Raw genomic sequence first — 50,330 nt, 5'->3', positions numbered from 1 at the left:
GGTGATGTTCATGCGGTTGATGCAATAAGATTAAAACGAGTTAATGTCATGGGGTGTTTGCTTTCAACGGGGAAACTGGTGACAAGTTGTTTACAAGAGTCAGTTACAAGCACTTGGTTTTATGCCTATTTAACTGGAATAGCTCAACAAGTAAAACAGACTTATAACCTTCCATTGGTTCTTATTGTTGATAATGCCTCGATTCATAGAAGTAAAAAGATGGCTGATTACAGAGAGCTACTTAAAAGTAACTTTTCGACGAATTTGTATTTTATTCCAGCTTATAGCCCTGAGTTAAATCGAATCGAGATGGTATGGAAGCAGATGAAATATTATTGGCGAGATTTTCAAGTCATGACAGCTGATAAAATAGAGCAATGGGTGGAGAGAGTATCAAACCAATTCGGAAAAGAATACATGTTTACTTTTTAATGACAGCTTACAATGCTCATAAATACATCGAGGTATATCTAATTTTTTATGTCAGCTAATAATTTTAGGAAACACCTTGATCTCAATTTAAGGCAGTTAATACTTTTATTGGCTATTTTTAGTGTGTCTAGCCTTTTTATTATTTCTCTCATTATTAGCTATCAGATCGTAAAAAATCAGTTAATCGACAATTCTCTTGCCTTAAACTCTGATCATGCACATAAAATTGCATTAAGCACAGACAACCATTTTAGAAATATGCTTCTTGAGCTGGACTATAGTGCCAAGATATTAGGTCAAGACTTTAATAACAATGAGCTAAGAGAAGCCGAGGTCAATAAATTAAAATATCAGTCTGAACACTATAACAGTGTTGTGATCAGTGACACCCAAGGCAGACTGATAAACTTTTCCCCTAATATTCTGCATATTGATAAAAGCAAAATACAACATACTCAAGGGATTATTGACTCTCTTCATAAAAAATCGACTTATATATCTTCGCCCTATTTTTCTGTGCAAAAAAATATGATTGTGTTTATTTCTCAACCTATTTTTGACAAGTCAAATCACTATCAGGGCTTCATCGGTTCAGCGATTTATTTAAAAGAAAAAAAATGTAATTAATCAGCTTCTAACCACTTATAAAAATTATAAGAATAGTTATATGTATGTGATTAACAATGAAAATAAAATTATTTTCCATCCCGATCGTGAAAGAATCGGTCAATTGGCCAGCAATAATACTGGTCTGGAATATATGCATGCGCATAAAAATGGTCAAATTCGTTTAATCAATAGCCAGGGCACTGATAATCTGGCGGGTTTTTCTCATATTCCGACTTCAAACTGGATCGTGGTTTCCCAACAACCCACCCATGATTTACTTAAACAGGCAAATTCTATCCTTTATAAATTAGCCGCAGGATTCTTTTTATTTTATCTGCTTGTTTTTTATATTGTATGGCGACTGTCTGACTCTATCTCGGCCCCGTTGAATCAACTGGCAGATATGGCGAGTCTGCTAAATCAGGCAGAAATCGGTTCAAAAATTAAGAATATCCAGCCTTGGTACTATGAGGTCACAAAATTCAAGTTAGCCCTACTGCTCAGTGTTCGCAAATTTTCACAACAAATGAGCAAGATGGATCATCATATTAATACGGATCCTTTAACCGGCTTGATGAATCGTCGTGGTTTAAATTACGTCATGACTCAAAACATGAAAATGAACATCCCGTTTTCAGTACTTCTGATGGATGTGGATCACTTTAAAAACGTGAATGACAATTATGGTCATGATCAAGGTGATGTTGTCTTAAAGCATATTGCCAAGACGATGCAGCAAAAATTTCGTAAAGATGATATTTGCTGCCGTTATGGCGGTGAAGAATTTATCATTATTATACCGAACAGCAATCTTACTGAAGTTTATGAAAGTGCAGAAAGGTTCAGAAAAGAGATTGCATGTAAAGAAATTCACAACATAGGTTTCATCAGCATTTCGATTGGTATTGCTTCTTGGCCAGACAGTTCTAAAAATATTCTAGACGTTTTGAAAACTGCCGATAACAATCTTTATCGGGCGAAAGATGATGGCCGCAACTGTGTGCGATACTAATTTGATTTATTTTTCAGTTTTATAGTTTAAATAAATGGTGCGCTCAGCGGGACTCGAACCCACGCCACAGGCTTCGGAGACCTGTACTCTATCCAGTTGAGCTATGAGCGCATCTTTTTTGGATCGCGCACATCATAACAAAAAAAAGCATAAGGTAAAGCAACTATCTCTAACTTCATCATTTTTATGCTTAAGCTTTATACAATGTTCCAAAACAGCAACACAGAATTGCATGTGAATCACTTGGCTTATTTTGCGAGATCACTCACAATATCTCAACTTTTCACCATTTGAGATATTCATGACTGATGCACTGATCTTAAGGGATGTGTCAAAGACCTATCGCAATGGCTTTCAGGCATTGAAAGGGATTAACTTAAATGTACCAGAAGGTGAATTTTATGCGCTATTGGGGCCTAATGGCGCAGGAAAATCTACTACCATCGGTATTATCAGCTCATTAACAAAAAAAACCTCCGGTACAGTCGAAATTTTTGGTCATAATCTGGATACCCACCCTTCCCAGGCCAAACAGTGCCTAGGTGTAGTACCTCAGGAATTCAACTTTGCCCAGTTTGAAAAAACCTTTGATATTTTGGTGACTCAGGCAGGCTATTACGGCATTCCTAAAAAAATTGCACAGGAACGGGCGGAGCTTTATCTGACCAAACTGGGTTTATGGGAAAAGCGTGCCACTCAGGCCCGCATGTTATCGGGCGGGATGAAACGTCGCCTGATGATCGCGCGTGCCATGATGCACGAACCGAAACTGCTGATTCTGGATGAACCGACGGCTGGTGTTGATATCGAGTTGCGTCGTTCGATGTGGGAATTTTTGAACGAGATGAATGAAAAAGGCACTTCCATCATTCTGACCACACATTATCTAGAAGAAGCAGAAATGCTGTGTCGCCGTATTGCGATTATTGATCGCGGTGTGATTAAAGAAGACACCACCATGAAAAGCTTCCTGAGTCAGCTCAATGAAGAATCGTTTATTTTTGATCTGGCCGAACCGATTGAACCTTTGCATCTGGATATCATCGGCGTGCGTTTTAACCTGATCGATCCGATGACTTTAGAAATCACCATGGACAAGGCACATACCATGAATGATCTGTTCCAATTGCTGGAATCACAGAATATTCAGGTACGCAGTATGCGCAATAAATCCAATCGTCTGGAAGAACTTTTTGTGAAAATGGTCGAGAAAAATCTGGATGGAGCTGCGCAATGAACATTAATCAACTCAGCGTAGCTTTATATACCATTATCTATAAAGAAGTCCGTCGCTTTATGCGCATCTGGCCACAGACCCTGTTGCCACCTGCAATTACCATGAGCCTGTACTTTGTGATCTTCGGTAATCTGGTCGGTTCACGCATTGGAGAAATGGGCGGCTATAGTTATATGGAGTTCATTGTGCCCGGTCTGATTATGATGGCCGTGATCACCAATAGCTATGCCAACGTCTCGTCTAGCTTCTTCAGCTCAAAATTCCAGAAAAGTATTGAAGAACTGATCATGAGTCCGGTACCGATGCATGCCATTTTATGGGGTCATGTATTGGGCGGTGTGATTCGTGGGATACTGGTTGCGATCATTGTCAGTGCAGTGAGCTTATTTTTTGCCGATTTATACATCACCAACTGGTTTGTGACTATATATACAGTCTTGATTACTTCCCTGCTGTTTTCCTTGGGTGGTTTTATCAATGCCGTCTATGCCAAATCTTTCGATGATATCTCGATCATCCCGACTTTTGTGTTAACGCCACTGACCTATTTGGGTGGTGTATTTTATGCTATTTCGAGCTTAAGCCCATTCTGGCAAAATTTATCTTTAATTAATCCTGTCGTGTATATGGTGAATGCTTTCCGCTATGGCATTTTAGGACATAGCGATGTCAATGTCGCCATTTCACTGACAGTAATTACCTTATGTTGTGCCGTGCTGTATGCAGTGGCCTATCATTTACTCTCCCGTGGTTCAGGAATGCGTGAATAATGAGTGTAGAACAATCTCTCCTTGGTAAAGACACCAATTACCCGACAGAATATCATCCTGATGTTCTGTTTCCGATTTCACGCGCGCCTGCCCGTGAACAATACGCACATGTCGAAGCGATTCAGCAAGGTGCAGACTGGTGGCATGTGTTTGAAATTTCCTGGTTAAATCCAGCAGGTGTGCCACAAGTCGCCATTGGCCGCATTAGCTTGCCAGCGTCCTCGCCGAATCTGATCGAATCTAAATCTTTGAAGCTGTATTTCAATAGCCTGAATTTTGCCAAGTTTGCATCTAAAGAGGCCTTTATCGCGACCGCAGAAAAAGATTTATCTACTGCGGCTGAAGCTAAAGTTAAACTGCAACTGTTTCAGGTTGATGAGTTAGAGATCAGCAAGCCTGAAGGCATCTGTATTGATGAGCTGACACCTGAGCGCCTAGAAAATCATCCAGATGCCAGTTTATTGGCTTTGGATTCGGATGATGCAGCAGAAGGTGAAATCCAGCTGTATTCACATTTACTCAGAAGTAACTGCCCAGTCACTGGCCAGCCGGACTGGGGAACAGTTTTTATACGTTATCAAGGTAAAAAACCTTGTTATAAGAGTATTTTAGCTTATATTATTTCCTACCGTCAGCATAATGGGTTCCACGAACAATGTGTGGAGCAGATGTTTGCCGATATCTGGCAGCAACTGAAACCGGAAAAGCTGATGGTCTACGCAACCTATACACGCCGTGGTGGATTGGATATCAACCCTTGCCGTGTATCGGATTTAACATGGATGCCTCGCCCTATTCGTTTAGCGCGACAATAAAAAACATTGAGGTTGAACAATGCCATTTTTTGGGTTTATTCCTTCTGCAGAGCTTTTAAATACAATTCAGACTGCACAAAAAAACAAAAATTCAAGTGAGCCGCTTTACCCATTGCGTGATAAAACCGCATTAATGATTAATGATGAAATTATTGATGCGATTCTTACCGAGCTGGTGCGTCGCTTTCCTGCCAGCGATAAACGTGATACTGCGGAAAAACTGGCTGGCTATATCAAGTCGACTGTTGCGGTTTTACTGAAGCAGCTATTGAGTAAAGCGCCGAACGATGTGGTCAGAGAGTCAATTGCATTCTCTGAGCGCAGTCTGTTTAAAGATCCTGAAGGACATTTCCGCATTGGTGAATCACTGGATGCCAGTCTGGTGACGAATTTAAAACATCATTACGCAGAACTTAAAGCCGGTCAGACTATTGATAAACAAGCGTTCAGCAACCTGTACAAGCAATTTGGTGAAGCGACAGTACGACATTTTATGGTCGACTTTAATAAAACCCTGGATCTTGGCATGATCAAACGCAAGGCAGCAGATATTGGCGCATCTGCAGTGATCAAGGCCATCAATATGGCAGCAGATAAAATCATTCTGAATTTGAATAAAGATGAGCTGCGCGCCATGGCCGAATATCACGACACTTTGTTCTATACAGAATAGTTCAAGATTTTCTACAAATCTTGAGGAATTAGCCTGACTTCGGTCAGGCTTTTTTATGATCAGTGAAATAGCTTGTTACAGATAAGCGACTCTATAAGACAAACTGCCGTAAAAATAGCCAATCCATCGCTATTTTTGTATAAGCGGCTAGGTCTCTTATTCATCCGAATGTTATCTTTAATCTGGCACTTTAAGCCTCACGATTGAAAAAATTTTATCAATCTTTTTCATGGCATGATTCAAATGACATCGCCAGCAACTCATCAAAAAAACTGGAAATCGTAGCAAGATGTTGAAATCGGATTTTTATAAAAAGTTTAAGCAGCTTTCAATCGCACTTACCGCATTTGGTCTCAGCAGTTTGAGTCTGGCCAACGATTTCCAATATCACCCTTCTTATGCCGCTTTTAAGCAGAATGCCATGCAGAGCTATGGGCTAAGTGCCCAGCAAGTAGATTCTGCCATGAGTGGGACGCGTAACCTGCCCAATATCATCAATATCATGAATCGCCCAGGTGAAAGTAAGCCTTGGTATTCGTATAAGACTAACTTCTTAGCTGAATCTACCATTCAGCGCGGCGTACGTTTTAAACAGCAATATGCAGAAACGCTTAACCGTGCTGAACAGCAGTTTGGTGTACCACAGGCGATCATTCTGGGCATTTTAGGTGTAGAAACCGGTTTTGGTAGCAACAAGGGCTCTTTTGTCACTCGTGATGCCCTAGCAACCTTAGGGTTTGGCTATGAACGTCGTGCCCAGTATTTTCAGGATGAACTGGCTGCTTTAATTGCCTGGTCGTATAGAGATGGGGTTGCCACCTCTTCTGTGGTGGGTTCGTATGCCGGCGCTGTTGGCTATCCGCAGTTTATGCCGAGCAACATTCCAAAATTCGGCGTGGACTACGATGGCAATGGTCATATTGACCTGCGTAACTCAGCGGTAGATGCGATTGGTTCGATTGCCAACTATCTGGCACAGCACGGCTGGCAGCGTAATCAGCCCATTGCCTTTCCGGCACGTTATACCGGTTCAAATCCCGATGCCGTGATTGCCAAAGATCTGACTCAACCTATGCCTTATGGTGTGTTAAAAACGCAGGGCATCAGCCCAATGAATCCAATCGTAAAAATTGACGATCTGGATCTGGTCAATGTAATTCAATTACAAGAAAATTATGGCTCGATTTACTACATCACTTATCCAAATTTTCAAGTGATTACCACCTATAATCGCAGCCGTATGTATGCCACTGCTTTGTGGTTATTAGGTACCGAAATTACCAGCCGTTAACACTAAAAATTAATACAAATTATGAAAGTCAACATTTTTATGGATTAATTTGTGCGTATTTTAAGCAATTTTAATATTACGTTACAATATTGATTATTTTTTGATCAATAATTGTTTATTTTGCGTTCTTTTTTTAACTATTTTAATTAAACACTAGACAGGGTATTGCCGACATGAATATTATCCATTTCGTTAAATGTAGTTGCATAAGTTAAATATCAGGCATGTTTACATGGTTTTTCAGCCATTTATGAACAACCAATAGATATGCTGTTAGGAGTTGATTCGATGCATTCTTCAATTTTGAAGTCTTTTATGGCCATTGCCACGATCGTCACGCTGACGCAATCGCAGGCAGATATGGTTCCGTCATCTTCATTCACCAATGAAAATGATAATTCGCGTCTTGCAACGCGAGTACTCAATAAAGAAGCTCAAAGCTTCAATTCAAATTTCACAAATTTGAACAGCCTTTCAATCACTGAGCGTTCTGGCGATAAAGTTCGCCGTGAAACCATTGCAGCGAAAATTGAACTTCCTGCAGAAGAGCCTTCAGTGATTGAAAAACTGAATACAGTGGCTTCTAATACTGTACGTAAATTCAGTCAGACAGGTACAGCGTCTTGGTATGGTCGTCAATTCCACGGCCGTAAAACCGCAAGCGGTGAAACCTTTGACATGAACGCAATGACAGCTGCTCATCGTAGCCTGCCATTGAACTGCTATATTCGCGTAACCAACCGTAATAATGGCAAGAGCGTCGTGGTTAAAGTAAATGACCGCGGTCCTTTCCATGGTAACCGTGTTGTTGATTTATCTTACGGTGCTGCGAAACAGTTGGGTATTACCAGTGCAGGTACTGCAAAAGTCAGTATTGAACGTGTCGCTGGTCCAAATTCTTAAGATTTGACCTGCAACACATTTAACAAAAGCCACAGCAATGTGGCTTTTTTATTGTGCTCATTTTCTAGAAGAATATAAACGCTCCTGCTCAGCCCTATCTTAAAGTTCTTTCAAGAAAATTTTGGTAGGCTCATCCTGCCTGATAAAATTCGCTCGCTTGCATGATTAACTTTTGACCATATCCGGATTCTGCTTTATATTTCCAGATAAGCAAAAACATGTTCATGGAATGGAGCGAAGAATGAAAACAATATCTGAATGGTTTGATGAATATAGCGACAGCCATCAAAATAAAACCAACAAGCTAATTCACTGGGTTTGCGTACCGACCATCTATTTTTCGATTATTGGCATTCTGGCGCATTTCAGCGCTTTGCTGACTACCCTGCTACTGGTTTTGGCTTTTATCTTCTATGCACGCCTAGATCTTGTTTTGGCAGTAGCGATGGCTACGTTGACTTTGGTCATGGCCTGGCTCATCTGGATTCTGCCAGTCGGTACCGGTTTCTTTATTGCCCTGTTTGCCTTGGCCTGGATTGGCCAATTTTATGGGCACAAAGTGGAAGGTAAAAAGCCTTCATTCTTCAAAGACCTCCAATTCCTCCTCATTGGCCCAATTTGGTGCATGGATGCCTATTTAGGTAAAATCCTACCGAACTGGAAATCACGCCATAACAGCGCAATTATGAGCATTTAAACGCTATATTCGATTTATCCAATCAGAAGAACCTTATTGATAGGTTCTTCCTTGATGTTTTAACCAGCCAGCGACATGTTTTCGTGCAGGGTCATGATGCGTCCAGTGAATCACCCCACCGTTGTCACTGTATTCATATTCTCCATAAAACTCGACCTGATCCTGTTTTTGAATATTCTGAATACGCGGTGCCAGATCGATATTATGTGCAACCAGTATAGTTTGGCCATTTGGTAACTCGAGGATGAACTTTTGATGACGCGATCCTTCATGATCATCTGGTAAAACAGCAACCACCTGCCCGCTTGAACGAACCTGTAGATCACTCTGGCGATGTTGAAACGCCCGTGCAATTCGATCCAGATCATCAGTCTTTTGAGACGGTACTAAGTTAGGCTCTGAATCAAGCGTTTCAGTTGTAGTATCAGATGCGGATGGAATAAGTGGTTGGGATTGTTGTAGATCCAGGCCCAGATAAGCAGCAATCAACAGTGCAATGACTGCACCGATGCTCAGATTGGTTTTATTTGGCATTTTTATAACTTTTTTATTAAATGATGAATACATGATCTGAGCTCTATCACCAAACCCAAATCCTATTCTTGAATTGCTGATGAAGAATAAATCAACATAAAAAAGCCCCATCAATCAGATAGGGCTTTTTCTAATTCCCAAGGAATTATTTTGCAGCAGCTTGAGCAGCAGCAACTTCTTCAGCGAAGCTCATTTCTGCTTTTTTCTCAATGCCTTCACCAACTTCGAAACGAACGAAGTTTGCAACTGTAGTACCAGTTGCTTTAAGAACGTCTGCAACTTTCTTGTCGTTGTCGATTACGTACATTTGACGCTCAAGCACAACTTCATTCAAGTATTTCTCAACAGAACCTACAACCATCTTCTCAACGATGTTTGCTGGCTTGCCAGATTCAAGTGCTTTCGCTTCAGCAATTTCTTTCTCTTTCGCGATAAGCTCAGCAGAAACGCCTTCAGCATTTACAGCAACTGGGTTGAACGCAGCAACGTGCATTGCCAAGCCTTTACCTGTAGCTTCATCACCAGTGTAAGAAACAACAACACCGATTTTAAGACCGTGTTTGTAAACTGCAAGGTTTTCGCCTTCAACAATTTTCGCACGACGTACTTGGATGTTTTCACCGATTTTTTGAACAAGAGCGATACGCGCTTCTTCAACAGTCGTACCATCTTCTAGTTTCAATTCAGCGATTTGAGCAGGATCAGTTACGTTTGCAGCAAGTGCAGCAGCAGCAACTTTCGCAGAGAAACCAGCAAAGTTTTCGTCTTTTGCAACGAAGTCAGTTTGACAGTTAACTTCTAGAAGAAGTGCTTTGTTGCCGTCTTGAGCAATTGTGATCGCGCCGTCAGCAGCAATGTTACCTGCTTTTTTAGCAGCTTTAGCTTGACCAGATTTACGTAGGTTGTCGATCGCCAGTTCAACGTCGCCGCCCGCTTCTGTCAAAGCTTTTTTACATTCCATCATTGCAAGACCAGTACGATCGCGCAATTCTTTAACCATGCTTGCTGTAACTGCAGTCATGTTTATCTCCTAAATTCGGTAGAAAATGAATTCTTTTTAGAACAGAAACGGCCCAGAGGAGTTCTCATGGGCCGCCTGCATACATAACGCTTACTTTGCCACCATCACATGTCGCAAAAATGACAAGCTAGCGTCAAACGCATTAAGCCTCAGAAGCTGGAGCTTCTTCTGCTTTAGCTTGTGCATTTGCTTGTGATTGAGCATATTCTTTACCAGCAAGAATCGCATCAGCCATAGCAGAAGCATAAAGTGTTACTGCACGGATCGCATCATCGTTACCCGGGATAACGTAGTCTACGTTGTCTGGGTTAGAGTTTGTATCAACGATACCGATTACAGGAATACCAAGGTTCTTAGCTTCTTTGATTGCAATCGCTTCGTGATCAACGTCGATTACGAATAATGCGTCAGGTAAACCACCCATGTTTTTAACGCCGCCTAAGCCACGCTCAAGTTTTTCCATCTCACGAGTACGCTCTAGAGCTTCACGTTTAGTCAGCTTAGCAAAAGTACCGTCTTGAGATTGAGTTTGAAGGTCTTTTAAACGGTTGATAGATTGGCGAAGTGTTTTCCAGTTCGTCAACATACCACCTAACCAGCGGTGATCTACATATGGTTGACCAGCGCGTTGAGCTTGTTCACGGATGATCGCAGAAGCTGCACGTTTAGTACCAACGAACAAAACTTTGTTCTTTTTGCTAGCCAAGTTGTTAGCAAAGTTCAAAGCATCATTTAACGCAGGAACAGTGTGCTCAAGGTTGATGATGTGAATTTTGTTACGCGCACCAAAGATGTAATCACGCATCTTTGGATTCCAGAAACGAGTTTGGTGACCAAAGTGCGCGCCAGCTTGAAGAAGGTCGCGCATGCTTACGTTGTAATCTGCCATTTTCTTTACCTTAAAGTTTGGGTTAGGCCTCCATATACCCGCATTCTCCACCCTAAAGGGCACCCAGAGTAATGTGTCGATATATGTGCGGATTTTTTTGCCTCATCGCACAAAGCCCGTGAAATTTATTCACGAAAAAGCATTTGATAAAATGGGCGGCTATTTATACCATAGTCACACACAAATTTCCAAAAGTTTTTAGAGATCATGAACAACACTTATCAAGCTCCACGTCGACTCATCAAAACCCCTGACGAAATTGAAAAAATGCGTGTGGCAGGGCGACTGGCGGCAGAAGTTTTGGATATGATCAAACCGCATATTGTTCCAGGTGTCACCACTCTGGAACTTGATACGATTTGTCATGACTATATTGTCAATCAACAACAGGCGATTCCTGCATGCTTAGGCTATGGCGCTGCACCGGGTCGACCTGCCTTCCAACATACCATTTGTACTTCTGTGAACCATGTGGTGTGTCACGGCATTCCATCAGACAGTAAAAAATTGAAAAAAGGCGACATCCTGAACATTGATGTGACCGTGATTAAAGATGGCTATCATGGTGACACCAACATGATGTACATCGTGGGTGGTGAAACCACTATTCTTGCCAACCGTCTATGTAAGGTAGCGCAAGAAGCCATGTACCGGGGTATTGAAACTGTAAAACCGGGTTCAACCATTGGCGATATTGGTCATGCCATTCAGCAGTATGTTGAATCCGAGCGTTTTGGCGTGGTACGTGAATATTGTGGTCACGGTATTGGTACAACTTTCCATGACGAACCGCAAGTGCTGCATTATGGTCAGCCAGATACCGGCATGGTACTTGAAGAAGGCATGACCTTTACCATTGAGCCAATGGTCAATGGTGGTGACTGGAAAACCAAATTACTCGGTGATAAATGGACAGTGGTCACCAAAGACCATTCATTGTCAGCACAATATGAACATACGATTCTGGTGACCAAAACCGGCGCGGAAATTTTAACAGCACGCCCGGACGAAGATTTGTCACGCTTTAGTGTGTAACCACAACATCAACAACACAAAATGGTCACTTTAAAGTGGCCATTTTTATTTTATATTTCATGCATTCGTATGCATGACCGAGATGTAAAAAGTCTCCCCTTGCCTGCTTCCAGCGCATCGAAATTCAAGATAAAGTTCGGCCAATACACCATTTTTTCCTTAAAGTTTTCCAAATTCTTTTGCCCTATCTGCACCATTTTAGGCTAAGATAATGTGCTTTTTATTTTTTAATCCCTATAAGAAGGAATACTGCCGTGGACGTACGTCTCTCTGATCGTGTGAATGCCATCAAACCGTCCCCTACGCTTGCTGTGACCAACAAAGCTGCTGAATTAAAAGCTGCAGGTCACAACGTGATTGGTTTGGGCGCAGGTGAACCAGATTTTGATACCCCTCAACACATCAAAGATGCAGCAATTGCAGCGATTAACAACGGTTTCACCAAATACACCGCTGTTGACGGTACGCCAGGTCTTAAAAAAGCCATTATTGCTAAATTCAAACGCGACAATAACCTAGACTATGCAGCAAACCAGATTCTGGTTTCTTGTGGTGGTAAGCAATCATTCTTTAACTTGGCCCTTGCTTTGTTAAACAAAGGTGATGAAGTCATCATCCCTGCACCATTCTGGGTAAGCTACCCGGATATGGTGATCATCGCTGAAGGTGTTCCTGTTATTGTGAAATGTGGTGAAGAACAACGTTTCAAAATCACCCCTGAACAATTAGAAGCTGCAATCACTGACAAAACACGTCTAGTAGTATTGAACAGCCCGTCTAACCCTACAGGTATGATCTACACTAAAGCTGAGCTTGAAGCGCTGGCTGACGTACTGCGTAAATACCCAGAAGTATTTATCGCATCTGATGATATGTACGAACCAATCCGTTGGGATGACGAGTTCTACAACATCGCAACAGTTGCACCAGACCTTTATGACCGCACGATTGTATTAAACGGTGTATCTAAAGCCTATGCAATGACTGGCTGGCGTATCGGCTACGCAGCGGGCCCTGCTAAACTTATTGGTGCAATGAAAAAGATCCAATCTCAGTCAACTTCAAACCCAACTTCAATTTCGCAAGTTGCTGCTGAAGCTGCCTTGAATGGTCCTCAAGATGTACTTGAGCCAATGATTGAAGCATTCAAACGTCGCCATGACCTAGTTGTGAAAGGCTTGAATGACATTCACGGTATTTCTTGCTTGCCTGCTGATGGTGCATTCTATGCATATGCCAACATCAAACCGTTGATTCGTGCCAAAGGTCTTAAGTCTTGCACAGAATTCTCTGCATGGTTACTGGAAGAAACTGGTGTTGCAGTGGTTCCTGGTGATGCATTCGGTCTTGGCGGTTTCATGCGTATCTCTTACGCAACGGCTGACGAAGTACTTGTTGATGCACTTGCACGTATCAAAAAAGCTGCTGATTCTATCGAAGGCGTTGATGCTGCGATTGCTTCAATCGAAGCTGAAAAAGCTGCAAAATAATCTAGCTTGCTAGATAAAAAAACCCGCGAATTTCGCGGGTTTTTTTATGTTCTTCAACATGTATTAAACAGTGAGCCGTATTCGCTTATAGCTCAAGTATTTCATGAGTAAACAAACAAAACATAGACTTGCTGCAATCTTGTACGCAATACTCAACATCCACCAAAAACCATGAATCCCCAATGCATTGCTTTGCCAATTGAACAGTGTCATTGGATGATACGCCACATACCAACTACCCCCTAAGCCCACGACCAACACCGTACTGATAAAAATAAACATTGGTCTGACAATTTCACGCCAGCAACGTAGCATTGCCAAACTAATCACCAGTAGCGCATCAAAGATATGCATCCAACACATTAACAAGATCAATGCCAAGGCTAATGCAATCACCTGCGCATCATTGCTAAATAACCCCACAATCCAACTATCTAAGCCCCAAATAGTCAACACGACAACGATAGCTATTAGCATCACAGCCATCAGTGCCCGCTTACTGAGTTGCCATGCAGCATCAATCTGCTCCGCACCGATTTTAGTCGACACTAAAATACCGAAGGCGGATGCCATCGACATCGGCAACATAAACATCAGGCCCAATAAACCAAGCATCACCTAATGTGCATTCACTACAATGTCACCCAAAGGCAAGATCAGCAAAGCAATCGCGCTGATGGCAAATACATCCACAAAAGTCACCACCGCATTGGGCAATCCAATTTTTAAAATTTTCCACAAAGTCTGCCAGTGAAAGAAAACACCAGACCACTGGATCTTTAACTTCCGCTCAAGGAAGAAAAAATAGTAAACAAACAACAGTACCCACTGCACAATCAAATGTGCCATGAATGCACCTTCAACCCCATAGCTTGTAACATAACCTTCAATGCCATAAATCAAGACATAAGCCAAAGTCACTTTGAGCAGTAAATAGATCATATTGGCGTAGAACACGCGCTTAGCCTGCCCACAGGCTTGGGTTAAAATATATAAAATGCGCAACAATAAATGCGCTGGAATCGTCCAAGCCAACAGCCACAGACATGACACAATCAATGCCTGTAAGGCCGCATCTGCCTTTAAAAAATGAAGTAAAGGAGTTGCATGATTAAACAGGTACATCGCAACAGCAGAAATCACCAGTACAATCAAAATACTTTGCTTCACAATACGCTGTATATCCACATAATCCTGACGTCCATTGGCTTCTGCCAGCTCTTGCATCATGCCCTGTAACACCCCAATACCCGTCACAAAGCACAAAGAATAAACAGACAAACAGACTGCCAATGCAGCCACATGCTGAGGTGAAAAATGTGATAGAAAAATCACGTCGAACAAACTACTGAGCATAATAATGGCATTACTGAGAAAAATAGGCACCCAAACATGCAGAAACTGTTTCATCACCCTATCACTCGATTTTTTAATTCTTTTATAAGATTCGTTTTTTTTGGCAGATTATTTAGATCTGAGATATTTCATTAGAAATGTATACCAGTATCGTGCCATAAATTATTCTATTTCTTATTTTTTATAAAAATGATTTTACTCAGGTGCAGGCAATGCACTTCTTACAAAATAATCCGCCATTCCTATACCAGATTGCTATTATCGATGTCACAATTTTGAATTAAACCTCAATAACTCAAGAATAATGAAAGGAAAAGTACAATGAACCCAAAAGAAATGAGCGGTTTAGCATTACTGGAAGCGATGCGTGATGAAAAAATCCCGGCCCCAAGTATTAGCGAAACCATGTCGATGCAACCAGCAGTGATTGAAAGCGGACATGTAGAATTTAAGGTCAAAGCTGATCATCGACATTTAAATCCGCTTGGCGGCGTCCATGGTGGTTTTGCTGCAACCGTTTTGGATACCGTGACAGGCTGCGCGATTCATACTTTACTTGAAGCAGGTGTCGGTTATGGCACCATTGATCTGAATGTAAAGATGTGCCGCCCTATACCTCAGAATGAGCCACTGAAAGCCGTAGGAAAATCAATTAATCTCAGTAAAAATTTAGGTATTTCTGAAGGTCAGATTCTGGATGAAGAAGGTCGCCTGTATGCTCATGCCACTGCGACCTGTATGATTATTCGGACTGAATGAAATTGCTAGCCTGCACAACTCATCAGGTAATTCATTTAAATAATACTGCTTTTCGCCTGCACCGCTTCAACAAATGACAAGCGTGGTCGAGTTAAGCCTTGAAACTCAAAATAATGCTTGGAAACATTGGCTAATTCCACATCTTGTGTTTGTGTTATTGAGGCTTGCCACGCTTTAGACTGATTGGTTCCCGTCAAAAGATTCCCAGAAATGGCATAGATATAAAGATCTTTGTCTTGCTCTTTCAGATAGTCTGCATTCAGGAAAACTTCAAAGTTAAATTGACGTTCAGTTTCTACCAACCATTTTTCTGCAAACCATAATTGCAGCAAATCACCTAAATAAAGTGATTTTTGCGCCAAGGGCCATAGCGTGATATAAGCGTCTTTAACCGGGATATAATACTGTGCAGGATCAGCAATAATTTGCAGATAGTTTTCTTGATAATAAGCCAGTTGAGAGAAAATTTGAGGGATGCTGAGCGTATTCATTCGCTGTCTCCGGTTTAGCCATTTTTGTGCTGGCAAGTAGGTTTAAATCCACACTGTTTGACCATTTGGTCAAACGACTTTATGGTTTTAATCTAGCAAGTGAAATTTATTCTGACAAGTATTTTTCGTGAAATTTATGCAATTGCCTAAATTAAAAACAGACAGGCTGTATTTATAATAAATATGATAATTTTTGCTTGACCCCTGTCAAAATCTCTCTATAATCGCTTTCAGATTCTCCAATAGCTCAGTCGGTAGAGCGACGGACTGTTAATCCGCAGGTCCCTGGTTCGAGCCCAGGTTGGAGAGCCAAATTCAAGAAAGCCCACTCATAATGAAGTGGGCTTTTTTATTACTTAAAATTTGACGGCTTGTTATTTTCAAATATTTAAAATAAATAATTATTTTCAATCCCTCATAAAACTCGATATATAAATACCCCTCTTTTAAAATTTCGAGATATAAAAAATCCCCCATAGATGGAGGATTTTTAAGCTGTCACCGAGATTAAGCCGCTTGAGCCGGAACACCGCTATGAAAACGGAAAGTTTCATCAGGCGTGAGAATTAGCTGTTTTTCAACTTCACGAATATGCAGGATTCGCTCCTGAATATCCTCTTTCGGATTTTTCAGTTTCGCTGTGGTAGCCACATCCATCGCCAAAGCCAGATAGTCTTCAAAATGGCGAGATTCAGACTTGAGCAGGTAGCGGTAGTAACGTGCCAATTCATCATCAACACGCGAAGCAAGCGCGTAAAAACGCTCACAGGAACGCGCTTCTACAAAGGCACCAATCACCAAGACATCAATCAAGGCTTCAGGTTCAAAAGTCCGGATTTCCTTACGCAAACCACCGGCATAACGCCCTGCACTCAAGTTTTGCCAAGCCTGACCGCGCTTGTTCATCAATTCAAGCACTTGCTCATAATGCAGCATTTCTTCACGTACCAGCTGTGCAAGCTTCACCTGTAGATCAACAAAATAGCTATAACGAAACATCAGGTTCATGGCCGTGCTGGCCGCTTTTTTTTCACAGTTGGCATGGTCCTGCATCAAGATTTCCAGATTTTCGACCGCCATATCCAGCCATGCTTGCGGTGTTTCACAACCGAGGAACGCAATCACCGGCTGCATCAGTTCATCATAATTAATATTCGACATAACTACTCTAATCTTAACGCGCTGACTTAATCACGGCTTTCATTTGCTGAACCGCTTGTGCCAGACCCACAAATACCGCATCTGCAATTAAAGAATGACCAATATTGAGTTCATGAATCTGTGGAATCGCGGCGATTGGCGTCACGTTATCCAAATTTAAGCCATGGCCCGCATTTACCACCAAACCTTTAGATGCAGCATATTCAGCACCTTTCACAATGCGTTCCAGTTCCGCTTGTTGCGCTTCTGGAGTTTCTGCATCGGCATAGGCGCCTGTGTGAATCTCAATCGTCGGTGCACCACAAGCAACTGCTGCATCAATTTGTGCAAAATCAGCATCAATAAATAAAGATACATCACAACCAATGGCTGCCAGCTCTTGAGTCGCTGCTTTTACAGCATCAAAATTACCCACGACATCTAAACCACCTTCAGTGGTCACTTCTTGGCGTTTTTCAGGCACAAAGCAAACATGCTGCGGCTTGATTTCCTTGGCAAAGGCGATCATTTCATCCGTTACCGCCAACTCAAGGTTCATACGGGTTTTTAGCGCAGGACGCATACGACGTACATCGTCATCCTGAATGTGACGACGGTCTTCACGCAAGTGCAAGGTAATGCCCTCTGCCCCCGCCTGTTCGCAGATCAATGCAGCATTGACTGGGTCTGGGTACGTCGTACCACGTGCTTGTCTTAATGTTGCGACATGGTCAATATTGACACCAAGTAATGCAGCCATAATCTTTTCCTAACTACGATTGAGATTGAGAGTTTTGAATCCAGAGTTGTCGACTTTTAAGCGGTCGATCACCAAGCAAGGCCGTGATCACCTGTCGATACAGTTTCGTCAGTAATTGTAACTGTTCCGGATTAAAATCCCCACCATTTTCATGCGTCAACATGCTTAAAATCTGTTGACCGGATAGGGTGGAGCGTAAGGCTTTGGCTGATGGCATAAAACCGGCATTGAGCTGAAAATAATAGTGTTGTAACGGATCAATCTGCGCCTGATTGGCATCTACCGAAAAATCCAGACCATAACCGAGCTCTTCCAGCAAAACATGCTCAAACTGGCGCAAGATCTGTTTTAAATATAAATTCGGGTTGGATTGTGCGGATAATTGCTGCAATGCGGTTAAGGTCTCTGCATATTTAGCAAAGGTTTGCGGCATTTCCACTTCAAGTGGGCATAAGCGCAGCAAAATTTCATTCAGATAAAAACCTGAAAAAAAGGCATCGCCAAAAAAGAAAATCGGCTGATTAACAATTTCCAGTTTAGTAAAATTTTTGAGTTCGGATTTACCTGAAGCCTGCAAGTGAATGGGCTGATACTGTGGTGGTGGCATTTGCCTGAGAATACCATCTACCCTGCCATATTCTTGGGTAAATAAATGCACAATATGACTGCGTTCACGGTACTTACGATGATGAATCAAATAGCCATGCAGTACTTCATTACGCATAAGCGGGTACTTTAATCCTTATCTTTTTTTGATTTTTTATCATCTTCTTCGTCATCCCCATCCGGGATCACTGCACCCACAACAGCCGCAGTACCTTTGACTGCGACTTTTGTGGTTTTATAAGCCACCTTGACAGGAACCGTGACCACTTTATGAATACAGCCTTGCAGGAATAAAACACATACAACTACTGCTAACACTTTTATCATCACAGCATTCCTTAAAGGGTCTTACAAATTTTTATCGCTTAGATATCACTATAACCTAAGCTTTTTAATGCACGCTCATCATCAGACCAGCCACCTTTGACTTTCACCCAAAGGGTCAGCATGATTTTTTGCTCGAACATTTTTTCCATGTCGAGACGCGCATCCATACCGATTTTTTTCAGTTTGACACCTTTTTCGCCAATCACAATGGCTTTTTGGCTCGGACGATCAACAAAAATCGTGGCATCAATATACGTACAGGCGGCTTTCATACGACCGGTTTTTTCATTCAAGACCGGCTCTTCAGTTTTAAAGGATTCGATCTGAACGGTCAAATCATATGGAAGTTCTTCACCCAGCTGACGCATGATCTTTTCACGGATAATTTCAGATGCCAGGAAACGCTCTGAACGATCGGTCAGTTGATCCAGTGAATACAGGGGTGGCTGGAATGGAAGATACTTGGCAATCGTGTCACGTAGATGTTCAAGATTGGCACCACGAAGTGCAGATACCGGTACGATTTCCGCAAAGTTCATCAGCTTTTCGCGTTCACGAATCAGCGGCAGAGCTTCATTCTTGTTTTCAAAAGTATCCAGCTTGTTGATCACTAGAATCACTGGCATTTCAGCATTTTTTAGCTTTTCCAGAACCAGATCATCGTTTGGCGTCCACTTTTGTGCATCCACCACGAATAAAACCAGGTTCACATCACGCAAAGCCGAATGTGCCGCACGGTTCATCATTTTATTGATGGCACGGACTTCTTTTTTATGCATCCCCGGTGTATCGACAAATACAGCCTGAGATTTTTCACGTGAATCAATCCCCACGATTTTATGACGTGTGGTTTGCGGTTTACGTGAAGTAATTGAAAGCTTCTGACCCAGAATATGGTTCATTAAGGTAGATTTACCCACATTCGGGCGACCGACAATGGCCACAAAACCACTACGATAATCTGATGGGATTTCGGTGCCTTGTGCACTAAAAAATTGACTAATAAGGTCGTGACTGTCGCTTTGCGACTCGTGATCAGCATCAATGTGATCGGAATGAGTAGTCATTAAGACTTATGCTCCAAAAGTTTCAAAATATCCGCAGCAACGGCTTGTTCAGCAAAACGTCGGCTCGCGCCTTCGCCTTGCATGGTCGGTAATCCCGCAATCTGGCATTCCACTTTAAAATGCTGATTGGGTGCATCACCTTGAATATCTACAACCTCGTAAACTGGGAGAGGTTTCTTACGTGCTTGTAAATACTCTTGTAAGCGAGATTTAGGATCTTTAAGCTGATCTGTCGGCTCAATATGATCTAAATATGGCTCGTACCATTTTAACACAATCGGTTCTAGCACGGTGAGATCACCGCAGTCGACATAAATTGCACCAATAATGGCTTCTACCGTATCTGCCAGTATAGACTCACGATGATGACCACCAGATTTCAATTCACCAGTACTGAGAATTAAATTCTGGCTCAGTTTTAAATCATTGGCGATTTTTCCTAATGCTTCCTGACGAACCAGGGTTGCACGCATACGCGTCAACCGGCCTTCATTTTCGCTTGGATAGGCATTAAAAAGATAATTCGCAATGATCATCCCTAAAAGAGAATCGCCCAGAAATTCCAGGCGCTCGTAGTTGTGTTTATGACTGACTGAACGATGAGTCAATGCCAGTTTCAGCAAATCAGCCTGTTTGAACTGATAGCCGATCCGTTTGGCAAGACGTTCATCATTTAGCTTTGACTGTGCTTTGATCAAACTCTTTCTCAAACTTCATCACTAAATCAATATTCATTATGAAATTTTTACGAATTTCATAATTCTTGTGCACCTGTAAACCATCGGTATTGGTGACTTTGGCAATTTCGTCAAACTTTAGATCACGAATATTATTCATTTCTAAACGCTGACTCATCTGTTGACGGAATGTTTCTGGCGTTATATTGGCTGGAGCGCTTTTTAACAGCGCCTCAATCTCACCATCTACCATACGATCATCGAAGTATGGCCCCCACACTGCAATCGCCACTTTTGCAAGAAATGCAAAGCCCACGATTGCAAATAAAACCCCAATATAAGAAGCACCTTGTTGATGTCTCATTTTTATTTTCCTTATTGAAACAATTAATCGATTGTTCCGTTTCGACCAAACGATGGCAATTTAAAGCCAGGTTCTTTATGCATCCAGATATAGAAGGCACGACCTGTTAAGTTTTCTTCCGGAACAAGCCCCCAAAAACGACTGTCAGCACTCTGATCGCGATTATCCCCCATCGCAAAGTAATGACCTTCTGGCACTTTTACTTCCCAATATAAACCATTTTCACCTGAATATTTACCATTTTCCAGATAGTTAATAAAAGGTGCCTGACGAGCGACATTCACACCTTCCAGCTCACGCATGGTAAAGGTATGCTCACCCAAGGTTTCTTTATGATAAATGGCATTTGGAGTATCTAAACGGTCTTTTTCGCGGCTAAATTCTACTGGAACTTTCGCCACTTTTTCACCATTAATGCTCAACTGGCCATGATCATAAACAATATGATCGCCTGGCAAGCCGACAATACGCTTGATATAACTGATGGTCGGTTGCGGTGGATAACGGAATACCGCTACATCACCACGTTCCGGGCTGCCGGTATCAATAATTTTGGTATTGACCATAGGCAGTTTGATGCCATAGTCAAATTTATTCACCAGAATAAAATCACCGGTTTCCAGCGTCGGCACCATCGAATCGGATGGAATATTAAAAGGTTCATATAAAAACGAACGCAGTACCAGCACAATGGTCAGTACCGGCCAAAAGTCATAAGCCCAGGTGATAATGAAATTCTCATGGCCCTTACCTCGGGTTTGTCTTTGTTTCAAAACAAACTTGTCTAGTAACCACACTGCGACAAAAAACAGGGTCGCAGGCACAAGAATCAAATTAAAATCAAAATCCATGGGCTTATATCCTTATTATTTTAGCGTTCGACTTTTAATACGGCTAAGAACGCTTCTTGCGGGATTTCTACACTACCCACCTGTTTCATGCGTTTCTTACCTTCTTTCTGTTTAGACAGAAGTTTTTTCTTACGTGAGACGTCACCACCATAACACTTCGCCAATACGTTTTTACGCATCGCTTTTACGGTCGAACGTGCAATGATTTGCGCACCAATTGCCGCCTGAATCGCGACATCAAACATTTGACGTGGAATCAGGTCTTTCATTTTTTCAACCAGTGCAATACCACGATGACGTGCATCATTACGGTGACAAATCATCGCCAAGGCATCGACTTTTTCCCCATTGATCAAGACATCAACTTTTACCAAAGATGAGCTTTCAAAACGGACAAAGTTATAGTCGAGTGATGCAAAACCACGTGAACAAGACTTCAATTTATCAAAGAAATCCATCACCACTTCGGCCATTGGAATTTCGAAAGTAATGGAAACCTGATTCGCCATAAACTTCATGTCTTTTTGCACACCACGGCGCTCAACACACAATGTCATGACATTACCTAGGTATTCTTGCGGCACAAGAATATGACATTCAGCAATCGGTTCACGCAGATCTTCAACGGTTGAACCATCCGGCATTTTGGATGGACTGTCGATATAAATCGTCTGACCATTCTTCATCACCGCTTCATAAATTACAGTTGGCGCAGAAGAAATCAGGTCAAGATCGTATTCGCGTTCCAGACGTTCTTGTACGATCTCCATGTGCAGCATGCCCAAGAAGCCACAGCGGAAACCAAACCCGAGTGCATCTGAACTTTCAGGTTCAAAGAACAAGGCCGAGTCATTAATTTGTAGCTTATGCAATGCTTCACGGAAAGGTTCAAAATCGCTGGCATCAATCGGGAATAGACCAGCATAAACCTGTGGTTTCACCTTTTTAAAGCCCGGCAATGTTGCCACTTCAGGTGTGGTTGCCAAGGTAATCGTATCACCGACTGGCGCACCGAAAATATCTTTGATACCGGCAATGACAAAACCAACTTCACCCGCTTCCAGCATACCGGTTTCAGTATGTTTCGGGTTAAAGATACCTACAGAAGTAATAATATGCGTTTGACCAGTTGATTTGATCAACATCTTGTCGCCTTTACGCACTCGACCCTGCTTGACCCGAACTAGAGAAACGACACCTAGGTAGTTATCAAACCATGAATCTACAATCAGGGCTTGCAATGGTGCTTCACGATCACCTTCCGGTGCAGGAATCACATTGACCAGTGTTTCAAGCACACCTTCAATACCCAAACCTGTTTTTGCAGAACAGGTCGGCGCTTCTGTGGCTTCAATCCCGATGATGTCTTCAATTTCCTGAATAACCCGTTCAGGTTCGGCTTGCGGCAAGTCAATCTTGTTCAGTACCGGAAGTACTTCCAAACCTTGTTCAATTGCGGTATAGCAGTTAGCAACCGACTGTGCTTCTACGCCCTGCGCAGCATCTACCACCAGCAAGGCACCTTCACAGGCAGCGAGCGAGCGTGATACTTCATACGAGAAGTCAACGTGTCCCGGTGTATCAATAAAGTTCAACTGATACTCTTGACCGTTGGGATGAGTATAGTACAAGGTTACCGAAGTGGCTTTAATGGTAATCCCACGTTCGCGCTCAAGCTCCATTGAGTCAAGGACTTGAGCCTGCATTTCACGATCTTGCAAGCCGCCACAAGTTTGAATAAAGCGATCCGCTAGGGTCGATTTACCGTGGTCAATGTGCGCAATAATCGAGAAGTTACGAATGTTTTTAATATCAACAGATTTTTTAGCTTGCGCCATGGGTTACCTTGAGAAAAAACGCGCTATGTAATTTAAAAATATTACATAACAAAAGCCGAATAGAAATTGCGAAGGATTATAGCAGAATGGTGATCTAGAAAAAGAATTATATTTTTTCCTTTATTCCCTAGGTCGCGTACACTTCAGTCAGATGAAGTCTGGATCACCATGATTAGAAAATAGCTCCCCAACTCCACTTCTTCCCCAATATTATCCAGATGTACTGATCAAACTGGAAAATGTTGCCTCATTAATCCAGCTGTAAAGTTGAAAAATCAAAAGGATTTACATATTCTGAAAGTGGCTGATAAGCTTGAGTAAAAGTTGGTGACATGCGTTTTGGACGCCCCGTGGCCATTTCAATACAGGCCCATTGGGTACTTCCAGTAAACAACAGAGTCTGATCCTGTGGTCGATAAAATGCATATTGTCTAAAGGAATACAGGGCATTGATATCATTCAGCCAGGTGCGCAGAATAATCTCGTCCCCCTCAAAAGCCGCCTTGCGATATTGCACCTGATGCTCAACCGCGACCATGGCATGTTTCAGTTCCACATATTGCTTGAGCCCCAGGCCCAGTTTTTCAATATGAGCTGATGCGACGTCCTGCATCCATTGCACATAGACCACATTATTCACATGGCCCAATCCATCAATATGTTTGGCTTTTACCGTTAATGCAAGATCAAAAATACCGCTCACTGTGCTGTTATCCTTTCCATGATTTTAAGGCTATAGAGTCTACCGAATTTATCGCCCGGATAAATTGCAAAAAATAAAAAACCGCTTCTACAAGCGGTCTTTCACGAAAATCCAGCAATCTTATGAGATACGCATCCCGACCACCGCAAGCTGCCCCTGACGAATCAAGGTCACGCGCGCGATGCTACCCTTTTTCAGTTCAGACACCTCCTGCACAAACTGATTTGAATTCAGTACTGTCTGGTTATTAATTTGCGTGATTACATCATTCGGCATGATTCGTGCCTGTGCTGCAATACCACCCGGACGTACATCCTGAATCACCACACCGCCTTTGATTTCCAAACTCGCTAACTCTGCTGGACTTAAGTCACGAATTGAAACCCCGATCACTGGTCCTTTGCTGGGTTTAGCCTGTATGCTTGCTTTTGCCGGAGTATCGTCTGGTGCCGCACTTAAAGTCGCTGCAATACTACGGCGTTTATCATCACGCAAGATTTCAAGTTGTACCTGCTGCTGAGGTGCAGTACGGTTCAGATAGTTCAACAACTCGCTGGTACGTGAGATTGGGGTACCGTTGTACTTTAAGATCACATCACTGGCACGCAGACCTGCACGTGCAGCCGGTGAATTTGGTGCAACCTGAGTCACCAAGGAACCTTCAGGCTTAGGCAGATTATAAGATTCGGCCAGGTTACGGTCGATATCCTGTAAACTTACACCCAGATAAGAACGCGTCACTTTACCATTTTTCTTCAGCTGATCTGCAACTTCCATCGCGACATCAATCGGAATGGAAAAAGACAAGCCCATATACCCACCGGTTCCACTAAAGATCCGTGAGTTGACACCGACCACTTCACCACGCTGGTTAAATAGAGGACCCCCTGAATTACCCGGGTTCAATGCTACATCTGTCTGGATGAAAGGTACTGCAGTTTCACCCATCATATTACGCATTTTGGCACTAACGATTCCGGCAGAAGCGGAATAATCAAAACCAAATGGCGAACCAATTGCGAGTACAGGCTCACCAACACGTAAGCGTCCTACATCACCCGTCCGTAATTCTGGAAAATTCGAGCCATTAACTTTAAGCAAAGCTACGTCAGTTCGTGCATCACTCCCTACAACAGTGGCATCAATTTCCCGACGGTCATTCAGGGTAATGGTGACTTTGGAAGCATCTTCAACCACATGATGATTGGTCAGCAGATAACCATCCTTGCTGATAAAGAATGCACTGCCATAGCCCGTCTTTTCCTGTGGCATACGCTGCTGCGGAATAATCACCTGATTGCCGAAAAAGCGGCGCAGAATTTCCGGCACTTGTTGTTGTAAGAGCTCTTCTTCGCTCATTTTTTTAACGACATTGACACTGACCACTGCAGGACTGACCTGCTCGACCAGATTTGAAAAATCAACCGGCGTGACCGCCTGCAACTGTGCAGCACTCATGGTGAGGGTCGCTGCAAATAATCCTTTTTTTAAGTCTAGAATTTTCATATAAATTATTCACTCAAATTGTTGATAAATTTATGTAAATAGGTTTTATCACAAACACTGTAAAGTTTAAGTAATAATATGTTTCAATACTTTATTCTGGGCAATATCTCACTATTAAAGCATTAAGTTAAGGCTTTGATTAATTTTTTTCATCAATAAATGAGCACTTCAACGCTTGCCTTTTGTACAAAAAAGCGCTGTTATTACCAAACTTTTTTTAAAATTAGCTGATGGACATGTCTAATTTATCCCTTACCCATCAATTTGACGTCATTATTGTGGGCAGTGGCGGTGCCGGTTTAAGTTTAGCCTTATCGCTCCCGGATCATTTTAATATTGCAGTCTTGGCGAAATCTACCCTGACAGATGCCAGCACCTTTTATGCTCAAGGCGGCGTGGCCGCAGTCCTGGATGAAATGGATTCGATTGAACAGCATATTGATGACACTATGATTGCAGGTGCGCAACTGTGTGAAATGGATGCGGTTAAACAGACGGTAGAAGGTGGTAAGCCCTCGGTTGATTTCCTGCTGAAACACGGCGTTCAATTTACTCTCGACGAACAGGAACAGTTACATCTTACCCGTGAAGGTGGTCATTCACAGCGCCGAATTATTCATGCGGCCGATGCCACGGGTCGTGCCATTTCCACTACTCTGGTACAACGTGCCCAAGAAAAACAGAATATTAGAATCTTTGAAAACTATATTGCGATTGACCTGATCTGTTCACAAAAGCTCGGTTTAGACGGCGATAATCGCGCGCTGGGTTTATATGTACTGGATGAAAAAACTGAAAAAGTGCATACTTTCTTGGCACCATTTACCGCGCTAGCCTGTGGCGGTGCCATGAAAGCCTATCTTTACACCTCAAATCCGGATATTGCTACGGGTGATGGTATTGCCATGGCCTATCGTGCCGGCTGCCGGGTGGCCAATATGGAATTTAACCAGTTTCACCCGACCTGTCTTTATCATCCGCAAGCACGTTCTTTCCTGATTACTGAAGCAATGCGCGGCGAAGGTGCTTATCTGCGCCTGCCTGATGGTGAACGCTTTATGCTGCGTTTTGATGAACGAGCCGAACTCGCACCGCGTGATATTGTGGCACGTGCCATCGACTATGAAATCAAGCGGCTCGGTATTCGTCATGTCTGGCTGGACATTACCCATAAAGATGAAAGCTTTGTTAAAGAACATTTCCCTACCCTGTATGCCCGTTTGCTCGAGCTGAGTATTGATATTACCAAGGACATGATTCCAGTCGTTCCGGCAGCCCATTATACTTGCGGTGGCGTCATGGTGGATGAAAACAGTCAGACTGATATTGCAGGACTCTATGCGATTGGGGAAACCTCTTACACTGGCCTCCATGGTGCTAACCGAATGGCGAGTAACTCACTTTTAGAATGTTTTGTCTATGGAATGAGTGCGGCCAAGCACATTCAGGAAAATTTCAAGGCCGATCAGCCAGCTCCTGCAGTTCCAGCTTGGGATGATTCTCAGGTGACCAACCCGGATGAGGATGTCGTGATTCTGCAAAACTGGGATGAGCTACGTCAGACCATGTGGAACTATGTTGGCATTGTCCGCACGACCAAACGCCTGGAACGTGCGCTACATCGTATTGAAATGCTGAAAAAAGAAATTACCGAGTACTATCAGGATTACCAGGTCAGCAAAAATCTGATCGAGCTGCGCAATCTGGTGCTGGTGTCCGAGATGATCGTGCGCTGCGCCATGCACCGTAAAGAATCTCGCGGTTTGCATTTCACCCTGGATTATCCCGAGCTGCTACCAGAATTACGCAAAACAGTCCTCGTCCCACCAAATTTTGAAGTGGAAACGCCTTTGGTGAATTGTTAAAAGTAGATGGAGATAACATCCTTGGATGATATCTCCTTTTCTTTTTAGATTTTTATCTGCTCAAAGGTAGCTTAGGCTATTTACAGTCAATCTTTTATATTTCAGATAATTAACGTTGTGGTGGAATTGAATATGTTCCGGTCACATGCGCCACAGGTTCTTCATGATCAATCGAATAAATCCAGACTTCTCCCACAATCAATGCTTTGCCCACCTTGATGAGCTTACACTCTCCCCGTATATCTGTTCCACCTGAAGGTTTACGTAAAAAATTGATATTCAAGTTAGTGGTCACAGCCAAACCAACCAATCCAATTTCACCCAGAATCGCGACATAAAGAGCAAAATCCGCCAAGGTCATCATGGTTGGACCAGAAACTGTGCCGCCTGGGCGCAATTCTTCTGATCTCACCTGATAAAGCAGAGTGGCTCCACGCGGAGAAACGGCTTCAATCCGGCACTTCTCCAGACTTTGCGGAAATTCTTTTTGTAAAAATTGTTCTATCTCAGTTTTGGTCGTTTTCATATGATTAAAAAATCTTCTATATCAGTCTTAATATAGAAGATTCTTCACAGATAAACCTAGAGAAAAATTAAATAAAAAGTATTTTAATTCCAAGCTTATTTTAAATAACTTAAGGCCTGCTCAAATACCTGCTCAGGCGTTTGAGTTGCATCCAGACGTTTGATGCGTTCTGGATAACGTTGCCACAAGCTTTCATAGCCTGCTCTCACTTTCTCAAAGAAAGTGACTTTCTCCTGTTCAAAGCGATCCAGTGCACCGCGTTCACGTGCTCGGTTCATCCCCAGTTCAATAGGCGCTTCCAACCAGAAAGTAATGTCCGGCATACGTGCGACAAAGTGGTCATTGAGTAATTGCAACTTGGTTTCGCTCAGACCCCGACCTGCACATTGATAGGCAAAGCTGGCATCGCTAAAACGGTCACACAGGACAATTTTCCCGGCTGCTAATGCGGGCAGAATCACTTGTGCCAGATGCTGGGCACGCGCCGCATACATCAATAACAGCTCGGTATCATGCGCCATGGCTTCTTCATGGTTCACAGCCAGCAACAGTGAGCGAATCTGCTCAGCCATTGGGGTTCCACCCGGTTCACGAGTCAAAATAACATCTTTACCCTGTGCGATGAAATCTTCATAGATCGAACGAATGAGCGTGGTTTTACCTACACCTTCTGTGCCTTCAAAGCTAATAAACATACTCATTCCTTATTTTTCGAGCGTAAAATCGTCAGATATTCCTGTACGGCTTTATTGTGGTCATTCAGATTGCTCGTGAACTTATGTCCACCATTACCGGTAGCGACAAAATATAGGTTGTCAGAATTATCCGGGTGCATGGCTGCTTCAATGGCTTTCTTGCTTGGCAAGGCAATTGGCGTTGGCGGCAAACCTGAAATGGTATAGGTGTTATACGGCGTCGGTGTGCGTAAATCCTTGCGGGTAATATTGCCGTTATAGCTATCACCCATTCCGTAAATCACCGTTGGATCGGTCTGTAAACGCATGCCAATTTTTAAACGGCGTACAAATACCCCAGAAACCTGTTCCAATTCACGATCCACACTGGTTTCTTTTTCAACAATCGATGCCATGATCAGCGCGTCATATTTATTCTGATACGGCAGATCAGTCGCACGTTTCGCCCACGCTTCATCCAGCGCTTTCATCTGACGCTGATACAGATTGGTCAGAATTTTACGGTCAGTTTCACCTTTGGCAAAGAAGTAAGTATCCGGTGCAAACAGTCCTTCAGGATGTGAAAATGGAATATTCAATTCTTTGAGTAGTTGCGCGGTAGGCAGATGCAGTACTTCTTTGGTGACCAGATCATTTTTCTTCAGGGCATCAATCAGTTGCTCAAAGGTCGTTCCCTCAATTACCAGAATCCGGCTCATCTGTGCATTATCTGCATCGGAAATCATTTCCAAGACTTGACGGATGCTCATGCCCTGACGCACTTCATACACACCCGCTTTCATGGTGTCATGAATCATGATGCGCTGATACAGCTTGAGAATAATCGGGAAACTCACCTGACCTTCTGTGGCCAGACGATCAATAAAACCGGAATAGGTTTGACCAGATTCAATCGCGAGCAGCTGTTTTTTTCCTTCTACAGGATAATCCTTCCACAAACTGCTTTTCAGGATTAACGCCAAGATCAAAGCAATACCAATCAGGACTAAGGCAATTCCTTTGAAAGATGAGGAGAATCTCGCTTTATTTTTCTTTTTGGCTTTAGGTTTGGAAGCTGACATATTAAGACATCTGGTTTAATCGAAGACGGTTAAAAAGTTCAATACAAGCATTGCCATCCAAGGCGCGCTGCTCAAATTGTGTGACAATTTTCATCGGGCTGAGTGCATTGCAGAAAAACAGACTCCGAATATGGGAAATTTCATCCATACCGATATATCGTTGCTCATAGACAATACCCTGATCTTGCATACGTTGTAGAATTTCTGCACGCATGACACCGAAGACGCCATTATAACGGAGTTCTGGCGTAATCCATGTATTCTTTATAAGAATGAAACAATTACTGCTCACCCCTTCGACAATGCCACCTTGTACATCTGTCACTATTGCCTCAGGCCAGCCGCGTTGATCTGCTTCCTGTTTCAGTAAAACCTGCTCCAGGCGGTTCAGGGTTTTCAGTCCAACCAGACTGGGCATAGTCAATCCCACTGCCTGCTGCAATACGCCACTTTGAATCTGTTCAAACTTAAAATCCTGTATGTCTTGAGGATAATAAAACAGCCAGAGATCTGCGGGATGATCCGGCAGGCTATAACCGCGCTGACCCACTCCACGACTGAGCACAATCTTTAATGTCCCGTTCAGCTTACCCTCTGATTCCCCGAGAAGCTGTAAACTTTCCGTGATCAGATCAAGATTGGCATTTAGGCTTAATTTCTGATTGCTGATTTGCAAACGTGTCAAATGACGATCATATAATTCAATCCGGTTATGCCGAATCCGGGCCGTGGTAAAACAGCCATCACCATAATGAAAGCCACGATCCAGCACATCTATCTGGCTGACCTGTTGGGCATTTTTTAAATACAGCATATTTTGCAGCCTCTAAAATGAAAAATTGAGCAGTCAGATTCAGGCTTCACCTATATATCTTTTTTACTCACATCCAATTCTTTTTTAATTATTTTTTATGCAAAAAATCTCAAGCTATTCTTGCCTCATCTAACAAAAGCTAAAAAACTTGAGGCAAAAAATGAACACGCGTAAATTAAAAATTGGGGTACTGGCAGCGCTACTTTCAGCAAGCGCCTTAAGCGTTTCAGCAAAAGATTTCCTGAACGTGTCTTATGACCCGACTCGCGAATTGTACGACAACTTTAATAAAGAATTCAGTGCTTACTGGAAAAAAACCACTGGTCAGGAAGTCAATTATAAACAGTCGCATGGCGGTTCAGGCAAACAGGCACGTGCCGTGATTGACGGACTGGATGCCGATGTTGTAACACTGGCACTGGCAGCAGATATTGATGAAATTGCAGAACGTGGTTTGCTGCCTAAAGACTGGCAAAAGAAATTCCCGTAGAATTCGACACCCTATACTTCAACCATCGTTTTTCTTGTACGTAAAGGCAATCCAAAAGGAATCAAAGACTGGGGAGATCTGGTTAAACCAGGCGTAGACATTATTACCCCGAACCCAAAAACTTCAGGTGGTGCACGCTGGAATTATCTGGCTGCCTGGGCGTGGGCCAAACACCAGAAAGGTGGCAATGATGCCAAAGCACAAGACTTTGTCCGTCAAATCTACAAACAAACCAAAGTACTGGATTCGGGTGCACGTGGTGCTACCACGACTTTCGCTGAACGCGGGATTGGGGATGTATTACTGGCTTGGGAAAATGAAGCACATTTGGCCGTCCGCGAACAGCCGGGAAAATTTGAAATCATTACTCCTTCTCTGTCTATTCTGGCTGAACCACCCGTGGCAATCGTAGAAAAAAATGCCAAGAAAGATGGTAATGAACATCTGGCCAAAGCCTATTTAAATTACCTCTATTCACCTGCTGGACAGACTGTGGCGGCGAAAAACTTTTACCGTCCACGTAATGCGAATGTATTAAAGCAATACAGTACCGTATTCAAGTCCTTAAAACTGGTCACCATTGATAAAGAATTTGGTGGCTGGACCAAGGTTAAGAAACAGCATTTTGACAATGGCGGTGTGTTTGATCAGATTGTCAAAGCCAATCACGCAAAATAATACTTTAAATGCAGTTCATTATGGCCTTTATTCATAAGGCCATTCTTATTTCAAACACTTAAGAGCTTATTTATCTCTTTTTTTCATATAAAATTCATTTTTAATTATTTTTTATGCATAAAGAATACGTTTATTCTGCGCTTATGTTACAGAACATATCAGAGATTCAGTCCAGATGAGCATTTCAAACACATTAAAACTTGGGGTTTTAGCAGCTGTTATCTCGGCAACCTCATTTGGTGCAGCAGCACGTGATTTTCTCAATGTATCCTATGATCCGACCCGTGAACTCTATGAAGATGTAAATAAGAATTTTGGCAAATATTGGGAAAGCCGTACCGGTCAAAAAATCAATTTCAAGCAATCGCATGGCGGTTCAGGCAAACAGGCACGTGCCGTGATTGATGGTCTGGATGCAGATATCGTAACGTTAGCATTGGCTGCCGATATTGATGTGCTGGCAGAAAAAGCTAAACTGTTACCTGCGGACTGGCAAAAGAAATTGCCGCAAAACTCGACGCCTTATACTTCAACCATCGTGTTCCTGGTGCGTAAAGGCAATCCGAAAGGGATTAAAGACTGGGGCGATCTGGTCAAACCGGGCGTAGCAATCATTACCCCGAATCCGAAAACATCAGGTGGCGCGCGCTGGAACTATCTGGCGGCATGGGCATGGGCCAAACATCAGGCCGGTGGCAATGACACGACTGCACAAGAATTTGTTCGCCAAATTTATAAAAACACCAAAGTCCTGGATTCAGGTGCGCGTGGTGCAACTACCACCTTTGCCGAGCGTGGGATCGGTGATGTCTTGCTGGCCTGGGAAAATGAAGCGTACTTAGCGATTCGTGAGCAACCAGGTAAGTTTGAAATTATCACGCCAAGTCTGTCTATTCTGGCTGAACCGCCAGTGGCGATTGTAGAAAAAAATGCAGCGAGAAAAGGCAATAAGCATCTGGCTCAAGGTTATTTAAACTTCCTGTACTCGCCACTGGGTCAAGACTTGGCAGGCAAACATTATTATCGTCCACGCAGTGAAGTAGCTTTAAAGAAATATAATCATGTGTTCAAACCACTCAAACTGGTGACGATTGATCAGGAATTTGGCGGCTGGAGCAAGGTACAAAAAGCCCACTTTGAAAATGGTGGTGTATTTGACCAGATCGTTAAAGCCAACAGCGCGAAATAATCCTCCAGGCTGATTGATACAGGAGCATCGACATGATTCATACGCTTATCGTTCCCGGTGTAGGTGGCAGTGAATATAACCACTGGCAAACCTGCTTACAGCACCGGCTGATGCGATGCTCCCGTGTGCAGCAAAAGGACTGGAATCATCCGGTACTGGATGTCTGGGTGGCAGAATTTGTCAAAACTCTGCAAGCCATTCCAGCAGAGGTTCAGATTGTCGCGCACAGCTTTGGCTGTCTGACCAGTATTGCGGCCCTTGCCCGACATCCGGAACTCAATGCAAAAGTAAAAAATCTGGTATTGGTGGCACCGGCTAATCCGGTACGGTTTGGGGAAAATGGTTTTGCGCGCGACAGTCAGACTGACTACAGCACCTATTTTCAACAGCTCAAGCTTCAGGTGTCCACCACGTTATTGATCAGTGAAAATGATCCCTGGTTAAGTTTTGAAGATGCGCACATACTGGCCCAAGCTTGGAAAATCAAACCGATCAATCTGGGCGCAGTCGGTCATGTCAATGTCGCTTCTGGTTTTGGCCCTTTTCCTGAAATTGAACAATATCTGATTTCAGAAAACCCTATGCGCCATATCAGCAAATTTGATGAGAGCAAGTATTATTTTAAATTTGCATTTTAGTCGCTGCAAACTATGCTTGTGCCAAATTTATTTTCTAATTTCGCTGGTTATTTTTAATCAGCATTCTCTCTTTTGAGGAGTAATCATGTCGCAGCGATCCCGAGTGCTGCCAGGATTTGGTCTTTCTCTAGGCTTTACCCTAGCGTATTTGTCATTAATCGTTTTGATCCCGCTGTCAGCTGTTTTTATTAAATCACTGGGCATTGGTTGGGATGGCTTATGGGAAATCCTGAGCTCTGAACGTATCTTGAAATCATTGCAGTTAAGCTTCACCGCAGCCATTGTCGCTGCACTGGTCAATGTAGTATTTGGCCTGTTACTGGCGTGGTGTCTGGTACGTTACAGCTTTCCGGGCAAACGTATTGTCGATGCCCTGGTAGATTTGCCTTTTGCCTTGCCCACTGCGGTTGCGGGTATTGCCCTGACCTCTTTATATGCACCGACCGGCTGGATTGGTCAATATTTAGAACCGATTGGCATTCAAGTCGCTTATACCCCGATTGGTATTACACTGGCATTGATCTTTATTGGCCTGCCTTTTGTGGTGCGTACCGTCCAACCGGTACTGAGTGATCTGGAAACTGAACTGGAAGAAGCGGCTTCTGCACTGGGTGCCAACCGTTTTCAGATCGTGACCAAAGTGATTTTTCCAATTCTGCTGCCTGCACTGATCACTGGTTTTGCTTTGGCCTTTGCCCGTGGTGTCGGTGAATATGGTTCAGTCATCTTTATCGCCGGTAACCAGCCTTTTGAAACGGAAATTGCACCGCTAATGATTATTTCTCGCCTAGAAGAATATGACTATGCCGGTGCAACCACGATTGCTGTCGTCATGCTACTGATTTCCTTCGTGATGCTATTCCTGATTAACTTATTACAGGCATGGGCTAGCCGTCGTACCGGGAGAACTGCGCGATGAGTTTAAATACCAACAGCAATGCGCTGGCTGAAAAGTTGCAATCCCGTGATGCAACCCGCGAGCCAACTTGGGTACGTTATACGCTGCTCACTATTGCCTTAATCTTCTTTTTAAGCTGCCTGATTCTGCCCTTGATTCTGGTTTTTGTTGAAGCCTTTAAACAAGGGGTTGGCGTTTATACCCAAGCGCTGGTGCATCCGGATACCTTGTCAGCTGTGAAACTTACCTTGCTGACGGCTGCAATCGCAGTACCGCTTAACGTCGTATTTGGTGTTGCGGCAGCCTGGTCTGTGGCGAAGTTTAACTTTCCCGGTAAATCATTCCTGACCACCATTATTGATCTCCCCTTCTCGGTTTCACCTGTAATCGCGGGTATGATGCTGGTGCTGATTTTCGGTACCCAAGGCTGGATGGGTTCTTGGCTGATGGATCACGATATCAAGATCCTTTATGCAGTGCCTGCGATTGTCCTAGCGACTATCTTTATTACGGTACCTTTTGTTGCGCGTGAGCTAATTCCGTTAATGGAAGCACAAGGAACCGAAGAAGAAGAAGCTGCGATTGTACTCGGTGCATCTGGCTGGCAGACTTTCTGGAAAGTGACCCTGCCCAATATCAAATGGGGTCTGATTTATGGCGTGATTCTGTGTAATGCGCGAGCCATGGGTGAATTTGGTGCGGTGTCGGTGGTTTCTGGCCATATCCGTGGTGAAACCAATACCTTGCCGCTACACGTCGAAATTCTTTATAACGAATATACCTTTAGTGCTGCGTTTGCCGTGTCTTCGCTTCTGGCTCTCCTCGCAATTGTAACCCTGATTTTAAAAACATGGGTGGAACTGCGCCAGGAAAAACAAGACAAACGTAATGAAGATTCAACAGTTTCTTAAGGAATGCCCACATGAGTATTCAAGTACAAAATATTGAAAAACACTTTGGTGCATTCCATGCACTGAAAAACATTTCGCTGGATTTCCCGGATGGTCAACTGGTGGCATTATTGGGCCCATCAGGCTGTGGTAAAACTACATTACTGCGTATTATTGCAGGTCTGGAATCGGCAGATGGCGGTCAGGTAATCCTTGAGGGTGAAGATGCCACCAATATGCATGTACGTGAACGTGAAGTTGGCTTTGTATTCCAGCACTATGCCCTGTTCCGTCATATGACCGTATTCGACAATATTGCTTTTGGTCTGCGTGTTCGTCCACGTAAAACCCGTCCATCGGAAGCGGAAATTAAAAAACGTGTGACGCGTTTACTTGACTTGGTTCAACTTGGTTTCCTGGCGGATCGATATCCAGCTCAACTCTCTGGTGGTCAGCGTCAACGTATTGCGCTGGCACGTGCCCTGGCCGTTGAACCGCGTGTATTATTACTGGATGAACCTTTTGGCGCACTGGATGCCAAAGTGCGTAAAGAACTGCGTCGCTGGTTACGTACCCTGCATGACGAACTGCATATCACCTCGATCTTCGTAACCCACGATCAGGAAGAAGCACTTGAAGTTGCAGATCAGATCGTAGTGATGAACAAGGGCAATGTTGAACAAATTGGTTCACCACGTGAAGTCTATGAAACACCGAAAACCCCATTTGTATTCGACTTCTTAGGTCAGGCGAATCGTTTTGAAGGTCAAAACAATGCAGGCATCATCCAGCTCGGTGAAGACCGTATTCAATTCGAGGGTGCAAAAAATGCCGCTCAAGGTGAAGTGATTTTATTCGCACGTCCAGATGAACTACGCATCCATGCACAGCCACACGACAATGCCATTCAGGCGACCTTCATTCGTGAATTATGGATCGCGGGTAAAGTAGTTGCTGAGCTAAATGACCGTCAAGGCAATCTGATTGAAATTTTACTGACGCCTGATGAAGCGAGAGCGCATCAATTCCGCCCAAATCAAACTGTTTGGTTAAGTGCGGTGAATTTGCATTTATTTGAAAACCAGGTCGCTTAAGACCAAAAGATGGGGCTTTAAAATGCCCCATCCTCTTCTAGGGTAAGAGAATTATGAATTTCCAACAATTAAGAATTATACGAGAAACGGTTAGACAAAACTTTAATTTAACTGAAGCTTCTGCTGCGCTTTATACTTCACAGTCCGGGGTAAGTAAGCATATTAAAGATCTGGAAGATGAACTGGGGGTGCAGCTGTTTATTCGCAAAGGTAAACGTCTACTGGGCTTAACCGAACCGGGCCAGGCACTTTTAGGCATTGTAGAACGCATGCTGGTCGATGCCGACAATATCAAACGTCTGGCCGATGATTTCAATAAAGTCGATGAAGGTACATTGACCGTTGCCACAACGCATACCCAGGCGCGTTATGTGTTGCCACCGATTGTCAGCCAATTCAAAAAAGAATTCCCTAAAGTTCATCTAATTTTGCAACAGGCCAGCCCGGTTGAAATTACGGAAATGTTACTTCAAGGTCAAGCCGATATCGGTATTGCGACCGAAGCACTCACCACTGAAGATAATTTGGCCAGCGTGCCTTATTATAACTGGCAGCATAGTATTATTACCCCGCAGAATCATCCACTGGCAAGTAAGGAACACGTGCTCATCGAAGATCTGGCGCACTACCCGATTATTACCTATCACGGTGGTCTTACCGGTCGCTCCAAGATTGATACCGCCTTTGAAGAAGCTGGTTTTGATGTAGATATTGTGATGTCCGCGCTTGATGCCGATGTCATCAAGACCTATGTAGAAATGAATATGGGCGTCGGCATTGTCAACGATGTGGCCTATGACCCGGAGCGTGATTACCGTTTAAAGCAGATTGAAACCGATATTTTCGGCATAAATACCACTTGGATTGCAGTGCGTAAAGGTCATTTACTGCGAGGTTATGGCTACGAGTTTATTTCACTCTGTTCCCCAGACGCAGATATTAAGGCACTGAAAAAAGTGGCTTATCCAGACGAATAAAGTGCACTATTTTAAGTTTTTAATCAAAGAGGCTACATGGCCTCTTTTTTATTTTTTGAGTGGATAAAGAATATAAATATCAAGCATAATCACGTGCATAATAAATTCAATTATACCAAGATGATCAATCATAAATTTGCTCTTTTCTCCATGGGCTTGTTTTTCTCCGGGTCAGGTTATGCAGCAGCGTTTGAACAATCTAACCAAAGCATTCAATCGTTTTTTGAAAAAAATCATTATGCTGAAGTTTCATTGGCCTGGGTTCGCCCTGATATCAGCGGTCAGGTACAACATACCGAAGAGCTGCAACAATTAGGCATCACCGATTTTTCTACAGGAAATCTTACCCATAACCAATGGGTTTCCAATGCCGCATTAAAATTCCAGTTGAATCCTCAAGTGTCGTGGGGACTGATTTACGATCAGCCTTATTCTATAGATATCGCTTATCATTATGATCCTGTTTTTGCAGGTGCAGCGCTTCCAATTGAGGCTGCTACTATTCAGTTTGAGAGCCATAATTTGACCTCATTAATTGGCTTTCAACCAAACGATAACTGGAATTTTTATACAGGGCTAAGTTATCAAAGCTTAGAGGGAAATTTATATTTATCCGGGCAGACATTTTATATATTCAATGGTTATCGAGCCACATTTGAACGAGATCCCGCTTGGGGCTGGCTTGCAGGAATCAGTTATCAGATTCCTGAATATTTTTTTAGAACCGCACTGACCTATCGTTCTGCAATTACTCATCACAATAAAACCACTGAATCCATTATTGTAGGTACAAATCCAGCACCTTATACAGAAATTCAAACTCCACAGTCTGTGAACTTGGATTTTCAGACAGCTTTAACTGATCAAAATGCGCTCTATGGCACGCTGCGTTGGTCAAACTGGCAAAATTTCGTGATCCAGCCGCCTAAATTTGGCGCTGTAATTGACTATGCGGCCTTACAGTTCCCTGAAGTAAAATCTTTTAGAATGATTGATTATCGTAAGGATCAATGGTCTGGAAAAATCGGACTTGCTCATCAATGGCCAACTTTTGGCATAAATTCTATCGAACTTTTATGGGATTCTGGTACAGGAAATCCGGCTTCAACCCTGAATCCGAGTGATGGCTATTGGGGCATCGGATTAGGTCATCTTTATAAGATTCAAGAAACTTGGGATATTGCTACAGGACTATATTATTTAACGTTTCAAAAACCTGAAATTTCCTCATCCGCACCTATTACGCCACAGATTGCAGGTTTATCCGCAGTTTCTGATAACAGTGCCTGGATCCTAGGTTTGAAACTGGGTTATCACTTTTAAAATTGTTCTAAAAAAACAAAAAACGAGCCGAAGCCCGTTTTTTTATGAGATTAAATGTTAAAAGCGGAAGCTTACTCCCAGTTTCGCTACTGGTAGCCATTCGTATTTACTATCATTACGTACTTCGTCGATGTGCTCGGCAACTAAGGCAGCATCAGCTACTGTACCACCATAATAATTTACATTAGTTACTGATGGATTACCTGCATAATAAGCACCTAATTCACCAAATACTCCCCAACGATTAGTAATCGCTGGTGAAAAACCAATCCCCAAGTAGGGAGCGATTTTATTACTATAATCTAAATCATAACCTAAGCGTTCTAAACCAGTATCTTCACCATTAATTTCGATAGTTCCACCGTCATTTCTAGCCAATAAACCATATTGTTGATCAAGATAGCCCACACCTGCTGCTACGTAGAACCAGTTCGCCCAAGGACGAATCTCTGCATTTAAGTAAGTTAGGTTATTATCCATATCGACATCGTAGTTAACATCATCTACTTCAATATCATCAGACCAAGAGATATCACCGCCGTTATAACCTAAAGTGACACCTACATATGGGTTAGCACTCCAGGAAATTGCACCACCATAACCGGTAGTACCGACTTCAGCACGAACAGAAGCTGGTTTAAAGAAAGAGAATTCAGCAACGCCTTCATCTGTTACGATTGTTTCATCAGCAGCCATCGCAGAACCCGCTGCTAGAGCTAAGACTGATACTGCTAAAATATTATGTAAAAATTTCATTATTTCTCTCCTCAAAAGAACTTATTTTGATCATTAGTTATTCGTGATAGGCTCAATATAAAGGACTTAAAAAATATTTTTTATTCACATTTTGCTCATCTTTTGTTATTTTTTGATACAAATTAATTTTTCTTGTTGAGAACCAAGTCTTTTCTAACACTTCTCCTACATTTCAACATAATGAAAAAGTACACTTATCACTTTAATAATTTCACGCTTTCTACACTTCTGGTTATTTTTCATCTATTTTTAGTGCTTTCAACTATTTTTCCTGCAATATAGTGTAAAATCTAGAAAATTTTTTTCTGGAAGGAAGATCATGTCGCAGCTTTCAACAATCATTGAACAAGCGTTTGAAGACCGTGCGAATTTCACAGCTGCAGATTGCTCTGCTGAAATCCGTCAAGCAGTTGAGGAAGTAATTGCTGGTCTAGACAATGGTACTTTACGTGTTGCTGAAAAAATCGATGGTGAATGGGTTGTTCATCAATGGATTAAAAAAGCGGTATTGTTATCATTTAAATTAAACGACAACAAACCAATGGAAGCTTGTGATCTTCGTTTCTATGACAAAGTAGAGACGAAATTCTCTGGTTGGACTGAAGAACAATTCAAGGCTGCTGGTGTACGTGTCGTACCACCTGCTGTCGCACGTAAAGGTTCTTTCCAGGCCAAAGGCGTGATCTTGATGCCTTCTTATGTCAACATCGGTGCTTATGTAGATGAAGGCACGATGGTTGATACTTGGGCCACTGTAGGTTCATGTGCGCAAATTGGTAAAAATGTTCACTTGTCAGGTGGTGTAGGTATTGGTGGTGTGCTTGAACCGCTTCAGGCGAATCCAACCATTATTGAAGATAACTGCTTTATCGGTGCACGTTCTGAAATCGTTGAAGGCGTAATCGTTGAAGAAGGTTCTGTGATTTCAATGGGCGTATTCATTGGTCAATCAACCAAGATTTATGACCGTGCCACTGGCGAAATCCACTACGGCCGTGTACCAGCAGGTTCAGTTGTTGTTGCTGGTAGCCTTCCATCTAAATGTGGTACTTACAGCCTGTATGCTGCCATCATCGTGAAAAAGGTAGACGCACAAACTCGTTCTAAAACAAGTCTGAACGATCTATTACGTGAAGACTAAGATGTCTTAACTTAGAGGACACCTTTGTGTTCCTCGGAGCTTCAACCGCTCCTCGTCTCTACGATTAGTAATAATCGTAGGGATTTTTATTTTTATACCCGGTTATTTATTTCTCATTGGTTAGTTTTGTTATGAATACGCTTCGATCTTCCGCAATTCCTGTCTCTGATCCGTCTGCGGGTTTACGCATTACGGAGATTTTCTATTCATTGCAAGGTGAAGCCAATGCCGCAGGACTGCCAACAGTATTTATCCGTTTAACCGGTTGCCCATTACGTTGTAGCTATTGTGATACCACCTATTCCTTTGAAGGCGGTGAGCGTCAGTCTCTGGACGATATTATCCAGACCACGCTTGATTTTAAAACCCCTTATGTCTGTGTGACCGGCGGTGAACCACTGGCACAACCGAATGCCCTGCCTTTGATGCAGCGACTGGCAGATTTAGGATGTCAGGTTTCACTTGAAACCAGTGGGGCTTTAGATGTGTCCAAAGTGGATTCACGTGTTTCCAAAGTTTTAGATTTAAAAACGCCAACTTCAGGTGAAGTTGCACGAAATTTGCTTTCTAATCTTGATCATTTAAATGCACATGATCAAATCAAGTTTGTGATATGCAATCGTGAAGATTATGAATGGTCAAAACAGCAGCTTGAACAGTACCAACTTCAAGACAAAGTGAGTACAGTGTGGTTTTCGCCTGCATTTGCGGTTGAAAAAGGTGCGGTTCGTTTACCACCACTGGCAAGTGATTTGGCTCAGTGGATTTTAGAAGACCATCTCCCTGTTCGTTTCCAGTTACAGCTACACAAGTTGTTATGGAATGATGAAACTGGTCGTTAATTTTTTGTAAAGTATTTTTTTTGGAGAATCAGCTTATGCGCCCTCGTGCCATTGTCCTGTTATCTGGCGGATTAGACTCAACAACATGTCTGGCTTGGGCACAGGCACGCTATGAATGTATCGCACTCAGTTTTCGATATGGTCAGCGTTCAACGACCGAGCTGGATGCAGCAAAAGCTTTAACGCAACGTGCGGGTGTGGAACATCGAGTGATCAATATTGATCTGGGTAATCTGGGTGGCTCAGCCCTTACCGATCATAGTATTGAGGTGCCCGACCATGAACAGGCTGGCATTCCGATTACCTATGTTCCGGCACGTAATACTATCTTCTTGTCTTACGCCTTAGCAGCAGCTGAAGTGTTCGAAGCTGAAGCGATTGTCATCGGAATTAATGCGGTTGATTACTCCGGTTATCCGGATTGCCGTCCGGAATTTATCGAGGCATTTGCCAACATGGCACGCCTTGCAACCAAGGTTGGCGTAGAGGGTCAGGCGCTCAAATTTGAAACACCTTTGTTACATTTATCCAAAGCAAATATCATTCGCTTAGGTATTGAACATGGCGTAGACTACAGTCAAACGGTGTCATGCTATCAAGCAGATGACCAAGGACGTGCCTGTGGCAAATGCGACAGTTGTCGTTTACGTAAACAGGGTTTTGCGGACGCAGGTGTTGAAGACCCGACACGTTATATACCGTAATAACAAGGTAGAGTTTATGAAGAATTTAAAATCAAGCATCGTGCTTTCAGCAATTGTTTCAGCTGCTGCTATGTTCACCACTACGGCTCAAGCGGCTGATGACAAATTACAACAAGCTTATAAAAGCACCAATGTAAAATCTGCATTGATCAATGTTTGTAAAAATGAAACTGGCAAAAGCAAAAAATTGACATCTGCTGAAGTCAGCAAATATTGTGGTTGTGCTATTGAAGCAGATGGCAAATTAACCAATGCACAAAAATGGGAAATTCAAAGCACTATTAACCAGAAGAAAAGCCCAGGCACTTTAGCTTTTGTACAGAAGCAGAATAAAGATCTTCAAGCATGCTTTGGTCCACAGTTAACAGGCAAACTGAAAACTTTGACTGAAGAAGCAATGAAATCAGCTCAAGCGGCACCAAAGAAATAAGATCTGATTATTCTTTGATAAAATAAGCCACTATAATGTGGCTTATTTTTTTGAAAAAATTTAAAGAAAACAGGAGTTTTTATGTCTGAAATGAGTTTGCTTGACCAGAATTTTCCTGCGACGACAGGCGAAATCAATTTAACCCAGTTGAATACAGAATGGCTGGTGATTTATTTTTATCCTAAAGATTCTACGCCAGGCTGTACGACTCAGGCAGTTGGCTTTTCCTGTTTAAAAGATCAGTTCGATGCTTTAAACACCACAATTCTTGGCGTATCACGTGATTCGGTAAAAGCGCATCAGAACTTTACTGAAAAGCAAAATTTGAGTATCAATCTGATCAGCGATAAAGAAGAAGTGTTGTGCAATCACTTTGATGTGATTAAAGAAAAGAACATGTATGGCAAACAAGTAATGGGCATTGAGCGTTCAACTTTTATTTTCCATAATGGCCAACTGGTCAAAGAATACCGTAAGGTCAAAGCAGCAGGTCATGCAGAACAAGTTCTGGAAGATCTAAAAGCTTTGCAAGCTGCTTAATTGCATGCTTGTGTATAAATAGAAGCTCGAACCATTCGGGCTTTTTTTACAATAACTTTCATATCATCAAGTATTTTATATTTCCCCTAGTTCATTTCACACTGTCCTGATAGATGAAGATTCACTTTATCCCCTACGCCGGCAATTCCTTTTTTCATACCAAAATCCCTACGGTTAATCACGGCAGATGCCTGAACATCAAGCAGGTTGGCATTCGACATACTGGGTTTAAAGGTTGTTTCAAAAATCACAGGCTTGGTCACACCACGCAGGGTTAAATGACCTAAAACATTGTATTTGCCATTGCCCAAGTCTTTAAACTGGATACTTTTAAAAATTACAGTCTTATATTTTTCTACATAAAACAGGTCTTCGCCCAAAATCATATGTTTAAATAGCGGCTTACTAAAGCTTAAACTTTCCACATCCATGACCAGATGAGTTGAGGCATTTTGCGGTGCTTTAACGTCAAACTGCATCGTGGATTGAACCTGATTGAACTTGGCTTTAACTACAGTAAGACCCATCGACTTAATCTCAAAACCGACATCACTTTTGGGAGTTAAGGTCCATGATCTTGCAAAAGACTGACTGGTCAAAGCTAAACAGATCGCTAGGCTAAGGAGCCCAGTTTTTATTATTGTTTTCAATTTTAAATCCACCTTGTTTAATTTCTTATTGATCGGATTTAAGTACACCGCTTAATCTGAAACTAAACTTTCTTGTTTTTGAGCGAACAGGTTTTCGTTATTTTTATACCAGTTTATTGAAGTTTTTGTAAAATCATTCATGACTAACGGACAAAATACTTGCTTTGATTTTTCTCTAATAAGTGGCCCTGCTAGCCTAGCAGGAGACTGGTTTCCTCTTATAAAATTTTGATTTTATAAATTTTTTATACAAACCAGATCCTTTATTTTAAGTTCAATTTATATTGGAAATATCCATGTGCTTGCAGCACTGAAAAGAGTTGTTTTCTACGGTGCCTATTCACGATCACTATCTAAAATGACACGCTTAGACAACTCTTAACCGATCTATCAGCTTTCGTAGCCTGAATCAAATACTGAGAATTAATGACACTGCGACGCCCCACATGGTACAGGCAATAATAGCATCCAGTATTTTCCATGCTTTTGGATGTTGGAACCAAGGCGTCAGTATCTTTGCCCCATATCCCAAACTAAAGAAGAAAAACCAGGAAGCACAGACAGCGCCTAAAGCAAACCACCATTTTCCTAAGGCGTATTGAGTTGAAATTGATCCAATCAATATGACTGTGTCTAAGTAAACATGCGGATTCAGCCAGGTAAAAGCCAAGCAGATCATCAGTACTTGTAGAAAATGCTCTGTTAGCTGATCACTTGGTGCCAAAACCTCTGTTGATTTAAATGCGCTGATCGCATGGTGCAAACCATAATAAAACAGGAATCCTGCGCCAATATATTTAGAAAATATAACAATATCCGGATAATGTTCAATAACGCGCGCAAAGCCCAGTACGCCAAGCAGAATTAAAATGGAATCAGACAAGGCACAAATCACACAGACCCAGAACACATGCTGCTGTTTTAAACCTTGTTTTAATACAAAAGCATTCTGTGCACCGATACTGACAATCAGGCTCATTCCCACAGCAAAACCACTCATCATATAACTGAACATCACATTCCCCTTTTTCGAATAAATGAATTATTCAACAAAATGAGTGCGATTAATTAAAACTAAGTTAATATCAATTTAACTAAATTATTTTTAGATAATAGAAATGCTGAATGCGAAACAATGTGATGCTTTTTATGCAGTTGCAAAAACGGGAAGTTTCGATCTGGCTGCCGAGCAGCTAAATATTACTGCTTCGGCAGTGACCCTTCGTGTTCAAAGTCTGGAAAAAAAATTGGGACAATTGCTTTTGGTGAGAGATCGGCCTTGCCGCGTGACCCAATCCGGGCAAACTTTATTGCATTATTTACAGCATCAACGTTTGCTAGAACAGAATTTGATGCAGGATCTGGGTGGACAGCTACAACAGGAAGGCTTCTATTGTCTAAATATTGCCACCAATGCTGATTCGCTCGCGACCTGGCTGTTACCAACCTTACACGCCCAACTAATCCAGCATAAAATTGTGTTGCATTTTCAGGTAGATGATCAATCTCAGACTCATCATCTGTTAGAAGCTGGTCTCGTCAATGCCTGTTTGAGTACAGAGAGCAAGGCAATGAAAGGTTGTCGGGCGGAATTGATCGGACAGATGCAATACCGTCTCGTTGCTACGCCTGAATTTTCCCGAAACTGGTTTCATCAAGGGGTACATCGGGATGCGCTACGCCTTGCCCCTGCCATTATTTTTAATGAAAAAGACCAGCTACATACCCAGTTTATTCAGCACGAATTTGGCCTGAATCTAGCACAATATCCTCACTTTTTTATTCCATCAACCCATGCATTTTTTGATGCGATTGTCATGGGTCTAGGCTATGGCTGGCTACCGGACTATCAAACCAGAGATTTGCTGGAGTCAGGTCGACTGCTTGAACTTTCAAGTGAGATGCGAATTGAAGTGCCCTTATATTGGCATCACTGGAAAGAACAGTCTCCTGCTCTAGAAATCCTTGGGGAATGTTTGAAACAGCATGCTCAAACTGCCATGAATCAGCCCATAACAACCTGATACTTTTAAACCAGATTGGTTTTATCATTCTGGGAAAATTTTTCACTGAGTTTCTGATAGGTCGTGGTTTTTTGGAAATTCTCTAGAAAATCAATCGTGCCTTGTGGAAATTTATCCCGTTGAATTTCGCCACGATAATAAGCTTCACGCATCGGCGTGGCGGATAAGGCATCTTCAAGGCTGTCAAGTTCGACCATTTCCCATTCTGGAAAAAACTTTAAATAATAAGAAGAATCATCTTTAAAGTGTCCAATCAGCCCGACTTTGGCATCCGGCTCAATGACCTGATTCACCAGCGATTTCACCAGTTTTTGCCATTTTTCATCATTATAAACATCAATAACTTCTACAAATTTGATCCGCGCCCGATCTTCTGGACTGAAATTTGACAGGATCATGGCTTCACGCTCCGAAGCCAAAAATGGATTCTTGATATTGCGTTCATTTTGTGCAGAACCAAGCGCTAAAATCACATTCTGACTGTGCTGCAGGGCAATGTTAATCGTTTGCATGTGTGCCAGATGAAAAGGCTGAAAGCGGCCAATGAAAACCAGATAATCAAATGTATAGTTCATAAGGGATCAGTTTTTTATGACTCATGAGTTGTGCTGTCCCAATAAATATGCGACATAATCATTCCCATAAAATCAAATTAAGTTTTAAAGCAAGGATAGTACGATGACACTGAGCTGTATTCAACAACCTCATGAGCATTTGAATGCGAATTTAGAACATGGTGTACTCACTTTAGCCATCAATCGTCCGGAAGCGAAAAATGCGTTATATAGCGAACTTTATCTCTGGATTGCGAAAGCTTTAGATGAAGCAGATCAGGCGCCTGAAGTTCGTGTGGTCGTTTTACGTGGTCAGGATGCAGACTTTAGTGCGGGCAATGATATGCAGGATTTTATGAAATCTGCTGCGAAGAAAGGTCAGGCACCCGCCGCTGAAGGCCCACCGTTTGTTTTACTGAAATCTGCTGCAAAATTTTCCAAGCCATTGATTGCAGCCGTGCGTGGTGTTGCAATCGGCATTGGCGTGACGATCTTATTACATTGTGATCTGGTCTATAGTGACAATACTGCCCTGTTCCAGATTCCATTCGTCAGTCTGGGTTTATCGCCTGAAGGTGCTTCAAGCAAGCTGTTGATTCAGCAAGCGGGTTATCATAAAGCGGCCGAATTATTGCTGACTGCGCAAAAATTCAATAGCGAAAAAGCACTCGACGCAGGTCTGGTGAATAGCATTGAAGAAGATGTTTATACTAAAGCAGCAGCACAAGCTGCCCAGCTCTCTGCCCTGCCATTGGCATCACTGGTGCAATCTAAAGCCTTGATGAAACATAATGTGAATGAAATTGTAGAATGGATTGACCATGAAGCAGAAATTTTCATGCAGCGTGTTGGCTCGCCAGAAATGCTGGAAGCGGTTCAAGCGTTTATGCAAAAACGTAAACCTGATTTCACACAATTCAACTAATTTTCAAACTTATGAGTTCAACGAGGTGGTTTAGACTGCCTCAATCTTTTATTTTTCTAAGAATCTGAAGTATGCCAAATCAAAACTCCCAAACCTCTTCCGAAACAACAGATAGTTCAAATCCAGAAAAGAAACGTTATTACGAACCTGCACCTCAAGATATAGATATAGATAATTTTCGTAAGGTGATTGAAAGCCGACGTTCGGTGCGTAAATTTACCAAAAAGCCAATTCCTGTCAAAATTCTGGATGCCTGTCTGGATCTGGCGTTATTGGCCCCAAATTCATCGAACTTGCAGCCTTGGACTTTTTATGTGGTACAAAATCCGGGCAAGAAAAAACGTCTGGTCAAAGCCTGTATGAGTCAACTGGCAGCCAAAACAGCTTCTGAGCTAATTGTCTGTATCGCACGTACCGACCGTATCGATGAAATGGCGAAACGTAATGTGAATGAATTTCCATTTCCAGAAGCTCCGCCCGCGATTAAGAAATACTATAAATATATTCCCTACAACTATAAGACTGGTTATCTGAATGCTTTTGGTAACTTTAAGAAAGTGGCTTTCAAAGTTGCCCGTACACTGGACAAACAAATGCCAGTGTCTGCTTTCAGCCCAGCTGATGCGAAACTGTGGGCGACCAAAACGACGGCGCTTGCTTGTGAAAATCTGGTTTTAGCCTTGCGAGCCTATGGTTTTGACAGCTGTATGATGGAAGGTTTCGATGAGCCGATGGTTCGTGAAATTCTGAAATTAAATGATGAACAGTATCCGGTCATGGTAATTGGTGCGGGTGAACGTGCCGAAGATGGAGTATTCTTCCCGCAGTACCGTTTTGATCGTGAACTGTTTATTCAGAAGATTTAAGCTTCGTATCTATACAAATTAAATACCTTAAATCTGATAGATATCTTGTGACATGGATGTCACATAATTCACTCTTTATGCGCTACAAACGATATAAGATAAATCTTAAGGGAAACTTCATATTTTTTATTAATGCTCTTTCATAAGCTGTTTTTTACTCAGCTCCAAGTTGTATATTCCAGCAATCAAATTGAATCTCAAGCCAAGTCTTTTTCCTTTGTTACGATATCGTGCAGCCAGGATCTTTAAAGCTTTCACACTACCAAATACATGCACAATTCCGATTCTTCTTCCATTAATTTTTTGATTATAAGTTTTGAGTTCAAGATCCAATTTAGTGATTTCTCTAGTTAAATTTCTTTTTAATCGAGAATTAAGCTGAACTAAAAAGTTTAAAAAAATTTTACACAATCACACAAAATGTCTATTGCTGAATTTAAAAGATAGTTTATTTTTCTTCTATTTTTCATGAAGATAATTTTTATACTTTTAAAGTATAAAAAAATTAAAATATTAAATATCAATATAAAACAATATCTTAATATGCTTCAAAAAGACTTACAAAACTATCTTAAGCTTACTGAATTAAAGTTAAGGTAAAAAGAAAGATGAATTTTCCGAAATAAAAAAATGCTAACCGGAACAAATATTTAAGTATTTTTTAATTGAAAATGGTATTTTTTGTGATAGATCATTTAATCATTAAGATGATTTAATCAGTTCGCATAATAACAATAGATAAATAAAAAAATGTGACTGAAATTTTGGCTCTCTAGTTCTTTTATAAAAAGAGGCTCGAAGAAGCAAAAAAGAATTAGAGGGTTCATCTTAAACAGAAGTTAAATAGGAGGTGAAGAGGTACTGAAGATAAGATTCATAACCTTGTAATAGGATAGTAAATATTTTGAAATAAAATGCATTTTTTAAACAAATTAAAAAGACCCTAACATATAGAAGAGTTGAGGCCATGACAAAAAAGTACAGTAAATTTTTATCCATTCCTACAGATTTTAATTTAGAAGATTCACCCTATCATTGGATTAGTCAAGTACATACCCAATATGTGCAAAATGTTGACTATGCCTTAAAGAAATACGGTTTAGATAATTCTCGAAGACGTATTTTACTAGCATTAAAATTTAAAAATAGAGCGAGTATTTCTGATTTATCTGACATGTTGATTTATAAGATGTCGACTACTACTAAAATCATCTATCGCCTGAAAGATGAGGGATTAGTACATACTTATTCCTGTGAGGATGATGCACGAATTACCCGAGTATTATTAACCGAAAAAGGCCAGCAAATGATTAAAAAGATTAATGATCTTAGTGTTGTTGTACTAGAGCAATCTTTCGATGGTTTAACACCGTTGCAAATTGAAAAAATGCTACACAGTCTTAAGCATATTTTCCGCAATCTGGCTCCTTCGCATTAATTGAATCAAAGGTAAATTAAAGTATATAAAAATTGAGTTAAAATCAGGGGAAATTATATTTTTTAAATTTAAGGATATAAGTTGACAAAAATAACTAATCATGCGAAAAAGTTTTTTTAGTTAACAGATGTTCACACATGCCTCGAATTGTTTCTGTACCACTTAGTTTAGAACAGCGAGAACGACTCATTTTTCTGGCCAAGCATGCAAAACATTGGCGTGAAAGACAACGTGCCCAAACTATTCTCTGGCTTTCTGAAGGTAAAAGTGTTGCGGAAGTTGCCACTCTACAAGAACGTATCCCAGAAACCATAAGGCTACAACGCCGACGTTGGGAATTGTATGAGTTTGAATCGATTAAAGAAGGTCATCGCTCAGGTCGGCCCAATACATTGATCTCAGACTATCAGGCGAAAATCCTAGATTGGGTCAATACAAGTCCACTCAATGCAGAACAAATCCGAGTCAA

55 protein-coding genes, 2 tRNA genes and 2 pseudogenes are annotated in these 50,330 nt (G+C 42.1%); 32 read left to right on the top strand and 27 right to left on the bottom strand.

Translation table 11 applies throughout. The features are described from left to right. Window positions 1-24 precede the first annotated feature (24 nt). Both ACNPNW_RS13980 and ACNPNW_RS13975 read left to right on the top strand, forming a co-directional pair. A complete protein-coding gene (locus tag ACNPNW_RS13980) occupies window positions 25-432 on the top strand; it encodes a transposase (protein ID WP_448766611.1) in 408 nt (135 codons plus the stop codon). Between the two features lie 48 nt (window positions 433-480). Next, a pseudogene (locus ACNPNW_RS13975) lies at window positions 481-2,053 on the top strand (sensor domain-containing diguanylate cyclase). 35 nt (window positions 2,054-2,088) lie between these two features. On the opposite strand, the gene ACNPNW_RS13970 reads toward ACNPNW_RS13975, so the two are convergent. Then, window positions 2,089-2,164 (bottom strand) — tRNA-Arg (locus ACNPNW_RS13970). A gap of 190 nt (window positions 2,165-2,354) precedes the next feature. Here ACNPNW_RS13970 and ACNPNW_RS13965 point away from each other — a divergent pair. The 7 genes from ACNPNW_RS13965 to ACNPNW_RS13935 all read left to right on the top strand — a co-directional run bounded on the left by ACNPNW_RS13965 (window position 2,355) and on the right by ACNPNW_RS13935 (window position 8,439). Then, on the top strand, window positions 2,355-3,290 hold the full coding sequence (locus ACNPNW_RS13965; protein WP_004645601.1) for an ABC transporter ATP-binding protein: 936 nt from the start codon (window positions 2,355-2,357) through the stop codon (window positions 3,288-3,290). Then, complete coding sequence (locus tag ACNPNW_RS13960; protein WP_004279041.1) at window positions 3,287-4,060, top strand: ABC transporter permease; 774 nt, start codon at window positions 3,287-3,289, stop codon at window positions 4,058-4,060. The genes ACNPNW_RS13965 and ACNPNW_RS13960 overlap by 4 nt, the downstream gene beginning before the upstream one ends. Beyond that, window positions 4,060-4,875: an NADPH-dependent 7-cyano-7-deazaguanine reductase QueF gene (queF, locus tag ACNPNW_RS13955; protein ID WP_312328007.1), complete on the top strand. Its 816-nt coding sequence runs from the start codon at window positions 4,060-4,062 to the stop codon at window positions 4,873-4,875. Before ACNPNW_RS13960 ends, queF begins: the two co-directional genes overlap by 1 nt. Before the next feature lie 19 nt (window positions 4,876-4,894). Continuing rightward, window positions 4,895-5,548 carry a hypothetical protein gene (locus tag ACNPNW_RS13950; RefSeq protein WP_129716451.1) on the top strand — a complete coding sequence of 218 codons (654 nt, stop codon included), beginning with the start codon at window positions 4,895-4,897 and terminating at the stop codon, window positions 5,546-5,548. 289 nt (window positions 5,549-5,837) lie between these two features. Beyond that, window positions 5,838-6,839 carry a lytic murein transglycosylase B gene (gene mltB, locus ACNPNW_RS13945; RefSeq protein WP_180039131.1) on the top strand — a complete coding sequence of 334 codons (1,002 nt, stop codon included), beginning with the start codon at window positions 5,838-5,840 and terminating at the stop codon, window positions 6,837-6,839. Between the two features lie 288 nt (window positions 6,840-7,127). Beyond that, on the top strand, window positions 7,128-7,742 hold the full coding sequence (locus tag ACNPNW_RS13940) for a septal ring lytic transglycosylase RlpA family protein (protein ID WP_004279046.1): 615 nt from the start codon (window positions 7,128-7,130) through the stop codon (window positions 7,740-7,742). Window positions 7,743-7,983: 241 nt separating this feature from the next. Continuing rightward, window positions 7,984-8,439 carry an Mpo1 family 2-hydroxy fatty acid dioxygenase gene (locus ACNPNW_RS13935; RefSeq protein ID WP_004731650.1) on the top strand — a complete coding sequence of 152 codons (456 nt, stop codon included), beginning with the start codon at window positions 7,984-7,986 and terminating at the stop codon, window positions 8,437-8,439. A gap of 33 nt (window positions 8,440-8,472) precedes the next feature. Here ACNPNW_RS13935 and ACNPNW_RS13930 read toward each other — a convergent pair whose 3' ends face one another. The 3 genes from ACNPNW_RS13930 to rpsB form a co-directional block, all read right to left on the bottom strand. Further along, window positions 8,473-8,973, bottom strand: a complete 501-nt coding sequence (locus tag ACNPNW_RS13930; RefSeq protein ID WP_253147574.1) for a DUF3465 domain-containing protein — start codon at window positions 8,971-8,973, stop codon at window positions 8,473-8,475. A 145-nt stretch (window positions 8,974-9,118) separates the two neighbouring features. Continuing rightward, window positions 9,119-9,994 carry a translation elongation factor Ts gene (gene tsf, locus ACNPNW_RS13925; RefSeq protein WP_004645608.1) on the bottom strand — a complete coding sequence of 292 codons (876 nt, stop codon included), beginning with the start codon at window positions 9,992-9,994 and terminating at the stop codon, window positions 9,119-9,121. A gap of 142 nt (window positions 9,995-10,136) precedes the next feature. Then, the gene (rpsB, locus tag ACNPNW_RS13920; RefSeq protein WP_004279050.1) at window positions 10,137-10,883 is read right to left on the bottom strand and encodes a 30S ribosomal protein S2; all 747 of its coding nucleotides are present in this window, start codon (window positions 10,881-10,883) and stop codon (window positions 10,137-10,139) included. Window positions 10,884-11,090: 207 nt separating this feature from the next. Between rpsB and map the strand changes: the two genes are divergently transcribed. Together map and ACNPNW_RS13910 are read left to right on the top strand one after the other, a co-directional pair. Then, window positions 11,091-11,918, top strand: a complete 828-nt coding sequence (map, locus tag ACNPNW_RS13915) for a type I methionyl aminopeptidase (protein ID WP_148334583.1) — start codon at window positions 11,091-11,093, stop codon at window positions 11,916-11,918. 254 nt (window positions 11,919-12,172) lie between these two features. After that, entirely contained in the window at window positions 12,173-13,408 is a 1,236-nt protein-coding gene (locus tag ACNPNW_RS13910) for a pyridoxal phosphate-dependent aminotransferase (RefSeq protein WP_005103791.1), read from the top strand. Between the two features lie 63 nt (window positions 13,409-13,471). Here the strand turns inward: ACNPNW_RS13910 and ACNPNW_RS13905 are convergent, their stop codons facing one another. Both ACNPNW_RS13905 and ACNPNW_RS13900 read right to left on the bottom strand, forming a co-directional pair. Continuing rightward, a complete protein-coding gene (locus ACNPNW_RS13905) occupies window positions 13,472-14,023 on the bottom strand; it encodes an MATE family efflux transporter (protein WP_448767074.1) in 552 nt (183 codons plus the stop codon). Between the two features lie 3 nt (window positions 14,024-14,026). Continuing rightward, a complete protein-coding gene (locus ACNPNW_RS13900) occupies window positions 14,027-14,818 on the bottom strand; it encodes an MATE family efflux transporter (protein WP_448767073.1) in 792 nt (263 codons plus the stop codon). Between the two features lie 267 nt (window positions 14,819-15,085). Here ACNPNW_RS13900 and ACNPNW_RS13895 point away from each other — a divergent pair, with 267 nt between their 5' ends. Continuing rightward, window positions 15,086-15,523: a PaaI family thioesterase gene (locus tag ACNPNW_RS13895; RefSeq protein WP_224215553.1), complete on the top strand. Its 438-nt coding sequence runs from the start codon at window positions 15,086-15,088 to the stop codon at window positions 15,521-15,523. 35 nt (window positions 15,524-15,558) lie between these two features. On the opposite strand, the gene ACNPNW_RS13890 is transcribed toward ACNPNW_RS13895, so the two are convergent. Beyond that, on the bottom strand, window positions 15,559-16,014 hold the full coding sequence (locus tag ACNPNW_RS13890) for a hypothetical protein (RefSeq protein WP_448767072.1): 456 nt from the start codon (window positions 16,012-16,014) through the stop codon (window positions 15,559-15,561). A 236-nt stretch (window positions 16,015-16,250) separates the two neighbouring features. On the opposite strand from ACNPNW_RS13890, the gene ACNPNW_RS13885 reads away from it, so the two are divergent. Beyond that, a tRNA-Asn gene (locus ACNPNW_RS13885) sits at window positions 16,251-16,326 on the top strand. A 195-nt stretch (window positions 16,327-16,521) separates the two neighbouring features. On the opposite strand, the gene ACNPNW_RS13880 is transcribed toward ACNPNW_RS13885, so the two are convergent. The 11 genes from ACNPNW_RS13880 to ACNPNW_RS13830 all read right to left on the bottom strand — a co-directional run bounded on the left by ACNPNW_RS13880 (window position 16,522) and on the right by ACNPNW_RS13830 (window position 25,853). Next, entirely contained in the window at window positions 16,522-17,175 is a 654-nt protein-coding gene (locus ACNPNW_RS13880) for a MiaE family protein (RefSeq protein ID WP_005247503.1), read from the bottom strand. Window positions 17,176-17,188: 13 nt separating this feature from the next. Next, the gene (gene pdxJ, locus ACNPNW_RS13875) at window positions 17,189-17,914 is read right to left on the bottom strand and encodes a pyridoxine 5'-phosphate synthase (protein ID WP_164542953.1); all 726 of its coding nucleotides are present in this window, start codon (window positions 17,912-17,914) and stop codon (window positions 17,189-17,191) included. Between the two features lie 13 nt (window positions 17,915-17,927). Further along, the gene (gene recO / locus ACNPNW_RS13870; RefSeq protein ID WP_448767071.1) at window positions 17,928-18,638 is read right to left on the bottom strand and encodes a DNA repair protein RecO; all 711 of its coding nucleotides are present in this window, start codon (window positions 18,636-18,638) and stop codon (window positions 17,928-17,930) included. Window positions 18,639-18,649: 11 nt separating this feature from the next. After that, complete coding sequence (locus tag ACNPNW_RS13865; RefSeq protein WP_005263469.1) at window positions 18,650-18,847, bottom strand: NF038104 family lipoprotein; 198 nt, start codon at window positions 18,845-18,847, stop codon at window positions 18,650-18,652. Between the two features lie 38 nt (window positions 18,848-18,885). Then, entirely contained in the window at window positions 18,886-19,914 is a 1,029-nt protein-coding gene (gene era / locus ACNPNW_RS13860; RefSeq protein WP_004279061.1) for a GTPase Era, read from the bottom strand. Then, on the bottom strand, window positions 19,914-20,612 hold the full coding sequence (gene rnc, locus ACNPNW_RS13855; protein ID WP_004279062.1) for a ribonuclease III: 699 nt from the start codon (window positions 20,610-20,612) through the stop codon (window positions 19,914-19,916). Before rnc ends, era begins: the two co-directional genes overlap by 1 nt. Further along, window positions 20,584-20,955: a DUF4845 domain-containing protein gene (locus tag ACNPNW_RS13850; protein ID WP_005103798.1), complete on the bottom strand. Its 372-nt coding sequence runs from the start codon at window positions 20,953-20,955 to the stop codon at window positions 20,584-20,586. Before ACNPNW_RS13850 ends, rnc begins: the two co-directional genes overlap by 29 nt. Window positions 20,956-20,978: 23 nt before the next feature. Continuing rightward, window positions 20,979-21,806 (bottom strand): signal peptidase I, encoded by an 828-nt coding sequence (lepB, locus tag ACNPNW_RS13845; protein WP_129717231.1) that lies wholly within the window; start codon window positions 21,804-21,806, stop codon window positions 20,979-20,981. A gap of 20 nt (window positions 21,807-21,826) precedes the next feature. Further along, window positions 21,827-23,644: a translation elongation factor 4 gene (gene lepA, locus ACNPNW_RS13840; RefSeq protein ID WP_004279065.1), complete on the bottom strand. Its 1,818-nt coding sequence runs from the start codon at window positions 23,642-23,644 to the stop codon at window positions 21,827-21,829. 250 nt (window positions 23,645-23,894) lie between these two features. After that, a complete protein-coding gene (locus tag ACNPNW_RS13835) occupies window positions 23,895-24,347 on the bottom strand; it encodes an acyl-CoA thioesterase (RefSeq protein WP_448767070.1) in 453 nt (150 codons plus the stop codon). 120 nt (window positions 24,348-24,467) lie between these two features. Beyond that, window positions 24,468-25,853 (bottom strand): Do family serine endopeptidase, encoded by a 1,386-nt coding sequence (locus tag ACNPNW_RS13830; RefSeq protein WP_448767069.1) that lies wholly within the window; start codon window positions 25,851-25,853, stop codon window positions 24,468-24,470. Window positions 25,854-26,083: 230 nt separating this feature from the next. Between ACNPNW_RS13830 and nadB the strand changes: the two genes are divergently transcribed. Continuing rightward, on the top strand, window positions 26,084-27,718 hold the full coding sequence (gene nadB / locus ACNPNW_RS13825; protein WP_448767068.1) for an L-aspartate oxidase: 1,635 nt from the start codon (window positions 26,084-26,086) through the stop codon (window positions 27,716-27,718). 109 nt (window positions 27,719-27,827) lie between these two features. Here the strand turns inward: nadB and ACNPNW_RS13820 are convergent, their stop codons facing one another. The 4 genes from ACNPNW_RS13820 to pabC all read right to left on the bottom strand — a co-directional run bounded on the left by ACNPNW_RS13820 (window position 27,828) and on the right by pabC (window position 30,814). Next, on the bottom strand, window positions 27,828-28,244 hold the full coding sequence (locus ACNPNW_RS13820; RefSeq protein WP_005265768.1) for a PaaI family thioesterase: 417 nt from the start codon (window positions 28,242-28,244) through the stop codon (window positions 27,828-27,830). Window positions 28,245-28,339: 95 nt separating this feature from the next. After that, window positions 28,340-28,939 carry a dTMP kinase gene (tmk, locus tag ACNPNW_RS13815; RefSeq protein WP_448767067.1) on the bottom strand — a complete coding sequence of 200 codons (600 nt, stop codon included), beginning with the start codon at window positions 28,937-28,939 and terminating at the stop codon, window positions 28,340-28,342. A gap of 2 nt (window positions 28,940-28,941) precedes the next feature. Then, window positions 28,942-30,000, bottom strand: a complete 1,059-nt coding sequence (gene mltG, locus ACNPNW_RS13810; RefSeq protein ID WP_448767066.1) for an endolytic transglycosylase MltG — start codon at window positions 29,998-30,000, stop codon at window positions 28,942-28,944. 1 nt (window position 30,001) lies between these two features. After that, window positions 30,002-30,814, bottom strand: coding sequence for an aminodeoxychorismate lyase (pabC, locus tag ACNPNW_RS13805; RefSeq protein ID WP_448767065.1), 813 nt, complete (start codon window positions 30,812-30,814; stop codon window positions 30,002-30,004). Window positions 30,815-30,974: 160 nt separating this feature from the next. Between pabC and ACNPNW_RS13800 the strand changes: the two are divergent. The 8 genes and pseudogenes from ACNPNW_RS13800 (at window position 30,975) to ACNPNW_RS13765 (ending at window position 38,991) form a co-directional block, all read left to right on the top strand. Continuing rightward, window positions 30,975-31,982 (top strand): annotated as a pseudogene (locus ACNPNW_RS13800) (sulfate ABC transporter substrate-binding protein). A 175-nt stretch (window positions 31,983-32,157) separates the two neighbouring features. Next, on the top strand, window positions 32,158-33,171 hold the full coding sequence (locus ACNPNW_RS13795; RefSeq protein WP_174894321.1) for a sulfate ABC transporter substrate-binding protein: 1,014 nt from the start codon (window positions 32,158-32,160) through the stop codon (window positions 33,169-33,171). Window positions 33,172-33,203: 32 nt separating this feature from the next. Then, window positions 33,204-33,809 carry an RBBP9/YdeN family alpha/beta hydrolase gene (locus ACNPNW_RS13790; protein WP_448767064.1) on the top strand — a complete coding sequence of 202 codons (606 nt, stop codon included), beginning with the start codon at window positions 33,204-33,206 and terminating at the stop codon, window positions 33,807-33,809. A gap of 85 nt (window positions 33,810-33,894) precedes the next feature. Next, window positions 33,895-34,728 (top strand): sulfate ABC transporter permease subunit CysT, encoded by an 834-nt coding sequence (cysT, locus tag ACNPNW_RS13785; RefSeq protein WP_004279076.1) that lies wholly within the window; start codon window positions 33,895-33,897, stop codon window positions 34,726-34,728. Then, the gene (cysW, locus tag ACNPNW_RS13780; protein ID WP_004279077.1) at window positions 34,725-35,618 is read left to right on the top strand and encodes a sulfate ABC transporter permease subunit CysW; all 894 of its coding nucleotides are present in this window, start codon (window positions 34,725-34,727) and stop codon (window positions 35,616-35,618) included. The genes cysT and cysW overlap by 4 nt, the downstream gene beginning before the upstream one ends. An 11-nt stretch (window positions 35,619-35,629) precedes the next feature. Then, entirely contained in the window at window positions 35,630-36,691 is a 1,062-nt protein-coding gene (locus ACNPNW_RS13775) for a sulfate/molybdate ABC transporter ATP-binding protein (RefSeq protein ID WP_448767063.1), read from the top strand. 53 nt (window positions 36,692-36,744) lie between these two features. Beyond that, window positions 36,745-37,668 carry a CysB family HTH-type transcriptional regulator gene (locus ACNPNW_RS13770; protein WP_448767062.1) on the top strand — a complete coding sequence of 308 codons (924 nt, stop codon included), beginning with the start codon at window positions 36,745-36,747 and terminating at the stop codon, window positions 37,666-37,668. 93 nt (window positions 37,669-37,761) lie between these two features. Continuing rightward, the gene (locus ACNPNW_RS13765; protein WP_448767075.1) at window positions 37,762-38,991 is read left to right on the top strand and encodes an OmpP1/FadL family transporter; all 1,230 of its coding nucleotides are present in this window, start codon (window positions 37,762-37,764) and stop codon (window positions 38,989-38,991) included. 57 nt (window positions 38,992-39,048) lie between these two features. Here the strand turns inward: ACNPNW_RS13765 and carO are convergent, their stop codons facing one another. Next, entirely contained in the window at window positions 39,049-39,747 is a 699-nt protein-coding gene (gene carO / locus ACNPNW_RS13760; protein WP_336018474.1) for an ornithine uptake porin CarO, read from the bottom strand. 319 nt (window positions 39,748-40,066) lie between these two features. On the opposite strand from carO, the gene dapD reads away from it, so the two are divergent. From dapD to ACNPNW_RS13735, 5 genes are all read left to right on the top strand, one after another. Beyond that, window positions 40,067-40,888, top strand: a complete 822-nt coding sequence (dapD, locus tag ACNPNW_RS13755) for a 2,3,4,5-tetrahydropyridine-2,6-dicarboxylate N-succinyltransferase (RefSeq protein ID WP_004645637.1) — start codon at window positions 40,067-40,069, stop codon at window positions 40,886-40,888. 131 nt (window positions 40,889-41,019) lie between these two features. Then, the gene (queE, locus tag ACNPNW_RS13750; RefSeq protein ID WP_448767061.1) at window positions 41,020-41,730 is read left to right on the top strand and encodes a 7-carboxy-7-deazaguanine synthase QueE; all 711 of its coding nucleotides are present in this window, start codon (window positions 41,020-41,022) and stop codon (window positions 41,728-41,730) included. A gap of 35 nt (window positions 41,731-41,765) precedes the next feature. Then, on the top strand, window positions 41,766-42,434 hold the full coding sequence (gene queC / locus ACNPNW_RS13745; RefSeq protein WP_004731688.1) for a 7-cyano-7-deazaguanine synthase QueC: 669 nt from the start codon (window positions 41,766-41,768) through the stop codon (window positions 42,432-42,434). Between the two features lie 16 nt (window positions 42,435-42,450). Next, window positions 42,451-42,864 carry a hypothetical protein gene (locus ACNPNW_RS13740; RefSeq protein WP_448767060.1) on the top strand — a complete coding sequence of 138 codons (414 nt, stop codon included), beginning with the start codon at window positions 42,451-42,453 and terminating at the stop codon, window positions 42,862-42,864. An 81-nt stretch (window positions 42,865-42,945) separates the two neighbouring features. Then, a complete protein-coding gene (locus ACNPNW_RS13735; RefSeq protein WP_278357100.1) occupies window positions 42,946-43,404 on the top strand; it encodes a peroxiredoxin in 459 nt (152 codons plus the stop codon). 86 nt (window positions 43,405-43,490) lie between these two features. Here ACNPNW_RS13735 and ACNPNW_RS13730 read toward each other — a convergent pair whose 3' ends face one another. Then, window positions 43,491-44,054, bottom strand: coding sequence for a YceI family protein (locus ACNPNW_RS13730; RefSeq protein WP_026055725.1), 564 nt, complete (start codon window positions 44,052-44,054; stop codon window positions 43,491-43,493). Between the two features lie 409 nt (window positions 44,055-44,463). Continuing rightward, complete coding sequence (locus tag ACNPNW_RS13725; RefSeq protein WP_005103823.1) at window positions 44,464-45,069, bottom strand: LysE/ArgO family amino acid transporter; 606 nt, start codon at window positions 45,067-45,069, stop codon at window positions 44,464-44,466. Between the two features lie 103 nt (window positions 45,070-45,172). Between ACNPNW_RS13725 and argP the strand changes: the two genes are divergently transcribed. Next, window positions 45,173-46,078, top strand: coding sequence for a LysR family transcriptional regulator ArgP (gene argP, locus ACNPNW_RS13720; RefSeq protein ID WP_448767059.1), 906 nt, complete (start codon window positions 45,173-45,175; stop codon window positions 46,076-46,078). 5 nt (window positions 46,079-46,083) lie between these two features. On the opposite strand, the gene ACNPNW_RS13715 is transcribed toward argP, so the two are convergent. Beyond that, window positions 46,084-46,653 carry a nicotinate-nicotinamide nucleotide adenylyltransferase gene (locus ACNPNW_RS13715; RefSeq protein ID WP_448767058.1) on the bottom strand — a complete coding sequence of 190 codons (570 nt, stop codon included), beginning with the start codon at window positions 46,651-46,653 and terminating at the stop codon, window positions 46,084-46,086. A 103-nt stretch (window positions 46,654-46,756) separates the two neighbouring features. Between ACNPNW_RS13715 and ACNPNW_RS13710 the strand changes: the two genes are divergently transcribed. Then, window positions 46,757-47,557 (top strand): enoyl-CoA hydratase-related protein, encoded by an 801-nt coding sequence (locus ACNPNW_RS13710; protein ID WP_004731699.1) that lies wholly within the window; start codon window positions 46,757-46,759, stop codon window positions 47,555-47,557. A gap of 71 nt (window positions 47,558-47,628) precedes the next feature. Continuing rightward, a complete protein-coding gene (locus ACNPNW_RS13705; protein WP_448767057.1) occupies window positions 47,629-48,423 on the top strand; it encodes a nitroreductase family protein in 795 nt (264 codons plus the stop codon). 129 nt (window positions 48,424-48,552) lie between these two features. Here the strand turns inward: ACNPNW_RS13705 and ACNPNW_RS13700 are convergent, their stop codons facing one another. After that, window positions 48,553-48,756 carry a hypothetical protein gene (locus tag ACNPNW_RS13700; RefSeq protein WP_448767076.1) on the bottom strand — a complete coding sequence of 68 codons (204 nt, stop codon included), beginning with the start codon at window positions 48,754-48,756 and terminating at the stop codon, window positions 48,553-48,555. Window positions 48,757-49,390: 634 nt separating this feature from the next. Here ACNPNW_RS13700 and ACNPNW_RS13695 point away from each other — a divergent pair. Both ACNPNW_RS13695 and ACNPNW_RS13690 read left to right on the top strand, forming a co-directional pair. Then, a complete protein-coding gene (locus tag ACNPNW_RS13695; RefSeq protein ID WP_085064150.1) occupies window positions 49,391-49,861 on the top strand; it encodes a MarR family winged helix-turn-helix transcriptional regulator in 471 nt (156 codons plus the stop codon). A 137-nt stretch (window positions 49,862-49,998) separates the two neighbouring features. Next, on the top strand, window positions 49,999-50,330 hold a 332-nt coding region (locus tag ACNPNW_RS13690), incomplete at its 3' end, for a COG3415 family protein (protein WP_448767056.1).

This window comes from Acinetobacter endophylla (assembly GCF_053543775.1).
The sequence above is the reverse complement of the archived record's forward strand: the minus strand, read 5'-3'. Positions and strand labels throughout refer to the sequence as shown.

What these genes read in the sequence shown, in the direction of transcription:
- ACNPNW_RS13965 (WP_004645601.1), top strand. Translation starts at nt 2,355, where the DNA reads ATGACTGATGCACTGATCTTAAGGGATGTGTCAAAGACCTATCGCAAT.
- ACNPNW_RS13960 (WP_004279041.1), top strand. Translation starts at nt 3,287, where the DNA reads ATGAACATTAATCAACTCAGCGTAGCTTTATATACCATTATCTATAAA.
- queF (WP_312328007.1), top strand. Translation starts at nt 4,060, where the DNA reads ATGAGTGTAGAACAATCTCTCCTTGGTAAAGACACCAATTACCCGACA.
- ACNPNW_RS13950 (WP_129716451.1), top strand. Translation starts at nt 4,895, where the DNA reads ATGCCATTTTTTGGGTTTATTCCTTCTGCAGAGCTTTTAAATACAATT.
- mltB (WP_180039131.1), top strand. Translation starts at nt 5,838, where the DNA reads ATGTTGAAATCGGATTTTTATAAAAAGTTTAAGCAGCTTTCAATCGCA.
- ACNPNW_RS13940 (WP_004279046.1), top strand. Translation starts at nt 7,128, where the DNA reads ATGCATTCTTCAATTTTGAAGTCTTTTATGGCCATTGCCACGATCGTC.
- ACNPNW_RS13935 (WP_004731650.1), top strand. Translation starts at nt 7,984, where the DNA reads ATGAAAACAATATCTGAATGGTTTGATGAATATAGCGACAGCCATCAA.
- ACNPNW_RS13930 (WP_253147574.1), bottom strand. Translation starts at nt 8,973, where the DNA reads ATGCCAAATAAAACCAATCTGAGCATCGGTGCAGTCATTGCACTGTTG.
- tsf (WP_004645608.1), bottom strand. Translation starts at nt 9,994, where the DNA reads ATGACTGCAGTTACAGCAAGCATGGTTAAAGAATTGCGCGATCGTACT.
- rpsB (WP_004279050.1), bottom strand. Translation starts at nt 10,883, where the DNA reads ATGGCAGATTACAACGTAAGCATGCGCGACCTTCTTCAAGCTGGCGCG.
- map (WP_148334583.1), top strand. Translation starts at nt 11,091, where the DNA reads ATGAACAACACTTATCAAGCTCCACGTCGACTCATCAAAACCCCTGAC.
- ACNPNW_RS13905 (WP_448767074.1), bottom strand. Translation starts at nt 14,023, where the DNA reads ATGCTTGGTTTATTGGGCCTGATGTTTATGTTGCCGATGTCGATGGCA.
- ACNPNW_RS13900 (WP_448767073.1), bottom strand. Translation starts at nt 14,818, where the DNA reads ATGAAACAGTTTCTGCATGTTTGGGTGCCTATTTTTCTCAGTAATGCC.
- ACNPNW_RS13895 (WP_224215553.1), top strand. Translation starts at nt 15,086, where the DNA reads ATGAACCCAAAAGAAATGAGCGGTTTAGCATTACTGGAAGCGATGCGT.
- ACNPNW_RS13890 (WP_448767072.1), bottom strand. Translation starts at nt 16,014, where the DNA reads ATGAATACGCTCAGCATCCCTCAAATTTTCTCTCAACTGGCTTATTAT.
- ACNPNW_RS13880 (WP_005247503.1), bottom strand. Translation starts at nt 17,175, where the DNA reads ATGTCGAATATTAATTATGATGAACTGATGCAGCCGGTGATTGCGTTC.
- pdxJ (WP_164542953.1), bottom strand. Translation starts at nt 17,914, where the DNA reads ATGGCTGCATTACTTGGTGTCAATATTGACCATGTCGCAACATTAAGA.
- recO (WP_448767071.1), bottom strand. Translation starts at nt 18,638, where the DNA reads ATGCGTAATGAAGTACTGCATGGCTATTTGATTCATCATCGTAAGTAC.
- ACNPNW_RS13865 (WP_005263469.1), bottom strand. Translation starts at nt 18,847, where the DNA reads ATGATAAAAGTGTTAGCAGTAGTTGTATGTGTTTTATTCCTGCAAGGC.
- era (WP_004279061.1), bottom strand. Translation starts at nt 19,914, where the DNA reads ATGACTACTCATTCCGATCACATTGATGCTGATCACGAGTCGCAAAGC.
- ACNPNW_RS13850 (WP_005103798.1), bottom strand. Translation starts at nt 20,955, where the DNA reads ATGAGACATCAACAAGGTGCTTCTTATATTGGGGTTTTATTTGCAATC.
- lepB (WP_129717231.1), bottom strand. Translation starts at nt 21,806, where the DNA reads ATGGATTTTGATTTTAATTTGATTCTTGTGCCTGCGACCCTGTTTTTT.
- lepA (WP_004279065.1), bottom strand. Translation starts at nt 23,644, where the DNA reads ATGGCGCAAGCTAAAAAATCTGTTGATATTAAAAACATTCGTAACTTC.
- ACNPNW_RS13830 (WP_448767069.1), bottom strand. Translation starts at nt 25,853, where the DNA reads ATGAAAATTCTAGACTTAAAAAAAGGATTATTTGCAGCGACCCTCACC.
- nadB (WP_448767068.1), top strand. Translation starts at nt 26,084, where the DNA reads ATGGACATGTCTAATTTATCCCTTACCCATCAATTTGACGTCATTATT.
- ACNPNW_RS13820 (WP_005265768.1), bottom strand. Translation starts at nt 28,244, where the DNA reads ATGAAAACGACCAAAACTGAGATAGAACAATTTTTACAAAAAGAATTT.
- tmk (WP_448767067.1), bottom strand. Translation starts at nt 28,939, where the DNA reads ATGTTTATTAGCTTTGAAGGCACAGAAGGTGTAGGTAAAACCACGCTC.
- mltG (WP_448767066.1), bottom strand. Translation starts at nt 30,000, where the DNA reads ATGTCAGCTTCCAAACCTAAAGCCAAAAAGAAAAATAAAGCGAGATTC.
- pabC (WP_448767065.1), bottom strand. Translation starts at nt 30,814, where the DNA reads ATGCTGTATTTAAAAAATGCCCAACAGGTCAGCCAGATAGATGTGCTG.
- ACNPNW_RS13795 (WP_174894321.1), top strand. Translation starts at nt 32,158, where the DNA reads ATGAGCATTTCAAACACATTAAAACTTGGGGTTTTAGCAGCTGTTATC.
- ACNPNW_RS13790 (WP_448767064.1), top strand. Translation starts at nt 33,204, where the DNA reads ATGATTCATACGCTTATCGTTCCCGGTGTAGGTGGCAGTGAATATAAC.
- cysT (WP_004279076.1), top strand. Translation starts at nt 33,895, where the DNA reads ATGTCGCAGCGATCCCGAGTGCTGCCAGGATTTGGTCTTTCTCTAGGC.
- cysW (WP_004279077.1), top strand. Translation starts at nt 34,725, where the DNA reads ATGAGTTTAAATACCAACAGCAATGCGCTGGCTGAAAAGTTGCAATCC.
- ACNPNW_RS13775 (WP_448767063.1), top strand. Translation starts at nt 35,630, where the DNA reads ATGAGTATTCAAGTACAAAATATTGAAAAACACTTTGGTGCATTCCAT.
- ACNPNW_RS13770 (WP_448767062.1), top strand. Translation starts at nt 36,745, where the DNA reads ATGAATTTCCAACAATTAAGAATTATACGAGAAACGGTTAGACAAAAC.
- carO (WP_336018474.1), bottom strand. Translation starts at nt 39,747, where the DNA reads ATGAAATTTTTACATAATATTTTAGCAGTATCAGTCTTAGCTCTAGCA.
- dapD (WP_004645637.1), top strand. Translation starts at nt 40,067, where the DNA reads ATGTCGCAGCTTTCAACAATCATTGAACAAGCGTTTGAAGACCGTGCG.
- queE (WP_448767061.1), top strand. Translation starts at nt 41,020, where the DNA reads ATGAATACGCTTCGATCTTCCGCAATTCCTGTCTCTGATCCGTCTGCG.
- queC (WP_004731688.1), top strand. Translation starts at nt 41,766, where the DNA reads ATGCGCCCTCGTGCCATTGTCCTGTTATCTGGCGGATTAGACTCAACA.
- ACNPNW_RS13740 (WP_448767060.1), top strand. Translation starts at nt 42,451, where the DNA reads ATGAAGAATTTAAAATCAAGCATCGTGCTTTCAGCAATTGTTTCAGCT.
- ACNPNW_RS13735 (WP_278357100.1), top strand. Translation starts at nt 42,946, where the DNA reads ATGTCTGAAATGAGTTTGCTTGACCAGAATTTTCCTGCGACGACAGGC.
- ACNPNW_RS13725 (WP_005103823.1), bottom strand. Translation starts at nt 45,069, where the DNA reads ATGTTCAGTTATATGATGAGTGGTTTTGCTGTGGGAATGAGCCTGATT.
- argP (WP_448767059.1), top strand. Translation starts at nt 45,173, where the DNA reads ATGCTGAATGCGAAACAATGTGATGCTTTTTATGCAGTTGCAAAAACG.
- ACNPNW_RS13715 (WP_448767058.1), bottom strand. Translation starts at nt 46,653, where the DNA reads ATGAACTATACATTTGATTATCTGGTTTTCATTGGCCGCTTTCAGCCT.
- ACNPNW_RS13710 (WP_004731699.1), top strand. Translation starts at nt 46,757, where the DNA reads ATGACACTGAGCTGTATTCAACAACCTCATGAGCATTTGAATGCGAAT.
- ACNPNW_RS13705 (WP_448767057.1), top strand. Translation starts at nt 47,629, where the DNA reads ATGCCAAATCAAAACTCCCAAACCTCTTCCGAAACAACAGATAGTTCA.
- ACNPNW_RS13695 (WP_085064150.1), top strand. Translation starts at nt 49,391, where the DNA reads ATGACAAAAAAGTACAGTAAATTTTTATCCATTCCTACAGATTTTAAT.